Annotated in this window: 53 protein-coding genes, 2 tRNA genes, 1 pseudogene and 1 riboswitch (1 of these 57 cut by a window edge); of the genes and pseudogenes, 28 read left to right on the top strand and 28 right to left on the bottom strand. The window is 71.0% G+C overall.

The window, feature by feature from the left end; all coding sequences use genetic code 11:
• The 3 genes in view from HTV45_RS10980 to HTV45_RS10970 are tightly spaced (at most 17 nt apart) and all read left to right on the top strand, a layout consistent with a single transcriptional unit that may run on beyond the window.
• Positions 1-1,695, top strand: partial view of a TerD family protein gene (locus tag HTV45_RS10980; RefSeq protein WP_215205502.1) — the 3' portion only. 33 nt of this gene lie to the left of the window's left edge; the window shows 1,695 of its 1,728 coding nt (coding positions 34-1,728); its start codon lies off the left edge, out of view; it ends in the stop codon at positions 1,693-1,695.
• 12 nt (positions 1,696-1,707) lie between these two features.
• Complete coding sequence (locus HTV45_RS10975) at positions 1,708-2,388, top strand: AIM24 family protein (RefSeq protein WP_215205501.1); 681 nt, start codon at positions 1,708-1,710, stop codon at positions 2,386-2,388.
• Between the two features lie 17 nt (positions 2,389-2,405).
• The gene (locus HTV45_RS10970; protein ID WP_215205500.1) at positions 2,406-3,161 is read left to right on the top strand and encodes an AIM24 family protein; all 756 of its coding nucleotides are present in this window, start codon (positions 2,406-2,408) and stop codon (positions 3,159-3,161) included.
• A gap of 69 nt (positions 3,162-3,230) precedes the next feature.
• Here the strand turns inward: HTV45_RS10970 and HTV45_RS10965 are convergent, their stop codons facing one another.
• Both HTV45_RS10965 and HTV45_RS10960 read right to left on the bottom strand, forming a co-directional pair.
• The gene (locus HTV45_RS10965) at positions 3,231-3,758 is read right to left on the bottom strand and encodes an NUDIX hydrolase (RefSeq protein WP_215205499.1); all 528 of its coding nucleotides are present in this window, start codon (positions 3,756-3,758) and stop codon (positions 3,231-3,233) included.
• Positions 3,755-5,233, bottom strand: coding sequence for a zinc-dependent metalloprotease (locus HTV45_RS10960; protein ID WP_215205498.1), 1,479 nt, complete (start codon positions 5,231-5,233; stop codon positions 3,755-3,757). Before HTV45_RS10960 ends, HTV45_RS10965 begins: the two co-directional genes overlap by 4 nt.
• Positions 5,234-5,425: 192 nt before the next feature.
• Between HTV45_RS10960 and HTV45_RS10955 the strand changes: the two genes are divergently transcribed.
• From HTV45_RS10955 to HTV45_RS10940, 4 genes are all read left to right on the top strand, one after another.
• The gene (locus HTV45_RS10955) at positions 5,426-6,589 is read left to right on the top strand and encodes an SDR family oxidoreductase (protein WP_215205497.1); all 1,164 of its coding nucleotides are present in this window, start codon (positions 5,426-5,428) and stop codon (positions 6,587-6,589) included.
• Positions 6,590-6,740: 151 nt separating this feature from the next.
• Entirely contained in the window at positions 6,741-7,199 is a 459-nt protein-coding gene (locus tag HTV45_RS10950; protein WP_215205496.1) for a molybdenum cofactor biosynthesis protein MoaE, read from the top strand.
• Positions 7,200-7,335: 136 nt separating this feature from the next.
• Positions 7,336-7,500: a hypothetical protein gene (locus HTV45_RS10945; protein ID WP_215205495.1), complete on the top strand. Its 165-nt coding sequence runs from the start codon at positions 7,336-7,338 to the stop codon at positions 7,498-7,500.
• Between the two features lie 124 nt (positions 7,501-7,624).
• Complete coding sequence (locus HTV45_RS10940; RefSeq protein WP_215205494.1) at positions 7,625-8,719, top strand: PDZ domain-containing protein; 1,095 nt, start codon at positions 7,625-7,627, stop codon at positions 8,717-8,719.
• 97 nt (positions 8,720-8,816) lie between these two features.
• Here HTV45_RS10940 and HTV45_RS10935 read toward each other — a convergent pair whose 3' ends face one another.
• Positions 8,817-9,359 carry a PPA1309 family protein gene (locus tag HTV45_RS10935; protein WP_251691904.1) on the bottom strand — a complete coding sequence of 181 codons (543 nt, stop codon included), beginning with the start codon at positions 9,357-9,359 and terminating at the stop codon, positions 8,817-8,819.
• Positions 9,360-9,501: 142 nt separating this feature from the next.
• Here HTV45_RS10935 and HTV45_RS10930 point away from each other — a divergent pair, with 142 nt between their 5' ends.
• From HTV45_RS10930 to HTV45_RS10915, 4 genes are all read left to right on the top strand, one after another.
• Positions 9,502-12,471 carry a UPF0182 family protein gene (locus HTV45_RS10930; RefSeq protein WP_215205492.1) on the top strand — a complete coding sequence of 990 codons (2,970 nt, stop codon included), beginning with the start codon at positions 9,502-9,504 and terminating at the stop codon, positions 12,469-12,471.
• 56 nt (positions 12,472-12,527) lie between these two features.
• Positions 12,528-12,601 (top strand) — tRNA-Met (locus tag HTV45_RS10925).
• A 223-nt stretch (positions 12,602-12,824) separates the two neighbouring features.
• A complete protein-coding gene (locus HTV45_RS10920; protein WP_215205491.1) occupies positions 12,825-14,636 on the top strand; it encodes a tetratricopeptide repeat protein in 1,812 nt (603 codons plus the stop codon).
• Between the two features lie 142 nt (positions 14,637-14,778).
• Positions 14,779-14,852 (top strand) — tRNA-Met (locus HTV45_RS10915).
• 115 nt (positions 14,853-14,967) lie between these two features.
• On the opposite strand, the gene HTV45_RS10910 is transcribed toward HTV45_RS10915, so the two are convergent.
• Positions 14,968-15,384, bottom strand: coding sequence for a Fur family transcriptional regulator (locus HTV45_RS10910; RefSeq protein WP_215205490.1), 417 nt, complete (start codon positions 15,382-15,384; stop codon positions 14,968-14,970).
• A 144-nt stretch (positions 15,385-15,528) separates the two neighbouring features.
• Here HTV45_RS10910 and HTV45_RS10905 point away from each other — a divergent pair, with 144 nt between their 5' ends.
• A complete protein-coding gene (locus tag HTV45_RS10905) occupies positions 15,529-16,980 on the top strand; it encodes a catalase (RefSeq protein ID WP_215205489.1) in 1,452 nt (483 codons plus the stop codon).
• A 71-nt stretch (positions 16,981-17,051) separates the two neighbouring features.
• Here the strand turns inward: HTV45_RS10905 and HTV45_RS10900 are convergent, their stop codons facing one another.
• A complete protein-coding gene (locus HTV45_RS10900) occupies positions 17,052-17,453 on the bottom strand; it encodes a cyclic nucleotide-binding/CBS domain-containing protein (protein ID WP_215205488.1) in 402 nt (133 codons plus the stop codon).
• 169 nt (positions 17,454-17,622) lie between these two features.
• Positions 17,623-18,423 carry a histidinol-phosphatase gene (hisN, locus tag HTV45_RS10895; protein ID WP_215205487.1) on the bottom strand — a complete coding sequence of 267 codons (801 nt, stop codon included), beginning with the start codon at positions 18,421-18,423 and terminating at the stop codon, positions 17,623-17,625.
• A 129-nt stretch (positions 18,424-18,552) separates the two neighbouring features.
• On the opposite strand from hisN, the gene HTV45_RS10890 reads away from it, so the two are divergent.
• Positions 18,553-19,161, top strand: a complete 609-nt coding sequence (locus HTV45_RS10890) for a TetR/AcrR family transcriptional regulator (protein ID WP_215205486.1) — start codon at positions 18,553-18,555, stop codon at positions 19,159-19,161.
• A gap of 50 nt (positions 19,162-19,211) precedes the next feature.
• Here HTV45_RS10890 and HTV45_RS10885 read toward each other — a convergent pair whose 3' ends face one another.
• From HTV45_RS10885 to HTV45_RS10870, 4 genes are all read right to left on the bottom strand, one after another.
• A complete protein-coding gene (locus HTV45_RS10885; RefSeq protein WP_215205485.1) occupies positions 19,212-19,535 on the bottom strand; it encodes a multidrug efflux SMR transporter in 324 nt (107 codons plus the stop codon).
• A 117-nt stretch (positions 19,536-19,652) separates the two neighbouring features.
• Positions 19,653-20,663, bottom strand: a complete 1,011-nt coding sequence (rsgA, locus tag HTV45_RS10880) for a ribosome small subunit-dependent GTPase A (RefSeq protein ID WP_215205484.1) — start codon at positions 20,661-20,663, stop codon at positions 19,653-19,655.
• A gap of 9 nt (positions 20,664-20,672) precedes the next feature.
• Positions 20,673-21,989 carry a 3-phosphoshikimate 1-carboxyvinyltransferase gene (gene aroA, locus HTV45_RS10875; RefSeq protein ID WP_215205483.1) on the bottom strand — a complete coding sequence of 439 codons (1,317 nt, stop codon included), beginning with the start codon at positions 21,987-21,989 and terminating at the stop codon, positions 20,673-20,675.
• A 107-nt stretch (positions 21,990-22,096) separates the two neighbouring features.
• Positions 22,097-22,819: a M50 family metallopeptidase gene (locus HTV45_RS10870; RefSeq protein WP_215205838.1), complete on the bottom strand. Its 723-nt coding sequence runs from the start codon at positions 22,817-22,819 to the stop codon at positions 22,097-22,099.
• Positions 22,820-22,879: 60 nt separating this feature from the next.
• Between HTV45_RS10870 and HTV45_RS10865 the strand changes: the two genes are divergently transcribed.
• The 9 genes and pseudogenes from HTV45_RS10865 to HTV45_RS10825 all read left to right on the top strand — a co-directional run bounded on the left by HTV45_RS10865 (position 22,880) and on the right by HTV45_RS10825 (position 31,029).
• On the top strand, positions 22,880-23,695 hold the full coding sequence (locus HTV45_RS10865; RefSeq protein ID WP_215205482.1) for an SOS response-associated peptidase: 816 nt from the start codon (positions 22,880-22,882) through the stop codon (positions 23,693-23,695).
• Between the two features lie 112 nt (positions 23,696-23,807).
• Positions 23,808-24,491 carry an alpha/beta family hydrolase gene (locus HTV45_RS10860; protein WP_215205481.1) on the top strand — a complete coding sequence of 228 codons (684 nt, stop codon included), beginning with the start codon at positions 23,808-23,810 and terminating at the stop codon, positions 24,489-24,491.
• A 255-nt stretch (positions 24,492-24,746) separates the two neighbouring features.
• Entirely contained in the window at positions 24,747-25,433 is a 687-nt protein-coding gene (gene sigR, locus HTV45_RS10855) for an RNA polymerase sigma factor SigR (protein ID WP_215205837.1), read from the top strand.
• Positions 25,430-25,732 (top strand): mycothiol system anti-sigma-R factor, encoded by a 303-nt coding sequence (gene rsrA / locus HTV45_RS10850; protein ID WP_215205480.1) that lies wholly within the window; start codon positions 25,430-25,432, stop codon positions 25,730-25,732. The genes sigR and rsrA overlap by 4 nt, the downstream gene beginning before the upstream one ends.
• 46 nt (positions 25,733-25,778) lie before the next feature.
• Positions 25,779-26,403, top strand: a pseudogene (locus HTV45_RS34210) (hypothetical protein); the annotation flags it as partial.
• A gap of 157 nt (positions 26,404-26,560) precedes the next feature.
• On the top strand, positions 26,561-27,541 hold the full coding sequence (locus HTV45_RS10840; RefSeq protein WP_215205479.1) for a hypothetical protein: 981 nt from the start codon (positions 26,561-26,563) through the stop codon (positions 27,539-27,541).
• A 149-nt stretch (positions 27,542-27,690) separates the two neighbouring features.
• Positions 27,691-28,341, top strand: a complete 651-nt coding sequence (gene def / locus HTV45_RS10835) for a peptide deformylase (protein WP_215205478.1) — start codon at positions 27,691-27,693, stop codon at positions 28,339-28,341.
• A gap of 235 nt (positions 28,342-28,576) precedes the next feature.
• Positions 28,577-29,662 (top strand): epi-isozizaene synthase, encoded by a 1,086-nt coding sequence (gene cyc1 / locus HTV45_RS10830; RefSeq protein WP_215205836.1) that lies wholly within the window; start codon positions 28,577-28,579, stop codon positions 29,660-29,662.
• Positions 29,659-31,029, top strand: a complete 1,371-nt coding sequence (locus HTV45_RS10825; protein WP_215205477.1) for a cytochrome P450 — start codon at positions 29,659-29,661, stop codon at positions 31,027-31,029. Before cyc1 ends, HTV45_RS10825 begins: the two co-directional genes overlap by 4 nt.
• Before the next feature lie 19 nt (positions 31,030-31,048).
• Here the strand turns inward: HTV45_RS10825 and HTV45_RS10820 are convergent, their stop codons facing one another.
• Positions 31,049-32,011 carry a helix-turn-helix domain-containing protein gene (locus HTV45_RS10820; RefSeq protein WP_215205476.1) on the bottom strand — a complete coding sequence of 321 codons (963 nt, stop codon included), beginning with the start codon at positions 32,009-32,011 and terminating at the stop codon, positions 31,049-31,051.
• Positions 32,012-32,104: 93 nt separating this feature from the next.
• Here HTV45_RS10820 and HTV45_RS10815 point away from each other — a divergent pair, with 93 nt between their 5' ends.
• Complete coding sequence (locus HTV45_RS10815) at positions 32,105-32,326, top strand: hypothetical protein (protein ID WP_215205869.1); 222 nt, start codon at positions 32,105-32,107, stop codon at positions 32,324-32,326.
• A 39-nt stretch (positions 32,327-32,365) separates the two neighbouring features.
• Here the strand turns inward: HTV45_RS10815 and HTV45_RS10810 are convergent, their stop codons facing one another.
• From HTV45_RS10810 to nagB, 7 genes are all read right to left on the bottom strand, one after another.
• Positions 32,366-33,322 carry a ribonucleotide-diphosphate reductase subunit beta gene (locus tag HTV45_RS10810; protein ID WP_251691935.1) on the bottom strand — a complete coding sequence of 319 codons (957 nt, stop codon included), beginning with the start codon at positions 33,320-33,322 and terminating at the stop codon, positions 32,366-32,368.
• A 44-nt stretch (positions 33,323-33,366) separates the two neighbouring features.
• Entirely contained in the window at positions 33,367-35,751 is a 2,385-nt protein-coding gene (locus HTV45_RS10805) for a ribonucleoside-diphosphate reductase subunit alpha (protein WP_215205475.1), read from the bottom strand.
• 123 nt (positions 35,752-35,874) lie between these two features.
• Positions 35,875-36,050, bottom strand: a riboswitch (cobalamin riboswitch).
• A gap of 12 nt (positions 36,051-36,062) precedes the next feature.
• Positions 36,063-36,569: a GNAT family N-acetyltransferase gene (locus tag HTV45_RS10800; RefSeq protein WP_215205474.1), complete on the bottom strand. Its 507-nt coding sequence runs from the start codon at positions 36,567-36,569 to the stop codon at positions 36,063-36,065.
• Positions 36,570-36,646: 77 nt separating this feature from the next.
• Positions 36,647-38,275 carry a monocarboxylate uptake permease MctP gene (mctP, locus tag HTV45_RS10795; RefSeq protein WP_215205473.1) on the bottom strand — a complete coding sequence of 543 codons (1,629 nt, stop codon included), beginning with the start codon at positions 38,273-38,275 and terminating at the stop codon, positions 36,647-36,649.
• Positions 38,272-38,541, bottom strand: a complete 270-nt coding sequence (locus HTV45_RS10790) for a DUF3311 domain-containing protein (protein WP_215205472.1) — start codon at positions 38,539-38,541, stop codon at positions 38,272-38,274. The genes mctP and HTV45_RS10790 overlap by 4 nt, the downstream gene beginning before the upstream one ends.
• Before the next feature lie 184 nt (positions 38,542-38,725).
• Complete coding sequence (locus HTV45_RS10785; protein WP_215205471.1) at positions 38,726-39,490, bottom strand: GntR family transcriptional regulator; 765 nt, start codon at positions 39,488-39,490, stop codon at positions 38,726-38,728.
• 156 nt (positions 39,491-39,646) lie between these two features.
• Positions 39,647-40,432: a glucosamine-6-phosphate deaminase gene (nagB, locus tag HTV45_RS10780; RefSeq protein ID WP_215205834.1), complete on the bottom strand. Its 786-nt coding sequence runs from the start codon at positions 40,430-40,432 to the stop codon at positions 39,647-39,649.
• Positions 40,433-40,964: 532 nt separating this feature from the next.
• On the opposite strand from nagB, the gene HTV45_RS10775 reads away from it, so the two are divergent.
• Positions 40,965-42,440: a sensor histidine kinase gene (locus tag HTV45_RS10775; protein WP_215205470.1), complete on the top strand. Its 1,476-nt coding sequence runs from the start codon at positions 40,965-40,967 to the stop codon at positions 42,438-42,440.
• Between the two features lie 242 nt (positions 42,441-42,682).
• Here HTV45_RS10775 and HTV45_RS10770 read toward each other — a convergent pair whose 3' ends face one another.
• On the bottom strand, positions 42,683-42,940 hold the full coding sequence (locus HTV45_RS10770; RefSeq protein WP_030219886.1) for a WhiB family transcriptional regulator: 258 nt from the start codon (positions 42,938-42,940) through the stop codon (positions 42,683-42,685).
• Positions 42,941-43,257: 317 nt separating this feature from the next.
• Positions 43,258-44,226, bottom strand: a complete 969-nt coding sequence (locus HTV45_RS10765; RefSeq protein WP_215205469.1) for a diacylglycerol kinase family protein — start codon at positions 44,224-44,226, stop codon at positions 43,258-43,260.
• A 116-nt stretch (positions 44,227-44,342) separates the two neighbouring features.
• Here HTV45_RS10765 and HTV45_RS10760 point away from each other — a divergent pair, with 116 nt between their 5' ends.
• Positions 44,343-44,807 (top strand): hypothetical protein, encoded by a 465-nt coding sequence (locus tag HTV45_RS10760; RefSeq protein WP_215205468.1) that lies wholly within the window; start codon positions 44,343-44,345, stop codon positions 44,805-44,807.
• A gap of 36 nt (positions 44,808-44,843) precedes the next feature.
• On the opposite strand, the gene HTV45_RS10755 is transcribed toward HTV45_RS10760, so the two are convergent.
• The 4 genes from HTV45_RS10755 to HTV45_RS10740 all read right to left on the bottom strand — a co-directional run bounded on the left by HTV45_RS10755 (position 44,844) and on the right by HTV45_RS10740 (position 48,782).
• On the bottom strand, positions 44,844-46,004 hold the full coding sequence (locus HTV45_RS10755; protein WP_215205467.1) for an RNA polymerase sigma factor SigF: 1,161 nt from the start codon (positions 46,002-46,004) through the stop codon (positions 44,844-44,846).
• 17 nt (positions 46,005-46,021) lie between these two features.
• Positions 46,022-46,435 (bottom strand): anti-sigma regulatory factor, encoded by a 414-nt coding sequence (locus HTV45_RS10750; protein WP_004925829.1) that lies wholly within the window; start codon positions 46,433-46,435, stop codon positions 46,022-46,024.
• A gap of 453 nt (positions 46,436-46,888) precedes the next feature.
• Positions 46,889-47,887 carry a 1-aminocyclopropane-1-carboxylate deaminase/D-cysteine desulfhydrase gene (locus tag HTV45_RS10745; protein WP_215205466.1) on the bottom strand — a complete coding sequence of 333 codons (999 nt, stop codon included), beginning with the start codon at positions 47,885-47,887 and terminating at the stop codon, positions 46,889-46,891.
• A gap of 304 nt (positions 47,888-48,191) precedes the next feature.
• Positions 48,192-48,782, bottom strand: a complete 591-nt coding sequence (locus HTV45_RS10740) for an N-acetylmuramoyl-L-alanine amidase (protein WP_215205465.1) — start codon at positions 48,780-48,782, stop codon at positions 48,192-48,194.
• Between the two features lie 294 nt (positions 48,783-49,076).
• Between HTV45_RS10740 and HTV45_RS10735 the strand changes: the two genes are divergently transcribed.
• From HTV45_RS10735 to HTV45_RS10725, 3 genes are all read left to right on the top strand, one after another.
• Complete coding sequence (locus HTV45_RS10735; protein WP_215205464.1) at positions 49,077-50,483, top strand: family 2B encapsulin nanocompartment shell protein; 1,407 nt, start codon at positions 49,077-49,079, stop codon at positions 50,481-50,483.
• Between the two features lie 238 nt (positions 50,484-50,721).
• Positions 50,722-51,726, top strand: coding sequence for a family 2 encapsulin nanocompartment cargo protein polyprenyl transferase (locus HTV45_RS10730; RefSeq protein WP_251691928.1), 1,005 nt, complete (start codon positions 50,722-50,724; stop codon positions 51,724-51,726).
• 191 nt (positions 51,727-51,917) lie between these two features.
• The gene (locus HTV45_RS10725) at positions 51,918-52,559 is read left to right on the top strand and encodes a GNAT family N-acetyltransferase (protein WP_215205462.1); all 642 of its coding nucleotides are present in this window, start codon (positions 51,918-51,920) and stop codon (positions 52,557-52,559) included.
• A 179-nt stretch (positions 52,560-52,738) separates the two neighbouring features.
• Here the strand turns inward: HTV45_RS10725 and HTV45_RS10720 are convergent, their stop codons facing one another.
• The 4 genes from HTV45_RS10720 to HTV45_RS10705 form a co-directional block, all read right to left on the bottom strand.
• Positions 52,739-53,488, bottom strand: a complete 750-nt coding sequence (locus tag HTV45_RS10720) for a VOC family protein (RefSeq protein ID WP_215205461.1) — start codon at positions 53,486-53,488, stop codon at positions 52,739-52,741.
• Entirely contained in the window at positions 53,485-53,907 is a 423-nt protein-coding gene (locus HTV45_RS10715) for a VOC family protein (RefSeq protein WP_215205460.1), read from the bottom strand. The genes HTV45_RS10720 and HTV45_RS10715 overlap by 4 nt, the downstream gene beginning before the upstream one ends.
• Positions 53,908-53,916: 9 nt before the next feature.
• A complete protein-coding gene (locus HTV45_RS10710) occupies positions 53,917-54,339 on the bottom strand; it encodes a helix-turn-helix domain-containing protein (protein WP_215205459.1) in 423 nt (140 codons plus the stop codon).
• Positions 54,340-54,436: 97 nt separating this feature from the next.
• Positions 54,437-55,522: a protein kinase family protein gene (locus HTV45_RS10705; protein WP_215205458.1), complete on the bottom strand. Its 1,086-nt coding sequence runs from the start codon at positions 55,520-55,522 to the stop codon at positions 54,437-54,439.
• Positions 55,523-56,344 lie beyond the last annotated feature (822 nt).

The raw sequence follows: 56,344 nt of genomic DNA, 5'->3' as shown, positions 1-56,344 counted from the left end.
AGGATCAGTGACCTCACCGCGGGCACGGATCTGTACATCGGTGTGCAGATCTCCGGTCCGGGGCTGAACTTCGACATCAGCTGCTTCGGTCTCGATGCCGAGGAGCGGCTGTCGGACGACCAGTATTTCATCTTCTACAACCAGCCGAAGTCCCCCGAGGAGTCCGTGCAGCTCCTGGGCGCCCAGGCGGGCGACACGGAGTCCTTCCGTGTGACGCTGGACCGGATCCCGCAGCAGATCAGGAAGCTGTCCTTCACGGCGGCGCTCGACGGCGCCGGGCAGATGTCCCAGGTCGGCCCCGGATACATCCGTATCGTCGCGGGCGGCGAGGAAGTGGCCCGGTACCCGTTCAGCGGCTCGGAATTCTCCACCGAGCGGGCCGTCATGCTCGGTGACTTCTACTTCAAGGACGTCTGGCGGTTCGCCGCCGTCGGCCAGGGCTTCGACGGCGGGCTCGACGCGCTGCTGAAGAACTTCGGCGGTGAGGTGGCCGAGGAGGAGCCGGCCGCCCCGCAGCAGCCCGAGGCCGGCGGAGCGGCCCCCGGCTTCGCGCCTCCCGCCCAGTCCGCCGCGCCGCCCGCGTTCGGTGTACCCGCAGGTGGCGCCGCCCCGGCTCCCGCGCCCCAGCCCGCCGCGCAGGGCTTCGCGCCGCCTCCCGGCGCCACCCCGCCACCGCCCCCCGCGCCGCCGGTGCACTCCGCGCCGACCATCGTCGCGCCACTGAGCACCCCGCCCGGCGGCTCCCCGGTACCGCCTCCCGCGCCTGCGCCCGCGCCTTACGGCCAGCAGCCGCCGTTCGGTCAGCAGGCCCCGCCGCCACCGCCGGGATACGGCCAGCCGCAGGCACCGCAGGCACCCGCCCCGCCGCCGGGATACGGCCAGCCGCAGGCACCGCAGGCACCCGCCGCGCCGCCCGGTTACGGCCAGCCCACACCCCCTCCGGGGTACGGCCAGCAGCCGCCGCCCGGACAGGTACCCCACCAGCAGGCCCCGCTCGGCGCTCCCCAGGGCGTTCCGCAGAGCGCACCGCAGAGCCCCGGGGTCCTCGGCGCGCTCCAGAAGTTCAAGGAGACGCCCACCGGACAGCGCTGGACCCAGCAGAACAAGAAGCTGGTCCGCGCCGACCTCGGCATCGGCGGACAGCCCGTACTGGCCCGGCAGGGCAGCATGGTGCTCTACCAGGGCAAGGTCGACTTCAGCTACAAGGGCGCGGGCTTCTCCGGCCGCATCGTGGGCAACGCCACCGGCCAGGAGATGCAGCTGATGCGCTGCACCGGCCAGGGACAGGTGTTCTTCGCCGAGGACTCCACGATGCTGCACCCGATCGAGCTCCAGGGCGACGCCGTGTGCGTCTCCGCCGAGAACGTCCTCGCCTTCGACGAGACGCTCCAGTACGAGGTCCGCCGCATCGAGGGCCACGGCATCCCCGGCGGCGCGCTGTTCACGATGCAGTTCCAGGGCACCGGCACGATCGTCGTCAAGACCCACGGCACGCCCGTGGTGCTCCCGGTCACCCCCACCACCTTCGCCGACTGCAACGCCGTGGTCGCCTGGTCGGCCGCCTCCCAGGTGGTCGTCTCCAGCCAGGTGCGGATGCGGCGCAACTCCTACCCCGGCGACACCGGGGAGAGCGTCAACCTCCAGTTCCGGGGCGCGCCCGGCAACTTCATCGTCGTCCAGCCGTACGAGGTCTAGAGGGAGCCCGTCATGAACCAGCCACTCGCGGGCTATGCTCCCGCCCCCGTCACCGCCCGCATGGAGAACCACGGCAACCACATGCTGAAGGTCGCCATGCAGACCGGGAACGACCTCCTGGCGCGCGTGGGATCGATGGTCGCCTACGAGGGGTTCGTCCAGTACGAGCCCAATCCGCCCGCCGTCCGCCAGATCGCCAAGGACTGGATGACCGGCGAGGGCGCGCCCCTGATGAAGTGCTCCGGCGACGGTCTGCTGTATCTCGCCGACTACGGCGCCAACGTCGTGGTGATCAACCTCAACGGTGACGGCATCTCCGTCAACGCCACCAACCTGCTCGCCTTCGACGCCCATCTCACGTGGGGCGTGGAGCGGGTGAAGGGCCTGGCGAAGTTCGCCGGACAGGGCCTGTGGAACACCAAGATCTCCGGACAGGGCTGGGTCGCGCTGACCTCGCGCGGCAAGCCGATCGTCGTCGACTGCGGTGGCGGCGACGACGAGACGTACGTCGACCCGGACGCCCTGGTCGCCTGGTCCCCGAACCTCAAGGTGAAGGGCAAGCGCAGCTTCCGGGCCCAGTCGCTGATCGGCCGCGGCAGCGGCGAGGCCTACCAGATGGCCTTCTCCGGTCAGGGCATCGTCGTCGTCCAGCCCAGTGAGGACAGCACCGACCGTCTCCGGGTCCGGGGCTGAGGGGGAGCAACCACATCATGCAAAGCCCGCTTTTCACCTTCAACGACCAGCAGACCCAGGAGCGCTGGAGTCTGCAGAACCAGCAGATGCTCCGGGTGGCCCTGGAGGGCCACGACGACATCCTGGCCCGCAAGGGCAGCATGGTCGCCTATCAGGGGCTCATGGAGTTCGACGCCGAGTACCAGGGCAACGGCTCCTCGCGCGCGCGTGCCCGCACAGGTGAGGGCCTCGACCTGATGCGCTGTCACGGGCAGGGCACGGTCTACCTCGCCAACCTCGCCCAGCGCGTCCATGTGATGGACGTGGACCATGAGGGACTGACCGTCGACAGCAGTTATGTGCTCGCGATGGACTCCTCGCTGCACCACGAGGTCATCGCCGTGGACAGCCTGTACGGCATCTCCGGCTCCGGGAAGTACCAGCTCAACATCACCGGGAACGGCAAGGTCGCTCTGATGACCTCCGGCATGCCGCTGTTGATGCAGGTGACGCCGGACAAGTACGTCAACTGCGATGCCGACGCCATCGTCGCGTGGTCCACCTCGCTGCGCGTGCAGATGCAGGCCCAGACCCACTCCTCGGGGGTGTGGCGGCGGCGTGGCAGCACCGGCGAGGGCTGGGAACTCAGTTTCATGGGCAGCGGCTTCGCTCTCGTCCAGCCCAGTGAGCTGCTGCCGCCGCAGAACGCCCAGATCGGCTCCGGGCTCACCGCCCAGTACGGCATGGGGCAGCAGGGCGTCCGCGGCCAGAACCAGGGCAACGCCTGGAGCTGACCGGCGCGCGGACGAGGCAAGGGGCGGGCACCAGGGTGTCCGCCCCTTGCCTCGTCCGCCCCGCGCGGGTCAGACGCCCAGCCTCGCCCGGGCCGCCCCGGTCAGACGCAGGACCGACGCGTCGGCCACGCCGGCGATCTCGTCGTAGGAGAACCAGCGCAGGTCGAGGGACTCGTCGCTGATCGCGTGCGCCGCGCCGGGCGCGGCCACCGCCGCGTACTGGACGTCGAAGTGCCAGTGGCAGGGCGACGGGATCGGATGCCGGTCCAGCCGCACGGGCCCGCCCGCCAGAAGCGCCAGGTCCGGGATGCCGGACTCCTCCGTCGCCTCGCGCAGCGCCGCCGCGGCGAGCGAGGCGTCCCCGGGCTCGCAGTGGCCGCCCATCTGGAGCCACATCCGCAGCTTCCTGTGCAGGGTGAGCAGGACCCGGCCGCGGGCAGGGTCGATCACCAGGGCACTCGCGGTGAGGTGGCCCGCGTGACATGTCTTCCACATGCCGTCCGGATGAGCGGCGAGATGCTCCAGGTAGGCGTCACGCAGCACCTGCTGGTCCTCGTACCCCTCGAGTACGAGGACCGCGTCGTCGTGCAGGCTCACTCGGTGCCGTCACCCTTGTTCCGGTCGTCGTCCTCGGTCGGGTCCTGGTCCTGGTCCCGGACCTTGTTCTCGGCCTCGCCCTTCTTCCTGAGGCCGGGCTTGTCGGCGGCCTCGCCGAGCATCTTGTCCAGCTCGGAGAAGTCGATCTGCTCACGGTGGACGAAACCGTCGGGGTCGTCCAGGTCGGTGGCCGTCGGCAGCATGTCCGGGTGCGCCCACAGGGCGTCCCTGCCGTCGACTCCGCGCGCGTCGGTGAGCGAGGCCCACAGTCGCGAGGCGTCGCGCAGCCGGCGTGGACGCAGTTCCAGACCGATCAGCGTGGCGAACGTCTGCTCGGCGGGACCGCCCGAGGCACGACGGCGGCGCAGGGTCTCGCGCAGCGCGTCGGCCGACGACAGCCTCGGCTTGGCGGCCGCGTGGACCACCGCGTCGACCCAGCCCTCGACCAGCGCCAGCGCCGTCTCCAGACGGGCCAGGGCCGTCTTCTGCTCCGGCGTGTCCTCCGGCTGGAACATGCCCTGCTGGAGGGCCTCCTGCAACTGCTCGGGATTCTGCGGGTCGAACTGGCCGACGACGTCCTCCAGCTTGCCGGTGTCGACCTTGATCCCGCGCGCATAGCCGTCGACCGCGCCGAACAGATGCGAGCGCAGCCAGGGGACGTGCGCGAACAGGCGCTGGTGGGCGGCCTCGCGCAGGGCGAGATACAGCCGCACCTCCTCCTGGGGGACGCCCAGGTCCTTGCCGAAGGTCTCGATGTTCAGCGGCAGCAGCGCGGCGCGGCGGGCGGGGCCCAGCGGCAGGCCGATGTCGGTCGAACCGACGACCTCACCGGCGAGCACACCGACGGCCTGCCCGATCTGCGTACCGAACATGGCGCCGCCCATGGAGCGCATCATGCCGATCAGCGGGCCGGCCATGGCCTGCATCTCCTCCGGCAGGACGTCGCCCATCGCGTTCCCGACGCGCTCGGCGACCGGGTCGACCAGCTCGCGCCAGGCCGGCAGGGTGGCCTCGACCCACTCCGCGCGGCTCCAGGCCACGGCCGAGTTGGCGCCCGACGGCAGGGAGGTGGCGTCGTCCAGCCAGAGATCGGCCAGACGGACGGCATCCTCGACGGCCTTGCGGTCCGCGGGACCGACGCTCGCGTCCTTCGAGCCCTCCGCGGTCCCCTGGGAGACCGTCTGCCGGGCGATCTGCTTGGCCATGTCCCAGTTCACCGGCCCGCCCTCGTAGGAGAGCATCTGGCCGAGCTGCTGGAACGCTGCGCCCAGGTCGTTGGGGTTCAATGACCCGAACATCGCGGCGAACGGATTGTCCGCGCCCGGGCCGCCGAAACCTCCGGCTCCGGACGTACCGAAACCGAACGGCCCGACCGGGCCCTGACCACCGCCGCTCTGCGGGTCCTTCTTCTTGCCCTCGTCGCCGTCGTCCGGCTCCTCCGGCGGAAGGCCGAATCCGAATGGGGTGTCACTCACGGGTTTCCTCGGCTGGTAGGGCCACCGGTTCTTTCCGGCGGCACGGCTGCCCGACAACACCACCCAGCGTAGACACCTGAAGCGGATCGGGCCTCGGTGCTTCGCCGACAGAACGCCTGCGGCAGGATGGATGCCACCTGGTACGTACGCGTCGCTTGCGCCCGTACTGAAGACAACCGCTGGAGACGCCCGGTGAGTTCCCCAGATCCGCAGGTTCGCGCAGCGCGAAACGAGTCAACCCACCCGTCACCCGACCACCACCCGTCGACGCGGGAGCAGCGCGCCGACAGGGCTGCCGCGCCACGCGGGCCCGTCGTCGCGGTCACCGGAGCCGCGTCCGGCGTCGGCGCGCAGCTCACCGCGCGGCTCGCGGCATCGGATGAGATCAAGCAGGTCATCGGCATCGACGAGCGGCGCGGTGAATGCGCCGAGGCGCTCTGGCACATCCTGGACGTCCGCGATCCCGCCATCGCGGACAAGCTGCGCGGGGCCGACGTCGTGGTCCACCTGGCGCTCGACCTCGATCTGGAGACCGACGCCCCCGCGCGGACGGCCTACAACGTACGGGGCACCCAGACCGTGCTGACGGCCGCGGCGGCCGCCGGGGTGCACCGGGTGGTGCTGTGCACCTCGACGATGGTCTACGGAGCGCTGCCGGACAACGAGCTGCCGCTGTCCGAGGACGCGGAACTGCGGGCCACGGCGGAGGCCACGGGAGTCGGCGACCTCCTGGAGGTCGAGCGGCTGGCGCGCCGGGCACCGCGCGCGCACCCCGGTCTCAACGTCACCGTCGTCCGCCCCGCCGTGCTGGTGGGCCATACCGACACCGCTCTGACCAGGTATTTCGAGTCCCCCCGGCTGCTTGTGGTGGCCGGATCGCGGCCCGCGTGGCAGTTCTGCCATGTCGATGACCTGTGCAGCGCCCTGGAATACGCCGTGCTGGAGAAGGTGGAGGGCGAACTGGCCGTCGGCTGCGACGGCTGGCTGGAGCAGGAGGAGGTGGAGGAGCTCAGCGGGATCCGCCGGATGGAGCTGCCGTCGGCGGTGGCGCTCGGCGCGGCGGCCCGGCTGCACCGGATCGGACTCACCCCTTCCCCGGCCGGTGACCTGGCCTACACGATGTACCCCTGGGTGGTCAGCGGCAGCCGGTTGCACGACGCCGGGTGGCGGCCCGCGCACACCAACGAGGAGGTGCTCGCGGAACTGCTGGAGGAGGTGTCCGGCAGGCACACGGTCGCCGGACGGCGGCTGGGCCGCAAGGACGCGACGGCGGCGGGCGCGGCAGGCGCGACGGTGGCCCTGCTGGGCGCGGCGGCCGTGGTGCGGCGGGCCAGGAAGGCGCGGCGGCGGATCTGACCGCCGGGGCCGGGCGGGGGTACGCGTCTGCCGCGGAAGCCTCCCTGCCGTCGGTCCGCCGTGGGCAGGGCGGTGCCGTCGCGCACGGCACGCGCGCGTACGGGCCCCGGCCCCGTTCCGCGGGCCCGCCGGTGTGCGGCACGATGGGGACATGGCATCCACGCACGATCACCCGGGTGAGCAGGCCGCACAGGAGCCGATCAGACTGATCGCGATCCGCGACGCGCCGCTGTCGGTGGACGAGGTCCTCCGCGCGGTGGGGGACGACGCGGCCGGCGGGACGGCGCTGTTCGTGGGAACCGTGCGCAATCACGACGGCGGTACCGACGTCGACGCACTGGGCTATTCGTGTCACCCGAGCGCCGAGGACGAGATGCGGCGCATCGCCGGGAAGGTCGCCGCCGAGTACCCGGTACGGGCGCTCGCCGCCGTGCACCGGGTGGGGGATCTCCGGATCGGGGACCTCGCCGTGGTCGTCGGAGTGTCGTGCCCGCACCGGGGGGAGGCCTTCGAGGCCTGCCGGAGGCTGATCGACGACCTCAAGCACGAGGTGCCCATCTGGAAGCACCAGAGGTTCTCGGACGGAACCGAGGAATGGGTGGGGGCGTAGCGCCGTCCCTGGGGCGCTGTCGATTTCCGACCTCCGGTTGCGTAACCGCACCCCGGCGGTGAGCGTTGTCACGGCGGATGGTTAATCTGCTGATCAGTCAGTCAGTTGCGGACACTCATGGGGTTGGGAGGTCGGCATGGCAGCGCTTGCCTGGTTGCTGATTCCGCTCGTGGCCGCGATCGGAGCGGGGCTGTGGGGCAGTTGGGCCAACAGGACGCGCAAGGTACGGGGTGACGGCCCCGAGCTCATCGGTTACGCCCGGTTCCGGGAAGCCATGGAGAAGCCGCGCTCGGACCGCTGAGGCCCGTACCCGGCGGGTCATCGCGCACGACGCGGTCGGGGGGGGGGGGGGGGGGGGGGGGGNGGGCCGCCCGGACGGGCGGCCCCGACGGTGCGCTGACAGGCCTGTCCCGTACTGTCGTGGCATGCCACGCCGCACCGCGACGATGCTCGCCTCCACCCTGATGCTGATCGCGCTCCTGTGCGCGGGAGTCTTCATCCCCGTGCCGTACGCGGAGATGTCGCCGGGGCCGACGGTGAACACGCTGGGTGAGCACGACGGTGATCCGGTGCTGCAGATCGCCGGGCGCAAGACCTATCCGGCGGACGGCCACCTCAACATGACCACGGTGCGCGTCACGAGTGCCGACTACCGGATGAACCTCGTCGAGGCCGTCTACGGATGGCTCGCGCACGACAACAAGATCGTGCCGCACGAAACCCTCTATCCCGACGGCAAGACGGAGGAGCAGTCCACCCAGGAGAACGCCGAGGAGTTCAGCCAGTCACAGGAGAGTGCCAAGGTGGCGGCCCTGAAGGAACTGGACGTTCCGGTGGAGTCCTGGGTGATCGTCTCCACGGTCGTCAAGGGGGCGCCGTCCGAGGGCAGACTGCACGCGGGCGATGTGATCAAGGCGGTCGACGGCAAGGCCGTGAAGGAACCCGCCGACGTCGCCGAACTGGTCACCGAACACCGGCCCGGCGAGGACGTCGTCTTCACGATCGTGCCCGCCAAGGAGCAGGCCGCCGCCGAGAAGGCGAAGCGGACGCCGGAGAAGACCGAGAAGGTCACGATCACCACCACGAGCTCCGACGACGCCGGCGAGGAGCGGGCCGTCGTCGGGATCTCCGCCGGGACCGACCACACCTTCCCCTTCGACATCGACATCAAGCTCGCCGACGTGGGCGGACCGAGCGCGGGCCTGATGTTCGCCCTCGGCATCTACGACAAGCTGACCCCGGGCAGCCTGACCGGAGGCACCTTCGTCGCCGGCACGGGCACGATCGACGACAACGGCAAGGTCGGGCCGATCGGCGGGATCGAGATGAAGACGGTCGGCGCGCGCGGCAAGGGCGCCGAGTACTTTCTCACGCCCGCCGAGAACTGCCCGGCCGCGGCCAGGGACACTCCCGAGGGGCTCACCCTGGTGAAGGTGAGCACCATCGACGACGCCCTGGGCGCGCTGGAGGACATCCGTTCCGGCGACACCGCCGGCCTGCCGAAGTGCACCGCGTCCTGACCGGACGGGGCCCCTCTCCCGGTCCGCGAACCTCGCCCGGCCAGGGCCTCTCGTTCGAATCATGCCGGGCCCGCGGGGCCTGGTCCGGACGAAAGACCTAGTCCGCGAACGTCGCCGTCAGCGCCTCGGCCAGCCCCGGCACCAGGTCGGAGCCGGTGAGGACCTCCGTGGGTGAGTCCTTCGCGCGCAGCCGCAGCGCCGACTCGCGGGCGCCGTCGCGCAGCACCGCGACCGTCATGCGGACCTCCTGACGCTCCGGGTGCTCCGCCACCCACCGGGTCAGCGCCGCCTCGTCCAGGTCGTCGGGGACCTGCGCCTCGGCGGACGGCGGCAGCATCAGCCGCTCCACGGTGAGGGCGCAGCCCGCGACCGCGTCGGGCCAGGCGATGGTGCCCAGGAACTCGTCGAGCGGTTTGCCCGTTGGAATGCTGTCCTGCTCGATCGGGGTGAAGGCGGTGGTCTGCTGTTCGCCGTCCTGTCCGAGCCGGCCCGCGAGTGTGGGCTGCTCGGCGCGCAGCCGGGCGGTGTCTACGAGGGCGAACAGGCGGGCAGGCTGGTCCCAGCCGAGCCCGGAGCTGTACTCGTCGATCTCGAGCACGGCCCGGGTGAGCGGGTTGGCGGCCATGGGTGTGTTGGACATGGTCACAATCTTCTCTCGTTGGCGCCCGGAATCGGGAACCGAGTAAAGGGTGAGTAAGTTGCATAGGTGTGGGCCCACGATCACGGGGGGCCACGACGGCCCGTGAAACCGCGGGTCTGACGAATCAACAGCGAACTTCGAGGTGCCTACCTTGGCTTTCCAGATGCCGGACCGCGGCGGAGGCCCGACGGGGCCACGGATCAGTGTCGGCCGCCCGTCCCGGCGGGTCCGGACCCTGCTGATGACACTGGGCGTCCTGGCCGTCCTCGGCATGGTGTTCACCATGTTCGCGGGCTTCTGGACCGACTGGCTGTGGTATCGCTCGGTCAATTACTCGTCCGTCTTCACGACAACCCTGTGGACCAAGATCGGGCTGTTCTTCGTCTTCGGTCTGCTGATGGCCCTCGCGGTCGGCTTCAACGTCTGGCTCGCCCACCGCATGCGGCCGCCGCTGAGCGCCATGTCGATGGAGCAGCAGAACCTCGACCGGTACCGGATGGGTATCGCCCCGTACAAGAAGTGGCTGCTGCTCGGCGTCACCGCGCTGGTCGGTCTGATCGCCGGCGCCTCGGCGTCGAGCCAGTGGCGGACCTGGCTGATGTGGGTCAACGGCGTGTCGTTCGGCCAGAAGGACCCGCAGTTCAAGCTCGACGTCTCCTTCTACGCCTTCGACCTGCCCTGGTACCGGTTCCTGCTCGGCTTCGGTTTCGCCGCCGCGATCCTGGGCCTGATCGCCGCCGCGCTCACCCACTACCTCTACGGCGGGCTGCGCATCACCAGCCCGGGCGCGCGCGCCACGGCCGCGGCCACCGGGCACCTGTCGGTGCTCCTCGGTATCTTCGTGGCCCTGAAGGCCGTCGCGTACTGGCTCGACCGGTACGGACTCGCGGTGAAGTCCAGCGACTTCAAGGCGACCGACAGCTGGACCGGTCTGCGGTACGTCGACGCGAACGCCTACCTGCCGGCCAAGACGATCCTGTTCTGCATCGCGGTGATCTGCGCGCTGCTGTTCTTCGCGACCCTGTGGCGGCGCACCTGGCAGCTGCCCGTGATCGGCTTCGGTCTGATGGTGCTGTCGGCGATCCTCATCGGCGGCCTGTACCCGGCGATCGTGCAGAAGTTCCAGGTCCAGCCGAACGAGCAGGCCAAGGAAGCGCCGTACGTCGAGAAGAACCTCGCGGCCACGCGCGAGGCCTACGGCATCAACGACTCGCAGGTCACCGAGTACCCGGGTACGGCCCAGACCGATGACAAGACCCAGCTCCGGGACGACGTCGCCGACGCGGCGAGCATCCGGATCATGGACCCGAACATCGTGTCGCCGACGTTCCAGCAGCTCCAGCAGATCAGGAACTACTACGCGTTCCCGACCAACCTGGACGTCGACCGCTACGCGAAGGACGGCGGCGAGCAGGACACGGTCATCGGCCTGCGCGAGCTGAACTACAACGGCATCCCGAAGCGGAACTGGATCAACGACCACTTCCGGTACACGCACGGATACGGTGTCGTGGCCGCGGAGGGCACCAGCGCCGACGCGGGCGGACGTCCGGCGTTCACCGAGTCCGATCTGCCGTCCAAGGGCGACCTGGGCGAGTACGAGCAGCGCGTCTACTACGGGGAGCGGACGACGACGTACTCGATCGTCGGCGGTCCCCAGAAGGAGATCGACTACTCCGACGACAGCGGCGAGAAGACGTACAGCTACCAGGGCGACAGCGGGGTCAACCTCGACAACCCGGTGAACCGGGCGGCCTACGCGGTCGCGTTCAGCGAGCCGCAGATCCTGTACTCCGGCGCCATCGGTGAGGGTTCGCGGGTTCTCTACAACCGCACGCCCAAGGAACGCGTCGAGGCGATCGCCCCGTGGCTGACCATCGACGGCGACGCCTACCCGGCGGTCGTCGACGGACGGATCCAGTGGATCGTCGACGCCTACACGACGACCAACGGGTATCCGTACGCGTCGCGGACGACCCTCGGCGACACCACGGCCGACTCGCTGACCGCCACCAACGACCAGCGTGCGGTGGTGGCCCAGCAGAACCAGGTCAACTACATCCGCAACTCGGTGAAGGCGACCGTCGACGCGTACAGCGGCGAGGTCAAGCTCTACCAGTGGGACACCGAGGACCCCGTCCTCAAGACGTGGATGAAGGCGTTCCCCGACACGGTGGAGCCCAGGGGCGAGATCTCGGGCGACCTGATGGCCCATCTGCGCTACCCGCAGGATCTGTTCAAGGTGCAGCGCGAGCTGCTGACCCGCTACCACGTCAAGGACGCCAACACGTTCCTGAGCGGCAGCGAGGTCTGGGAGGTTCCGGACGACCCGACGAACAAGACGGGCGACGCGGTGCCTCCGTACTACCTGAGCATGAAGATGCCGGACCAGGACGAACAGGTCTTCTCGCTCACCACGACCCTCACCCCGAACGGACGTGACAACCTCAGCGCCTTCGTGGCGGTGAACGCCGACCCGGGCACCGAGGACTACGGCAAGATCAGAATCCTGAAACTGCCGACCAGCACGACGGTCTCCGGGCCGCAACAGGTGCAGAGCCAGTTCAACTCCCAGCAGGACATCGCCGAGACGATCAGGCTGCTGAGAGGTGGCGACTCGGAGGTCGAGTACGGCAACCTGCTGACCGTCCCGCTCGACGGAGGACTGCTCTACGTGGAGCCGGTCTACGTACGCGGTGGCGGACTGAAGTACCCGCTGCTGCGGAAGGTGCTGGTGACCTACGGAGGCCAGACGGCCTTCGAGGACACCCTCGAGCAGGCCCTGGACAAGATCTTCGGCGGAGAGGGCGCACCTGTCGAGCCGCCACCGGACGAGGGCGAGGGCGAGGGCACGGGTGAGGACGAGGGCACCCAGCCGCCTCCGCCCGCATCCGAGGACCCCACGGTCCAGGAAGCTCTGAACGACGCCCAGGAGGCCTTCGACGCCGGCCAGGAAGCCCTGAAGAACAATGACTGGGAGGCCTACGGCAAGGCGCAGCAGGAGCTGGAGGGCGCCCTCCGCAAGGCAGAGGAAGCCCAGGCGGCCGAAGGGGGTGGCGGCGCCGGCGGCGGGCAGAGCAGTCCCAGTCCAGGCGCCAGTCCGACCGGCTAGCGAGCAGGCTGGTCACAGGCCCCTCCCGCGCCGTGCTACGGTTGTGAACACAACGGCGCGGGGTGGAGCAGCTCGGTAGCTCGCTGGGCTCATAACCCAGAGGTCGCAGGTTCAAATCCTGTCCCCGCTACTGAAGTCGCGCGGTTGGCGACAGCAAAGGCCCGGACTCCTCAAGGAGTCCGGGCCTTTGTGATGTGCGAACGCATGTACCAGGGCGGGCGACGGCCCTGCCGCCGACGGGAGTTGGGTGATCTGTGTTTGACTTGTCTCTCTGTGGGCATGTCGACAAAACGCTGTAGTGACCTCACTGACTGCGGTATACCAGGTGTACCCAGGTTGCAGGTGGTGCGACGATGGATGGTATGGGGGACAAGGCAACTCTGTTCGGGACAGGGCGTTTTGTGCAGTCCTCCCCTCGGGAGGAACCCCGCGACGGGGAAGCCGCCGACGATGCGGCGGAGGAGCTGCGTCAGCGGATCGCCGCCGAGGCCGGCGATGTCGAGGCGATGAGTGTCCTCGGCGCCATGCTGCTGCGCCGTGGTGATCTCGACGGAGCCGAACCCCATCTGCGCGCCGCCACCGCCGCGGGCGACCGCGCCGCCGCCAACAACCTGGGCGTCCTGCTGCACCAGCGGGGTTACCCCGACGAGGCCGCCGGATGGTGGCGGATCGCCGCCGTCGCCGGCTCCACCGCGGCGGCGCACGCACTCGGCCGCCATCACCGCGAGCGCGGCGACGAGCCGGCCGCCGAGTACTGGCTGCGCCAGTCCGCCGAACAGGGCCACGCCCTCGGCGCCTACGCCCTGGCCGACCTGCTCGAACACCGCGGCGACACGGACCGGGCCGAGCGCTGGCTGCGCGCCGCGGCCGAACGCGGGCACCGGGAAGGGGCGTACCGGCTGGCCCGGGCCCTGGACCGCAGGGCCGCGCGGGAATCCGACGACGAGACCGCGGAGCCGGCTGGGGAGGCAGAGCAGTGGTACCGCCAGGCCGCCGCACGCGGACACCGCCGGGCCGCGCTGCACCTCGGCGCGATCCTGGAGAAGCGCGGTGAACTCAAGGAGGCCGGTCGCTGGTACCTGACCTCCGCCAAGGACGGGGAGGCCAGGGCCGCCTGCGCGCTCGGCTTCCTGCTGCGCGACGCCGGGGACTCGGAGAACGCGGCCGTGTGGTGGCTGCGCGCCGCACAGGACGGCGACGGCAACGCGGCCAACGCGCTGGGCGCGCTGCACGCCGAGCGGGGTGAGACGCAGACCGCCGAGCGCTGGTACCGGGCCGCGATGGACGCGGGTGACATCAACGGCGCGTACAACCTGGGGCTGCTCTGCGCGGACCAGGGCAGGACGGCTCCCGCCGAACAGTGGTACCGGCGGGCCGCCTACGCCGGTCACCGCGAGGCAGCGAACGCGCTGGCGATCCTGCTGCTGCGGGCCGGCGACGAGACCGGTGCGGAGCCGTGGTTCTCCAAGGCGGCGGAGGCCGGCAGCGTGGACGCCGCCTTCAATCTGGGCATCCTGCACGCCGGCCGGAGTGAGGAGCGGGCCGCGCTGCGCTGGTACGAGCGGGCGGCGACCGCCGGGCACACGGAGGCGGCGCTCCAGGTCGGCATGGCGCGGCTGCGGGACGGCGAGGAGGGTGAGGCGGAGCGGTTCCTGCGCTGCGCGGCGGGCGGGGGGAGCGCGGAGGCCGCGTACCGGCTGGCGACGCTGCTGGACGCCCGCAGGCCGCCGGAGCCGGCGCACGAGCTGGGGGAGCCGGTGCACCGGCGCAGCGAGTGCGAGGAGTGGTACGAGCGGGCGGCCACCCAGGGACACCGGCGGGCGCAGGTGCGCGTCGGCATGCTCGCCGCGGCGCGCGGGGACGTGGTCGAGGCGGCTCGGTGGTACCGGGCCGCGGCGGAGGCGGGCTCGCGGAACGGGGCCTTCAACCTGGGGCTGTTGCTGGCGCGGGAGGGCAGCGAGCCGGAAGCGGCTGTGTGGTGGACGCGGGCGGCGGACGCGGGGCACGGGCGTGCGGCGCTGCGGCTCGCGCTGGTCTACGCGCGGCGGGGGGAGCTGGCGGAGGGGCAGCGGTGGGCGGACCGGGCGGCCGCGCTGGGGCCTGCGGCGGTCACCGAGCGGGCTACGCGGTTGCGGGACGCGTTGCGGGAGGAGTTGTCGGCGTGACGCCGCCGCCGCGCCGCCGCACTGGGCTGGGCTGAGGGCGTGACGTTGGTGCGGGGTGCGGGGTGCGGGGTGCGGGGTGCGAGGGGGGCTGGGGAGCGATTTGCTTCTGATCTGGCTCTTGACGTAGTGTTTCGTTTGTCGACGCGGGGTGGAGCAGCTCGGTAGCTCGCTGGGCTCATAACCCAGAGGTCGCAGGTTCAAATCCTGTCCCCGCTACTGAAGGCCGAGGGCCGGAATCCGAAAGGGTTCCGGCCCTCGGTCGTACGGAGAAGCCCCGGCACTGTTCAGTGCCGGGGCTTTCTCTTCGTCTCGTCCGGGGAAGCCGGTGTGCCTACGCCGACGCGCAGTTCGGGCAGACGCCGCGGTAGGTCACTTCCACGTCGGAGACCGTGAAGCCGAAGCGCTCCGTGGCGGGGAGGTCGGCCAGCGGGTTGCCGGTCGGGTGGACGTCGCGGATCGCCCCGCACTGCGCACACACCAGGTGGTGGTGCGGGCGGTGGGCGTTGGGGTCGTAGCGCTTGGCCCGCTTGTCCGTGGCGACCTCGAGCACCTCGCCGAGCGAGACCAGCTCACCCAGGGTGTTGTAGACGGTCGCCCGGGAGATCTCGGGCAGCTTGGCCACGGCCCGGGAGTGCACCTCGTCGGCCGTCAGGTGAACGTGCTCGCCGTCGAGGACCTCGGCCACGACACGGCGCTGTGCGGTCATCCGCCATCCACGTCCACGGAGCCGTTCCAGAAGGTCACTCATAGGCACCAGCCTAACAGCAGGGGGATCGCGTCCCGAATGGGTGTGACTTTGGAGCCTTACTTGACTTGGACATTGTCCATTGTAGGATCGAGATCGGCTTTAGCCAAGGGACAGGACGGGCAGTACATGACGCAGGAGGCGCACGTGACGCAGGGACCGCTCACTACGGAGGCCGGTGCCCCGGTAGCCGACAACCAGAACAGCGAGACCGCGGGCGTCGGCGGCCCGGTCCTCGTGCAGGACCAGCTCCTGCTGGAGAAGCTGGCCCACTTCAACCGCGAGCGCATCCCGGAGCGAGTGGTGCACGCCCGTGGCGCCGGCGCCTACGGAACCTTCACGGTGACCGCCGATGTCACGCGGTACACGCGGGCCGGGTTCCTCTCCGAGGTCGGCAAGGAGACGGAGACGTTCCTCCGCTTCTCGACGGTGGCCGGCAACCTGGGTGCCCCGGACGCCGTGCGCGACCCGCGCGGTTTCGCGCTGAAGTTCTACACCGAGGAGGGCAACTACGACCTCGTCGGCAACAACACCCCGGTGTTCTTCATCCGCGACGCGATCAAGTTCCCCGACTTCATCCACACCCAGAAGCGCGACCCGTACACCGGTTCGCAGGAGGCGGACAACGTCTTCGACTTCTGGGGGCTGTCGCCGGAGTCGACGCACCAGGTGACCTGGCTGTTCGGTGACCGGGGTATCCCGGCGTCGTACCGCCACATGGACGGCTTCGGCTCGCACACCTTCCAGTGGAACAACGAGGCCGGCGAGGTCTTCTGGGTCAAGTACCACTTCAAGACGGATCAGGGCATCAAGAACCTGACCGCCGAGGAGGCCGAGATCCTCGCGGGCAAGGACCCCGACTCCCACCAGCGGGACCTGCGCGAGGCCATCGAGCGCGGCGACTTCCCCTCCTGGACCGTCTACGTCCAGGTGATGCCGGCGGCCGAGGCGGCCACGTACCGCTTCAACCCGTTCGACCTGACCAAGGTCTGGCCGCACGCGGACTACCCGCTGATCGAGTTCGGCAAGCTGGAGCTCAACCGCAACCCGGAGAACATCTTCGCGGAGGTCGAGCAGTCGATCTTCAGCCCCGCCCACTTCGTGCCGGGCATCGGTCCCTCCCCGGACAAGATGCTCCAGGGCCGCCTCTTCGGCTACGGCGACGCCCACCGCTACCGCGTCGGCATCAACGCCGACCATCTGCCGGTGAACCGTCCGCACGCCACCGAGGCGCGCACCCACTCCCGTGACGGCCACCTGTACGACGGCCGCCACAAGGGTGCGAAGAACTACGAGCCGAACAGCTTCGGCGGCCCGTTCCAGACGAGCCGTCCGCTGTGGCAGCCGGCCGAGGTCACCGGTGTCACCGGCGAGAGCGTCACGCCGGTCCACGCCGAGGACAACGACTTCGTGCAGGCGGGCAACCTGTACCGGCTGATGACGGAGGAGGAGAAGGAGCGCCTGGTGAACAACCTGGCGAACGCCATCTCCGGGGTCACGCGCGAGGACATCGCCGACCGCGCGATCAACAACTTCCGCCAGGCGGACGAGGACTTCGGCAAGCGGCTGGAGGCCGCTGTCCAGGCCCTGCGCGGCTGATTCCAGCGCTGGACCGCTTGTCGATCGACGGGCCGGACTCCCTTCGGGGGTCCGGCCCGTTTCCCGTGTCACTACGCCGGCATGTGCTCGGCCCGCTGCCGCTGAGGTGCCCAGCAGCGGATGATGTCGCGGACCGAGACGATGCCGGCGGGCCCGCCCAGGTCGAGGACGATCAGATGGCGGAACCCGCCGTCGGTCATGGCGACCGCGGCCTCCTGCAAAGTCCAGGAAGGGGCGGCGAAGACGACGTCGGTGGTGGTGTGGGCGTGGGCGCGCTCGGTGTCCGGGTCCTGGCCGAGGCCGAGGGAGTTGAGGATGTCGCGTTCGGTGAGAATGCCGATGCCGGTGCCGTCGGGGTCGAGGACCACGGCCGCGCCCACCCGGCGGGCGGACATCAGGGCGGCGGCCTGCCGGAGTGTGTGGGCGGGGCCGATGGTGAGGACCAAGGTGCTCATGGCGTCACGGACGAGCATGGATGGAGCCACCTCCTACCGGAAAACGCGAGGTCGTGGGCCGGGTGACCCGCTAGTTCGCGATTTCACAAGTTCACAAGTGGGGGGACTCTCAGAGTGGCAGGCAAAGCAGGGGTCAACAAGAGGGCGCGTGCGGCCGGTTGGGGGCGCACGCGGATCTCCGGCTCGCTCAGTAGCGCTGGTTGAGGTAGCCCAGCAACTCGTCGTGCAGCAGTCCGTTCGACGCCGCCGCGTTGCCGCTGTGCGGCCCCGGGCGGCCGTCGAGACCCGTGAACGAACCCCCGGCCTCCGTGACCACGATCGCGGTGGCCGCCATGTCCCAGAGTGACAGCTCCGGTTCGGCGCACAGGTCGACCGAGCCCTCGGCGACCATCATGTACGGCCAGAAGTCGCCGTACGCGCGCGTGCGCCACACCTCGCGGCTGAGGTCGAGGAAGCCGTCCAGCCGCCCCTGCTCCTCCCATCCGCTGAGCGACGAGTACGCGAAGGAGGCGTCGGAGAGCCGGGAAACGCGCGAGACGTGCAACCGGGAGGCCGAGGACAGACTCCGTCCGGCGTAGGCGCCGTGCCCCTGGGCCGCCCACCAGCGGCGGCCCAGGGCCGGGGCGGACACCAGGCCCACGACCGGCTGGAAGCCTCCCTCACCGGCCTCCATCAGGGAGATCAGCGTGGCCCACACGGGGACCCCGCGCACGTAGTTCTTGGTGCCGTCGATCGGGTCGATCACCCAGCGCCGCGGCCCCGTGCCCTCCACCCCGTACTCCTCGCCCAGGACCGCGTCCCTGGGGCGGGCGCGTTTGAGGTGATTGCGGATGAGCTCCTCCGCGGCCTTGTCCGCCTCGCTCACCGGCGTCATGTCCGGTTTGGTCTCGACCTTGAGGTCGAGAGCCTTGAACCGGTCCATCGTCGCGGCGTCGGCGGCGTCCGCGAGGACATGGGCGAGACGCAGGTCGTCAAGGTAGTCGGGCATGCGACGAACGGTATCCGCCGAGATCGGTGCGGGGCCACCGGGGGGCGGGGCCCGCGCACCCTTGACAGTGCCCGACGGCGCGTCAAATCTGAACCGCAGGACCGGCCGCTCGCCCCGAGGGAGGCGAAGATGCCTGCAGCGCGGGAAGCCCTGCTCGACGCCGCTTACACGGCACTGGCACGTCGTCCGTGGTCCGCGGTGCGGATGGTTGACGTGGCCGCCGCGGCCGGAGTCTCCCGGCAGACGCTGTACAACGAGTTCGGCAGCAAGGACGGCCTCGCCCGGGCCCTCGTCCGCAGGGAGGCCGACGGTTACCTCGCCGGGGTCGACCGTGCCCTCACCGGACACGCCGACCCGCGCGACCGGCTGACCGCGGTCGCCGAGTGGACCACGGCCGGCGCCCGCGACAACGCCCTGGTCCGCGCCATGCTCACCGGCTGCTGGGGCGAACGCCTGCCCACGCCCGCCCTGCCGCCGGTGCCGTCCGGCTCCACCGCCCCCGCCCAGCGCCGCGCCGACGGGCCGCTGCCCTCACCCGCCGACCTCGTCGCCCTCGTCCGCGACCGCGCCGTCGCTCTCCTGACCGGCCCCGGAGCGTCCAGGGGAGACACCGCCGAACTGGCCCGCACCTGTGAGCTCGTGATCCGCCTGGCCCTCTCCTGCGTCGCAGCGCCGCCTGCCGGCAACGGTGTCGCCGACCTGGTGCGCGGCGTACTGCACCGGCAGCCGGTGCAGTGACCCCCCAGTGACCCGTGGATCCGCCGCCGGTTCCGCGGACGTCACGGAACTCAGTGCGAGGACCCCGAGAGCTGTAGCCCGATCACACCGACGATCACCAGCGTGATCGACACGATCTTCAGCGTCGACACCAGGTCCCCGAGGAACACCATCCCGTAGACGGCCGTCCCCGCCGCCCCGATACCCGTCCACACCGCGTACGCCGGACCCACGTCCAGCTTCTTCAGCGCCATCGTCAGCAGCCCGAAGCTGCCCAGCGCGAACGCGCAGAACGCGATGGTCGGCCACAGCCGGGTGAAGCCGTGCGACAGCTTCAGGCACACGGCGAAACCGGTCTCGAGCAACCCGGCCACGATGACCAGCAGCCACGCCATGTCTCGTCCTTCCGCAGTGCCACGTACGGTGACCGCTTCGCCAGGTTCGGCAGGTTCAGGTCCGGCTCGGTGCGATTATGCACTTACCGTCCGGAGGTCACGGCAAACACGCGAAGGTCAGTCGCCGTCGGAGTGTTCCCGGGTCGCCAGCAGCCGCCGCAGCGAATACAGCCGGGCCGGATCCGCGTGCCCCCCGGCCACCCAGGCGTCCAGCGCGCAGTCCGGCTCGTCGTGACTGCACGCGCGCGGACAGCCCTCGGTGCCACGCTGCAGATCCGGGAAGGCGTTGATGACCCGGGACGGGTCGACATGGGCGAGTCCGAAGGAGCGCACACCCGGGGTGTCGATCATCCAGCCCTCCCCGCCCGACAGCGGCAGTGCCAGCGCGGAGGTCGTCGTGTGCCGTCCCCGCCCCGTCACCGCGTTGACATGGCCGGTCGTGCGCCGGAGGTCCTCCGGCACCAGCGCGTTCACCAGCGTCGTCTTGCCGACCCCGGAGTGCCCCACGAACGCCGTGATCCGGCCGTCCAGCTGCGCCCGCACCCGCTCCACGGCCTCGCCGCTCTCCAGCTCCGCACGGCTGGTGACGACATAAGGGATGTCCAGGTCGCCGTAGAGCTCCAGCAGCTTGTCGGGGGGTGCGAGGTCCGACTTGGTCAGCACCAGCAGCGGCTCGAGACCGCCGTCGTACGCCGCGACCAGGCACCGGTCGATCAGCCGCGGGCGGGGTTCCGGATCGGCGAGGGCGGTGACGACGGCGAGCTGGTCGGCGTTGGCCACGACCACCCGCTCGTAGGGGTCGTCGTCGTCCGCGGTACGGCGCAGCACCGACGTGCGTTCCTCGATCCGCACGATCCGCGCGAGGGTGTCCTTCTTCCCGGACAGGTCGCCCACGATCGCCACCCGGTCGCCGACCACCGCCGCCTTGCGGCCCAGCTCACGGGCCTTCATCGCCATCACCACCCGGTCCTCGACCAGGCAGGTCAGCCGGCCCCGGTCGACGGTGAGGACCAGCCCCCCGGCGGCGTCCTCGTGCTTGGGCCGGATGTGGGTACGCGGCCGGTTGCCCTTGCGGTGGGGACGCGAGCGGATGTCGTCCTCGTCGGTGTGCTTGCCGTAACGGCGCATGGTGGACCCCTACGCCCCGAGCATCCCGGTCCACAGCTCGGGGAAGTCCGGCAGGGTCTTCGCCGTCGTCGCCACGTTCTCGATCTGCACGCCGTCGACCGCGAGGCCGATGACCGCGCCGGCGGTGGCCATCCGGTGGTCCTCGTAGGTGTGGAAGACCCCGCCGTGCAGCCGGCGCGGGCGGATGTGCAGCCCGTCGGCGGTCTCGGTGACGTCGCCGCCGAGTTCGTTGATCTCCTTGGTGAGCGCGGCCAGCCGGTCCGTCTCGTGCAGCCGCAGATGGGCCACGCCCCGCAGGGTGGACGGAGAGTCCGCGAGCGCGGCGACGGCCGCGATGCCCGGCGTCAGCTCGCCGACCTCGCCGAGGTCCACGTCGATGCCGTGGACCGCGCCGGAACCGGTGAACTCGAGCCCGGACTCGGTCAGCTCGCAGGAGCCGCCCATCTCGGTGAAGATCTCCCGCAGCCTGTCGCCGGGCTGGGTGGTCCGGGCCGGCCAGTCCGGGACGACCACTCTGCCGCCGGTCACCAGGGCCGCCGCCAGGAACGGCTGGGCGTTGGACAGGTCGGGCTCGACGGTCAGATCCCGGCCCAGCAGGGCGCCGGGGGTGACCCGCCAGACGTCGGGCTCGCCGCCCGACTCGGGGGTGTCGACCTGGGCGCCCACCGCGCGGAGCATGTCGACCGTCATCCGGATGTGCGGCAGCGACGGCAGCGTCGCGCCGGTGTGCCGGACCTCCACGCCCTGGTTGAAGCGCGGCGCGGACAGCAGCAGGGCGCTGACGAACTGGGAGGACGAGGACGCGTCGACCTCCACCGTCCCGCCGTCCAGCGCGCCGCCCCCGTGCACGGTCATCGGCAGCGCGCCGTGGTCCTCGTCGTCGATCCGGGCACCCAGCCGGCGCAGCGCGTCGATGACTCCGTTCAGGGGACGCTCGTACGAGCGCGGGTCGCCGTCGAAGCGGACGGGGCCGTCGGCCAGCGTGGCCACCGGGGGCAGGAACCGCATCACGGTGCCGGCGTTGCCGACGTCGACGGTGGCCGGACCGTGCAGTCCCGTGGGCAGCACCCGCCAGGCCTCGCCGGTGCCGTCGGGTCCCACGCCCTCCTCGATCTCGATCCCCATGGCGCGCAGCGCGTCCGCCATCAACAGCGTGTCGCGGGAACGCAGCGGGCGGCGCAGCCAGCCCGGCTCGGAGGCGAGGGAGGCGAGCACGAGGGCACGGTTGGTGACCGACTTGGACCCGGGCACGTGGACCGTCGCGTCGACGGCTCCGCTTGCGTGCGGGGCGGGCCAGAGAGCGGTGTGCGTGGGGTTCGGGGCCATGGGGCCACTCTATAAGGAGGGGCATGGCAAGGCCCCTCACCACCTGCGCCGGGGCCGTCCGTCAGCGGCGCGCGGGTGGTGGCGGACCGGTCCGCGGTGCCGGCGGATCACAGGCCGAGCAGCCACCTGCCTCCGCCGAGCAGCGAGCACAGCGACACCGCGTGGAACAGGAACAGCCACAGCCCCGCCGGTACGTGGGTCAGCCGGGACAGCTGGTCCGCGTCGGAGTCCCCCGCGCCCCCGCGGGACCGCTTGGCCTGGAGCTCGAAGGCCGGACGCACCCCGCCGAGCAGCAGGAACCACACCACGGCATAGGCGAAGGCGGCCTGCACCTGGGGCCCGGTCAGCCAGGACACCAGCACGAACGTGCATCCCGTGACGAGCACCGACACCGCCCCGTAGGCGTTGCGGATCATCACCAGCATCGCGATCAGCAGCACCGTGGCCAGCCACAGCAGCAGCGTGATGCGCCCGGCGCCGAGCAGCGCGGCGCCGCCGAGACCCAGCAGCGGGGGAGCGGTGTAGCCGGCGGCGGCGGTGAGGATCATGCCGATGCCGGTCGGCTTGCCGCGGCTGACGGTCAGCCCGCTGGTGTCCGAGTGCAGCCGTATGCCGGTCAGCGTCCGGCCGGTGAGCAGTGCCACCAGCCCGTGACCGCCCTCGTGGGCGATGGTGATCGCGTTGCGGGACAGCCGCCACAGAGCGTGCGGCAGGATGACGGCGGCCGCGGCGACCAGGGTGGCGACGGCCACCCACACATCGGGGTCGGGCTGGGTGCCGGACACCTCGTCCCAGAGGGAGCCGAACGACGCGGACGCGGTGCTGACCATGCTTTCCATGTGTTTCGGATCGCTCCCTGTGTGCGTACGGAGTCTGGCAGTGTTGCACGTATGTGCGGACGGTATGCAGCGAGTCGCAGGCCCGAGGATCTGGCGGGCGTCTTCGAGGTCGAGAAGTGGGAGCCGGAGGAGACCCTGGAACCCGACTTCAACGTGGCGCCGACCAAGGAGGTCTACGCCGTCCTCGACCGTGCCCTCAAAGACGTCTCCGACCCGCGCCCGGTTCGGCAGCTGCGGAAGCTGAAGTGGGGACTGGTGCCCTCCTGGTCCAGGACACCCGAGGGCGGCGCCCGGATGATCAACGCTCGTGCGGAGACCGTCCACGAGAAGCCGTCCTACCGCCGTGCCTTCTCGACCCGGCGCTGCATCCTCCCCGCGGACGGCTACTACGAGTGGGTCACCGGCCGGCAGGAGCGGGACCTGGAGGTGGAGGGGAAGAAGAAGCGGCCCCGCAAGCAGCCCTACTTCGTGACGCCGGCCGACGGCTCGGTGTTCGCCATGGCCGGGCTGTACGAGTTCTGGCGGGACCGGACGCTGCCGGACGACCACCCCCGGGCCTGGTGGGTGACCTGCTCCGTCATCACCACCGAGGCGGAGAGCGGCCCGCTCGCCGAGTCCCCGGCGGACGGCCCGCAGGCCCTCGCGGACATCCACCCCCGGATGCCGCTGATGCTCACGCCGGACCGCTGGGACGCCTGGCTGGACCCGGCCCGCACCGATACCGACGAGCTGCGCGGGTTGCTGGCCCCGCCGCCGGGCGGCCTGATGCGCGCCTACCCGGTGACCACGGCGGTCAGCAACGTCCGCAACAACGGACCGGAACTGCTGGAGGAGCTGGCCGCACCGGAAGAGGGCACACTCTTCTGACGTGATCCCTGACACGACGGACGAGACAGACACGACGGACGAGACAGACACGACGGACGCGACAGACACGACGGACGCGACAGGCGAGACAGACACGACAGGCGCGACAGATATGACAGATGCCCCGGACGCGGCGAACGCGGCGGACACCCCCGGCCCGGCGGAAACGCCCGAGACCGTGGAGACCGACGCGGGTACCGCCCGGATCACCTGGCACCGCGCCCACCGCCGTGCCCGCCTGGTCCTCGCGGTGAGCCACGGCGCCGGTGGCGGCATCGGGGCCCGGGACCTCCAGGCGCTCGCCGCCGAGCTCCCCGCGCACGGTGTGACCGTGGCCCTCGTCGAACAGCCCTGGCGGGTGGCCGGCAAGAAGGTCGCCCCCGCTCCGAAGGCCCTGGACACCGGCTGGCGCGGCGTCTGGCCCGCGCTGGCGGGGCCGGGACTGCCGGTGATCTCGGGAGGACGCAGCGCCGGTGCCCGCGTCGCCTGCCGCACCGCCACCGAACTCGGCGCCCGCGCGGTGCTCGCCCTGAGCTTCCCCCTGCACCCGCCGGGCAGACCCGAGAAGTCCCGTGCCGCCGAGCTGCTGGGCGCGGGCGTGCCCACACTGGTCGTCCAGGGCGGCAACGATCCCTTCGGCAGGCCGGGGGAGTTCCCGGAGGGCGCCCATGAGTTGGTCGAGGTTCCCCACGGCGATCACGGCTTCGCGGTGCCCAAGCGGGCGGGCATCACACAGGAGGAGGCCGTCGCGGTGGTGACCGGCGCCGTCGTGCGGTGGACGGGCGCCCTCGGCTGACACCCGGGAATGCCCGGGGGGCTCCCGCTGTTGGGACGGACGTATGTGCCGGCCGACGGCACCGCCACCGTAGGAGAGGAAGTCCGCCGCATGGGTTCCACGTTCTGCCCGAGCCGCAGTGCCCGCGCCGATCTGGACTGGACGGTGCTGCACGCGGCCAAGACCGCTCCTGTTCGGGCGGCGGGCGGACCGGATCGTCGTCTATCCTCCGATTCGGGTGAGACCGCTCTGGGTCTCACGACAACACTGGAGGAGGTGGGTCCGGTTCCCGGTACCGACGCAGGGACCGAACACGGCCAGGCGGAGCAGCCCGAGGGCCAGGGCGGCAGGGGTGCGGAGTCGGACGGGGAGCGCAACGCGCGCTTCGAGCGGGACGCGCTCGAATTCCTCGACCAGATGTACTCGGCCGCCCTGCGGATGACGCGCAACCCCGCCGACGCGGAGGACCTGGTCCAGGAGACGTACGCCAAGGCGTACGCGTCCTTCCACCAGTTCCGCGAAGGCACCAACCTCAAGGCGTGGCTGTACCGGATCCTCACCAACACCTTCATCAACTCCTACCGCAAGAAGCAGCGTGAGCCGCAGCGCAGCGGTGCCGAGGAGATCGAGGACTGGCAGCTCGCGCGCGCCGAGTCGCACATGTCGACGGGTCTGCGCTCCGCGGAGTCACAGGCGCTGGACCACCTGCCGGACTCGGACGTCAAGGAAGCGCTCCAGGCGATCCCCGAGGAGTTCCGCATCGCGGTGTATCTCGCCGATGTAGAGGGCTTTGCCTACAAGGAGATCGCCGACATCATGGGGACACCCATCGGTACGGTGATGTCCCGGCTGCACCGTGGCCGCCGTCAGCTGCGCGGCATGCTCGAGGACTACGCGCGCGAGCGCGGACTGGTCCCGGCCGGTGCCGGAGAGTCGAACGAAGCGAAAGGCTCGGGGTCATGAGCTGCGGAGAGCCGCACGAGACGGATTGCAGCGAAATCCTCGATCATCTCTATGAGTTCCTCGATCGTGAGATGCCGGATTCCGACTGTGTGAAGTTCGAGCACCACTTCGAGGAATGCTCGCCCTGTCTGGAGAAGTACGGACTCGAGCAGGCGGTGAAGAAACTGGTCAAGCGCTGCTGCGGGCAGGACGACGTTCCGGGCGACCTGCGCTCCAAGGTCATGGGACGGCTCGACCTGATCCGTTCCGGTCAGGCGGTTCCCGACCAGGACATCACGGCCACCCCGCAGGAGTCCTGACCTCCTGATCTCCTGCCGTCCCCGGCCCTTCCTGTCACTCGTACGTGCTAATCCGCTCGCCGCCGGACCGCTGTCGTACGCGTTGCTCGGGGGATCGCGGGACGGCCGGCCCCGGGTGACCGGGTCGTCACCGTGGTGGTCGCCGCGTCCCTGTCCGGCAGCGTGCCGCACGTCGGGCGCGGCGACGGCCCGGCCCGCCGGGTGCTGGCCGTGGGAGGCGTCGTCGTGTGCTTCCAGCCCCTGTACCGCCAGGGCGTCTTCGACGACTGGGCGGGGCCGCGTACGCGCTGGTGCTGCTCTCCCTGCTCTCCCTGCTTTCCCTCACCGCGTCGCGCGACGCCGTGCTCGCCGCCTGCACGACATCGGCCGGCTCAGCCTCGTCGACCCGGTCCCCGCCGGTGCCACCGCCGTCCTGCCGGCCGCCGCCGAGCAGCGTCGGACGCCAGGCCGGCCCGCACCGGGAACAACCGCTCGCCGCGCGGATCGTCCGGGTGGTGAACGCGTACGAGGAGAAGTCCCGGGAAGGAGATCCCGGCGGGCCGCTGACCGCCCCGGAGGAACCGCGGCCCGCCGCCGGCGGGGAGTACGCGCCGGAGGTCGTCGAAGCACCGGCCCGGGTCCTGTCACCGACCTTGGAGGGGGCGCGTGAGTACGGAGACCGCTCGTGGTGAGAGCCGCGAAGAGGGCTGTCCGACCCTGTGCGAGGCTGGGTAACCCATGGGTAATGAGCGTCCTCGTGGCCGTACGTGGTTGGATGCGAAGGAGAGGGTGTCCGGGGGTGCGGTGCGGAAGAGCCGGCCCACCGAACGGAACGGGCAGGCGGGAATCGTGAGGATCTTCGGCAAGGGACGGCACCGGCCCTCCGCCTCCTGGCGGCAGGCCACGGACCGCGCGTTCACGCTCATCGGCGACGGCCGGTACGAGGACGCGGGCGCGCTGCTGACACGGGCCGCCGATCTGGAACCCTGGCTGTCGGAGTCCTGGTTCAATCTCGCGCTGCTGCACAAGTTCCGGCACGACTGGGAGCAGGCGCGCGCCGCCGGCCTGCGGGCCGTGGCCCTGCTCGACCGCGCCACCGGCGCTCCCGACTGGTGGAACGTGGGCATCGCCGCGACCGCGCTGCAGGACTGGCCGCTGGCCCGGCGGGCCTGGCAGGCCTACGGGCTGAAAGTGCCCGGCTCGGCCACCGAAGCCGGTGAGCCCCTGGGCATGGACCTGGGCAGCGCCGCCGTACGGCTCTCCCCGGAGGGGGAGGCGGAGGTGGTGTGGGGCCGGCGTCTGGACCCCGCCCGGATCGAGGTGCTGTCCATTCCGCTGCCGTCCTCCGGCCGCCGCTGGGGAGAGGTCGTCCTGCACGACGGCGTGCCGCACGGAGAGCGCAGCACCGCCGCCGGGCACACCTATCCGGTGTTCGACGAGATCGAGTTGTGGGCGCCCTCGCCGGTACCGACCTGGGTGGTGCTGCTCGAGGCCGCCTCCGAGTCCGACCGGGACGCGCTGGAACAGCTGGCCTCCGACGCCGGGTTCGCCGCCGAGGACTGGTCGTCCTCCGTGCGGCTGCTGTGCCGGATGTGCTCGGAGTCCCGGATGCCGTCCGACGAGGGCGAGGGCGAGCACCTGGACCCGCACGACCACAGCGAGCCGGGCCATCCCGGACCGCTGGGCCATGTCACGGACGGGCAGTTGTGGGTGCCGGAGCGCGAGTGCGGACTGGCCGCGCCGGCGTCGCTGGTCCGGGGACTGCTGGACGGGTGGGTCGCGGACAGCCCGGACTCCAGGGACTGGAGAGACCTGGAAGAGGTCTGTTAGGAACGCCGGCCGCGGGCCGGTGATGGCCTGGTCGCACCCCGCGGCGGAGCCGCCCGGCGACGCGGTCCCGCGCCTCTCCCGGGGCGCGTTTCCCCGTACCCTGTATCGAGCATCAACCTGGGTTTCACTGAGGAAGGCGTACGTCGGTCATGGCTCAGCAGGACACCGATCAGCAGCACGCGGGCGTGCTCCCCGTCGATGACGAGGGGTACGTCATCGACACGCAGGACTGCGAGGAGCGTGAGGCGGCCTGGCGGGAGCGCGGTACCTCGCGTCCGATCACGGTGGTCGGCAATCCGGTGCTGCACAAGGAGTGCGCGGACGTCACGGACTTCGGCGAGGAGTTCCAGCAGCTGGTGGCCGACATGTTCGCCAGCCAGCGCACCGCCGAGGGCGTGGGCCTGGCCGCCAACCAGATCGGCGTCGGCCTGAAGGTCTTCGTCTACGACTGCCCGGACGACGAGGGAGCGCGCCACACCGGCGTGATCTGCAACCCGAAGCTGGTCGAGCTGCCCGCCGAGCGGCGCCGGCTGGACGACAGCAGCGAGGGCTGTCTGTCGGTGCCCACCGCGTACGCGTCGCTGCCCCGTCCGGACTACGCCGAGGTGGTGGGGCAGGACGAGAAGGGCAACCCGGTCCGGGTGCGGGGCACCGGCTACTTCGCACGGTGTTTGCAGCACGAGACCGACCACCTCTACGGCTACCTCTACATCGACCGGCTGTCCAAGCGGGAGCGGAAGGACGCGCTGCGGCAGATGGCCGAGAACGAGCCGCGCTACCCCGTGGTCGCCAACGACTGACCGCCGCCGGCACCCTCCACCGCCGCCCGCACAACGCCCGCCCGCACAACGCCCGGCCGGACCTCTCTCCGGCCGGGCGTTCGTTCGTCCGTGTGCGCGTAGAAGTAGTGAAAGAAGCAAATCCGTTCCCAGAACGGTCAGTTGTGGTGCTGAATGGAGGTGCGGTGATACGCACGGCGTGCGCCCGGCTCGGGGGACGGGCGCGCGTTGACCGGCGGCTGAGAGGGGATTGTTCGTGCATGCTTTGTCTCAAGGCACCACATCGTCACCGACCACCATCGCGGTTCCGCCGGCGCTGTCTCTCCCGGTGATCGAGGCGGCGTTTCCCCGGCAACTCCACCCGTATTGGCCGAAGCTCCAGGAGACCACCAGGGCGTGGCTGCTCGAAAAGCGGCTCATGCCGGCGGACACAGTGGATGAATATGCCGATGGCCTGTGCTACACCGACCTTATGGCGGGGTACTACATAGGCTCCCCCGACGAGGTCCTGCAGGCGATAGCGGACTACAGCGCGTGGTTCTTCGTCTGGGACGACCGGCACGACCGCGACATCGTGCACGGCCGTCCCGCCGCCTGGCGGCGGCTGAAGGACCGGCTGCACACGGCCCTCGACAGTCCCGGGGACCACCTGCGCCACGAGGATCCCGTGGTAGCGGGCCTCGCGGACAGTGTGCACCGGCTGTACGCGTTTCTGCCGCACACCTGGAACGCCCGGTTCGCCCGGCACTTCCACACGGTGATCGAGGCGTACGACCGGGAATTCCACAATCGTACGGAGGGGATCGTCCCCACCGTCGAGGAATACCTGGAACTGCGTCGGCTCACTTTCGCACACTGGATCTGGACCGATCTGCTGGAACCGAGCGCGAGCTGTGAACTACCGGATGCGGTACGAAAGAACCCGGCCTATCGGAAGGCGGCCCTGCTCAGTCAGGAATTCGCCGCCTGGTACAACGACCTGTGCTCGCTGCCGAAGGAGATAGCGGGCAGTGAGGTGCACAACCTCGGTATCAGCCTGGTCACCCACGAGGGGCTGACACTCGAAGAAGCGATAGCCGATCTGAGGCATCGAGTGGAGGAATGCATACGCGAATTCCAGGAAGCCGAACAGCAGGCCTTACGGTTTGCCGACGTGCTCGACGACGGCACGGTGAGAGGAAAGGAGACGAGTGCCGCCGTCCGCGCATGCGTCGGCAACATGCGCAACTGGTTCAGTTCCGTCTACTGGTTCCACCACGAGTCCGGCCGGTACGCGGTGGACAGCTGGGACGACCGCTCCACGCCCCCGTACGTCGACAACGAAGCGGCAGGTGAGAAATGACCGTCGAGTCGGTGAACCCCCGAGCGTCCGAGGCGGCCGCACTGCGCGAGCCACCCCTGGCCGGCGGAGGACTTCCCGTCCTCGGCCACGGCTGGAAACTGGCGCGTGACCCGCTGGCCTTCATGTCCGGGCTGCGCGACCACGGTGACGTGGTGCGCCTGAAGCTCGGGCCGAAGACGGTGTACGCCGTCACCACCCCCGCCCTCACCGGGGCGGTGGCGCTCAGCCCCGACTACATCATCGCCGGACCGCTGTGGGAGTCCCTGGGGGCTCTGCTCGGAGAGGAGGGCGTGGCCACCGCCAACGGCCCCCTGCACCGCCGTCAGCGCCGGACCATCCAGCCCGCGTTCAAGCTCGAGGCGATCCCCGCGTACGGGCCGATCATGGCGGAGGAGTCGTACGCGCTCGTGGAGCGCTGGCGCTCCGGTGAGGAACTGGACATCACGGCGGAGTCCTTCCGCGCGGCCGTCCGGGTCGCCGCCCGCTGCCTGATGCGCGGCAGCTACATGGACGCCCGGGCCGATCGGATCTGCGCCGACCTCGCCGCGCTGTTCAGCGGCATGTACCGGCGCATGGTGGTACCGCTCGGACCGCTCTACAAGGTGCCGCTTCCGGCCAATCGGGAATTCAACCGGGCTCTGGCCGATTTGCACGTCCTGGTCGACGAGATCGTCGCCGACCGCCGGGCAAGCGGTCAAAAACCGGACGATTTGCTGACGGCTTTGCTGGAGGCGAAGGACGACAATGGCGAGCCCATAGGGGAACAGGAGATCCACGATCAGGTCATCGCCATACTCACCCCCGGAAGTGAAACCATCGGAGCCACGCTCATGTCGCTCCTCCTGGTTCTCACCGAACACCCGGAACTCGGGGACAAGATCCGCGACGAGGTGAAAGCCGTCGTCGGTGACCGCCCGGTCGCATTCGAGGACGTCCGAAAACTGACGTACACCACGAATGTGGTCGTCGAGACCCTCCGGCTGTATCCGGCCGTATGGATATTGACGCGCCGTGCGGTGGCGGACACCGAACTCGGCGGATACCGCATTTCCAAGGGGGCCGATCTCATCTACAGCCCGTACGCCATCCAGCGAGACCGGCGGTCGTACGAGCGCGGCGAGGAGTTCGACCCCGACCGCTGGCTCCCGGAGCGGGCCAAGGACGTGCCGAAGTACGCGATGAGCCCGTTCAGCGTGGGCAACCGGAAGTGTCCGAGCGATCACTTCTCGATGGCCGAGCTCACGCTCATCACCGCCGTGATCGCCTCCGCCTACCGGTTGGAGCACGCGTCCGGTTCCGACATCCGGCCCCGGATCGGCATCACGCTCCGGCCGCGCCGCCTGATGCTGCGGGCACTGCCCCGCTGACCGGCCGGGCGGCGCGCGTTCAGGCGGCCTCCGGGCCCCTGAACGTGCGCCGGTAGGCCTGCGGGGTGGTGCCCACGGCGCGGACGAAGTGGTGGCGCAGCGCCGCCGCGTTGCCGAAGCCGGTACGGCCCGCGATCGCGTCCACCGTCTCGTCCGTCGCCTCCAGCAACTCCTGTGCCAGCAGCACCCGCTGGCGCAGGATCCAGCGGTAGGGCGTGGTGCCGGTCTCCTGCTGGAACCGGCGGGCGAAGGTGCGCGGTGACATGTGGGCGCGGGCGGCGAGCTGCTCGACGGTGGTCTCCTCGTCGAGATGCCGCTCCATCCACACCAGCACGGCGGAGACGGTGTCGCCCCCGGGAGGCGGCAGCGGGCGCTCGATGTACTGGGCCTGGCCGCCGTCACGGTGCGGGGGCACCACCATGCGCCGGGCGATCCTGTTGGCGACCTCCGGACCCTGCTCCTTGCGCACCAAGTGCAGACAGGCGTCGATACCGGCCGCCGTACCCGCGGAGGTGATCACCGGGTCCTCGTCGACGTAGAGCACGTCCTCCTCCACGGTCAGATGCGGGTACCTCCCGGTCAGCACCTCCGCGTGCTTCCAGTGGGCGGTCACCCGCCGCCCGTCGAGCAGCCCGGCGGCGGCGAGCACGAACACCCCCGAGCAGACACTGAGCACCCGGGCGCCCCGGTCCACGCCCCGGCGCAGGGCGTCCAGCAGTTCGGGCGGGAACTCACGGGAGACGTAGGAGGACCCGGCGGGCACGGCGATGAGGTCGGCCGTCTCCAGCCGCTCGAGGCCGTGCTCGACGTGCAGGGCGAAACCCGCGGCGCTGCGCACGGCGGGGCCGTCGGCCGAGGCGACCGCGAAGTCGTAGACCGGCAGTCCGTCGTCACTGCGGTCGATCCCGAAGACCTCGCAGACCACGCCGAGTTCGAAGGGGTTCACGCCGTCGAGGACGACGGCGGCCACGTTGCGGAGCATGTCTCCAGTGTGCCTCGCCCTTGGCAGTAAATCGAGGGTCCCCGGCAGTCCTGCCACTGCCGGTAAGGAGCGTAAGGCGCGACAGTGGTGTCCATGGATACGGCACAGCTGGAAGCACTGATCGCGATGGTGGCCGTCCTCGGCCTGTTCGTCCTCATGACCCTCCCCGCGCTGGTCGGCATCGTGCGGGACCGGCGGATCGACCGGCAGATCGAGCGCGCCGTCACGGAGCGCGCCGCAGCAGAGCGGGCCGGTGCCGGACCGCGCGCCGCCGCCCGGCAGCCCTGCGGTGCCGCCTCGCACCGCGCCGCGTGAGCGGCGTGAGGCGGCACCGGGGAGCACCGGTTGCGGTTCCTAGAAGTCCTCGTCCAGGTCGACCGTTCCCTCCACGGCGACCTGGTACGCGGACGGACGCCGCTCGAAGAAGTTGGTGAGCTCCTGGACGCCCTGCAGCTCCATGAAGGAGAAGGGGTTCTCCGAGCCGTACACCGGGGCGAAACCGAGCCGGGCCAGCCGCTGGTCCGCGACGCACTCCAGGTACTGCCGCATCGAGTCGGTGTTCATGCCCGGCAGCCCGTCCCCGCACAGGTCGCGCGCGAACTGCAGCTCCGCCTCGACCGCCTCGCGCAGCATGTCGGTGACCTGCCGGCCGAGTTCCTCGTCGAACAGGTCCGGCTCCTCCTTGCGCACGGTGTCGACCACGTCGAAGGCGAAGCTCATGTGCATCGTCTCGTCACGGAACACCCAGTTGGTGCCGGTCGCCAGACCGTGCAGCAGCCCGCGCGAGCGGAACCAGTAGACGTAGGCGAAGGCCCCGTAGAAGAACAGGCCCTCGATGCACGCGGCGAAGCAGATCAGGTTCAGCAGGAAGCGGCGGCGCTCCGACCGCGTCTCCAGGCGGTCGATCTTCTCCACCGAGTCCATCCACCGGAAGCAGAACCCGGCCTTCTCACGGATGGACGGGATGCTCTCCACGGCCGCGAAGGCCGCCGCCCGGTCGTCCGGGGCGGGCAGATAGGTGTCCAGCAGCGTCAGATAGAACTGGACGTGCACCGCCTCCTCGAACAGCTGACGCGACAGGTACAGCCGCGCCTCCGGGGAGTTGATGTGCTTGTAGAGCGTCAGCACCAGGTTGTTCGCCACGATCGAGTCACCCGTGGCGAAGAAGGCGACCAGCCGGCCGATGAGGTGCTGCTCCTCGGGGGTGAGCTTCGCCAGGTCGGCGACGTCCGAGTGGAGGTCCACCTCCTCCACGTGCCAGGTGTTCTTGATGGCGTCCCGGTAGCGCTCGTAGAAGTCGGGGTAGCGCATGGGTCGCAGAGTCAGCTCGAAGCCGGGATCGAGCAGGTTCTTGGTCACTGGCAGGCCTCGCAGGACTCGGGGTTCTCCAGGGAGCAGGCGACGGCCTCGGGGCCGGCCGTCTGCTCGAGGGGGACAGGGACGGGGACGGGGGCGCTGGCGGTGGCGCGGGCCGCGGCGCGGGCGATCCGGGTCGCCGGGCGGGACCGCAGGTAGTACGTGGTCTTCAGACCCTGCTTCCAGGCATACGCGTACATCGAGGAGAGCTTGCCGATGGTCGGCGTCTCCAGGAACAGGTTGAGCGACTGCGCCTGGTCCAGGAACGGGGTGCGGGCGGCCGCCAGATCGATCAGGGAGCGCTGCGGGATCTCCCACGCCGTGCGGTACAGCCGGCGCACCTCCTCGGGGATCCACGCGAGGTCCTGCACCGAGCCGCCCGCCTCGCGCAGCGCCTCACGGGTCCGCGCGTCCCACACGCCCAACCGCTTGAGGTCGTCCACCAGATACGAGTTGACCTGGAGGAACTCCCCGGACAGCGTCTCGCGCTTGAACAGGTTGGACACCTGTGGCTCGACGCATTCGTACACGCCCGCGATCGACGCGATGGTGGCGGTGGGCGCGATCGCCAGCACCAGCGAGTTGCGCATCCCGGTGGCCGCGATCCGCGTCCGCAGCGCCGCCCAGCGCTCCGGCCAGGTGAGGTCCGTGTCGTAGTGGTCGGGGTGCAGCACGCCCCGGGCGGTACGGGTCTTCTCCCAGGCGGGCAGCGGGCCGTTGCGCTCGGCCAGGCCCGCGGAGGTCTCGTAGGCGGCGAGCATGATCCGCTCGGCGATCCTCGTGGACAGGGCCTTCGCCTCGGGGGAGTCGAAGGGCATCCGCAGCTGGAAGAAGACGTCCTGCAGACCCATGGCGCCGAGACCGACCGGGCGCCACCGGGCGTTGGAGCGGCCCGCCTGCTCGGTCGGGTAGAAGTTGATGTCGACGACCCGGTCGAGGAACGTCACGGCCGTGCGCACCGTCTCGTCGAGGCGTTCCCAGTCGATGTCCCCGTGCTGGACGAAGGCGCCGAGGTTGACCGACCCCAGGTTGCAGACGGCCGTCTCCCCGTCGTCGGTGACCTCGAGGATCTCGGTGCAGAGATTCGAGGAGTGGATGACATGGCCCGGTTCGGCGGTCTGGTTGGCCGTGCGGTTGGCGGTGTCCTTGAAGGTCATCCAGCCGTTGCCGGTCTGGGCGAGGGTGCGCATCATCCGGCCGTACAGCTCGCGGGCCGGGAGGGTCTTCCTCGCCAGGCCGTTCGCCTCCGCCGCCCGGTACGCCGCGTCGAACTCCCCGCCCCACAGGTCGACCAGTTCCGGCACGTCCGCCGGGGAGAACAGCGACCACGGCTCGTCGGCGTCCACCCGGCGCATGAACTCGTCCGGCACCCAGTGCGCGAGGTTCAGGTTGTGGGTACGGCGGGCGTCCTCACCGGTGTTGTCGCGCAGTTCCAGGAACTCCTCGACGTCCAGGTGCCAGGTCTCGAGGTAGACCGCCGCCGCGCCCTTGCGCCGCCCGCCCTGGTTCACGGCGGCCACCGAGGCGTCCAGCGTCTTGAGGAACGGCACGATGCCGTTCGAGTGCCCGTTGGTGCCGCGGATCAGCGAACCCCGGGCGCGGATGCGGGAGTAGGACAGACCGATGCCGCCGGCGTGCTTCGAGAGCCGGGCGACCTGGTGGTAGCGGTCGTAGATCGAGTCCAGCTCGTCCCGGGGGGAGTCGAGGAGGTAGCAGGACGACATCTGCGGGTGCCGGGTGCCGGAGTTGAACAGCGTGGGGGAGGAGGGCAGATAGTCCAGCCGGGTCATCAGCGCGTAGAGCGCGGCGACCTCGTCCACCGAGCGGGCGCTGTCGTCCTCGGCGAGACCGGCGGCGACCCGCAGCAGGAAGTGCTGTGGCGTCTCGACGGCCTTGCGGGTGACCGGGTGCCGCAGCAGGTAGCGGCTGTGCAGGGTACGCAGGCCGAAGTAGCCGAACCGGTCGTCGGCACGGGTGTCGACCAGCGCGTCGAGCCGGTCCGCGTGCAGCCGGACGAACGCGGCGGTCCGGTCGGCGATCAGGCCCTCGCGGTGCCCGGCCGCGACGGACCCGGTGAACGAGGTGACGCCCTGCGAGGCGGCCTCGGCGCGGATGCCGATGGTCAGCAGCCGGGCGGCGAGCCGGGAGTAGTCCGGGTCCTCGGAGATCAGTCCCGCCGCCGCCTCGGTGGCCAGTTCCCGCAGCTGCGCCTCGTCGGCGGCCGCGGACCGGCCGCGCAGCGCGGCGGCGGCGACCCGGCCGGGGTCGGCGCCCCGCAGGTCGGCGGTCAGCTCGGTCAGGGTCCGCAGCAGTGCGGCACCGGGTCCGTCGCTCACCCGGGGCACGTCGATCGCTGAAGCAGGATCGGCTGGCGCGATGGTCACGTGGGGCTCTCCCTCGCTCGGCACGGGGGCCTCGAGGAGCGCAGGGGGCAGTACACGAGCGCACGCGGCGTCGCGTCCACCGGCCCATTCCGCGAGGCCCGGACGTCGGAGCACCCGGGCCGTACGGCCGGGCGCGCTGTCGGCAGGTCCTCGGACTGACTCTCCCGCGCACCTCAGCGTGCGCGGGCATGGGTACACCGTTGCGGGACAGTTCCGGATTCACACCGGATTCCCCTGCGGCGACAGCGAGCATGAGCATACATCTTGTGCCGGGCGCCGCCAGCGGCCCCATATGTTGTGTCGTGCTGGCGTCAGAGCGTCAACTCGTAGGTGATGAGCATGATGTCGTCGAGCTCCGGCAGCGGGTTCCAGTCCCGCCCGGGGGTACGGGTGAAGCCGAGCCGCTCGTAGATCCGGTGGGCGGCGTGCATCGAGCGCTGGCTCGACAGCACCATCCGCCGGCATCCCCCGCGCGCCCGCGCCCGGTCGACGCAGGCGCGCACCAGAGCCTCACCGGCGCCCCGGCCCCGGCCCGCGCGGGCCACCGCGAGCATCCGGATCTCCGCCTCGCCCGGTTCCGCCAGGTCGGCCATCGGACCGGGACCCGGTACGAAGGTCACCCCGCCGAGCACCGTGCCGTGCTCCACGGCGACCAGCACCTCGGCGGCCGCGGCGCGCTTCGCCACGTCCCGGAGCTCACCGAGGTACCCGTCGCTCTCCCCGAAGTCCAGCAGCCCGTCCAGCAGGTAGGCCTGGGCGGTGATCTCGCCGAGTTCCGCGTACTCGCCGGACTCCGCCGGCCGTATGACGATGTCCATGCCGCGAGTGTGCCGCACGGGCGCGGCGCGGGCCGCCGGATTTCTCCGGCGGCCCGTCACCCGGTGTGCCCGCGGTGTCAGTGGGCGCTGCCCGCGGTGGCCGGGGGGAGTTCCGCCTTGACGCCGGGGTCGCCCACGTCCGCCGTATAGTCCTCCGGCTTGGTCTGGTCGAGGCCTTCGGGTGCCTTGAGGGCCCGCATGACGAAGGTCAGCACGACCGTGACCACGACGTTGAGTACGAAGGCGGTGAGACCGATGTAGCCGATCTCGCCGATGCCGGGGATCTCCTTCGCGGACCCGCCGAAGTGCTTCTGCGTCGGCGAGGCCACCCCGTACGCGGCGACCGTGCCGTAGATCATGCCGACCGCCCAGCCGCCGATCAGCGCCCAGCGGTGGAACCAGCGGGTGAACAGGCCGCCCACCAGTGCCGGGAAGGTCTGCAGGATCCAGATACCGCCGAGCAGCTGGAAGTTGATGGCGACCGTCTTGTCCATGGTCAGGACGAAGGCCAGCGCACCCACCTTCACCAGCAACGAGACGATCTTGGAGACCCTGGTCTCCTGCGCCGGAGTGGCGTCCGGCTTGAGGAAGTCCTTGTAGATGTTGCGGGTGAACAGGTTCGCTGCCGCGATCGACATGATCGCCGCCGGCACCAGCGCGCCGATGCCGATCGCCGCGAAGGCCACGCCCGCGAACCAGGCCGGGAACATGTTCTCGAACAGCTGGGGGATCGCAAGCTGGCCGTTGCTGACCTTGACCCCGGCCGCGATGGCCATGAAGCCGAGCAGGGCCAGCAGGCCCAGCATCAGCGAGTACAGCGGCAGGATCGTGGTGTTGCGGCGGATCACCTCACGGCTGCGCGAGGACAGCGTCGCCGTGATCGAGTGCGGGTACATGAACAGCGCGAGCGCCGAGCCCAGCGCCAGCGTGGCGTAGGTCCACTGACCCGCCTCGCTCGGCACCAGCGAACCGCGCGGCGCGCCCGTGGCCGGGTTGGTCTCGCTGTACGCCTCGCGCGCGGAGGCGAAGATCTCGTCGAAGCCGCCGAGCTTCACCGGGATGTAGATGATCGCCACGATGATCACGATGTAGATCAGCGTGTCCTTGACGAACGCGATCAGCGCGGGGGCCCGCAGCCCCGACGAGTACGTGTACGCCGCGAGCACACCGAAGGCGATCAGCAGCGGCAGGTCCTTGACGAACCAGTTGGTGTCCTCGCCGCCGCCGACGCCCATCACGTCGAGCACGGCCTGGATGCCGACCAGCTGGAGCGCGATGTACGGCATCGTCGCCAGGATGCCGGTGAGCGCGACGGCCAGCGACAGCCCCTTCGAGCCGAACCGGCCGCGCACGAAGTCGGAGGTCGTCACATAGCCGTGCTTGTGCGACACCGACCACAGGCGGGGCAGGAAGGTGAAGATCAGCGGGTACACCAGGATCGTGTACGGCACCGCGAAGAAGCCGGCCGCGCCCGCCGCGTAGATCGCCGCCGGTACGGCCACGAAGGTGTACGCGGTGTACAGGTCGCCGCCGAGCAGGAACCAGGTGACCCAGGTGCCGAACGAGCGCCCGCCCAGGCCCCACTCGTCGAGGCTGTTCTCGTTCTCGGCCTTGCGCCAGCGCGCGGCCAGGAAGCCCATCGCCGTGACGAGCAGGAAGAAGAAGATGAAGACGGCGAGTGCCACGCCGTTGACGCCGTCGTTCACCGCGACGCACCGCCCTTCGCGGCCGAGCGGGCCCGCTGGTCACGCTTCCAGAGCTGGTACGCGACCACCGTCAGCGCGGTGGAGAGCAGCACCCACAGCATCTGGTACCAGTAGAAGAACGGGATGCCGATGAACTGCGGGTCGGTCCTCGCGTAGGACCCGACCCACAGCATGGCCACGAACGGGGTGACGAGACAGAGGGCGATGACGACGCGCGCGGGCGTCACCACCGGCCCTCCCCGGTTTTCCTCTGGAGCTTGTGACATCAGACGGCTTCCGTCCCCTCACTGATCACCGACGGTAATGCGCAGGGAAATCTAGGTGAGGGCGCGGCGTGGTCGTAACCCCTCGTCCGCACAGCGGTATTCAGGCGCGGCCCAACCGAGAGGCAACAGCAACGAAATTCTTGTCAACCACCCGTTTCGCCGGGATTTCGGGGTGGCCCGAAGTTCACTCCTGAGGGCGCTTCAGGCGCGCGACGAACTTGTACCGGTCCCCCCGGTACACCGACCGCACCCACTCCACCGGCTGTCCGTCCCGGTCCCGCGAGTGGCGGGAGAGCATCAGCATCGGCAGGCCGACGTCGGTGCCGAGCAGGCCGGCCTCGCGGGGGGTGGCCAGGGACGTCTCGATCGTCTCCTCGGCCTCCGCGAGATGGACGTCGTACACCTCGGCGAGGGCGGTGTAGAGGGACGTGTACTTGGTCAGACTGCGGCGCAGCGCGGGGAAGCGCTTGGCGCTCAGATGGGTGGTCTCGATGGCCATCGGTTCACCGTTGGCCATGCGCAGCCGCTCGATGCGCAGCACCCGGCCGCCGGCGGTGATGTCGAGCAGGGCGGCGAGCCGGTCGTCGGCGGTGATGTAGCCCAGGTCCAGCAGCTGCGAGGTGGGCTCCAGGCCCTGGGCGCGCATGTCCTCGGTGTACGAGGTGAGCTGGAGCGCCTGGGAGACCTTGGGCTTGGCGACGAAGGTGCCCTTGCCCTGGATGCGCTCAAGTCGCCCCTCGACCACCAGCTCCTGGAGTGCCTGGCGCACGGTGGTGCGCGAGGTGTCGAACTCCGCCGCCAGGGTGCGCTCGGGCGGGACCGGCGTACCGGGCGGCGCCGTCTCGGTCATGTCGAGCAGGTGTTTCTTCAGCCGGTAGTACTTAGGCACACGCGCGGTACGGACCGTGGTCCCACCCTCGTTCTCCGCACTGCTGACGTCGGTGCTCATGCTCTGCCTTCCCGGCTCCGGGTGCCGAAACGGCCGACATCCCATCGGCCGCGGCTGACATCGTGGCACGGCTCAGGGCGGGGGTGCTCCCCGCGCGCTCCGTGATCCCCTTTGTATACCCCCGGGGCGGGGGCTGGTCCAGACCACCGGCGCCGGTCAGATCCCCTGCCAGTCCGGCTTGCCCGCGTAGGTGTGGCGGAAGTAGCCGGCGAGCTTCAGCTCGGCGGCGGCGGCCTCGTCGACGACCACCGTGGCGTGCGGGTGCAGCTGGAGCGCGGACGCCGGGCACACCGCGGCCACCGGGCCCTCGACGGTCGCGGCGACCGCGTCCGCCTTGCCCTCGCCGGTGGCCAGCAGGACCAGGTGCCGGGCCTCCAGGATGGTGCCGATGCCCTGGGTGATGACGTGGTGCGGCACCTGGCCGATGTCGCCGCCGAAGAAGCGCGCGTTGTCCACCCGGGTCTGCTCGGTCAGCGTCTTGATCCGGGTGCGCGAGGCGAGCGAGGAGCACGGTTCGTTGAACCCGATGTGCCCGTCCGTCCCGATGCCGAGCAGCTGGAGATCCACGCCGCCGGCCTCGGCCAGCCGCCTGTCGTACGCCTCGCAGGCCGCCTGCACGTCCTCGGCCGTGCCGTCGGGGCCCATGAAGGCGTCCATCCCGATGCCGAGCGGCTCCAGGACCTCGCGCCGGACCACCGAGCGGTAGGACTCGGGGTGGTCGGTAGGCAGTCCCACATACTCGTCGAGCTGGGCGATCCTGGCCCGGGAGGTGTCGGCGGCCCCGGAATCCACCATGCTCGCCAGCGCCTGGTAGACGGGCAGCGGGGTGGAACCGGTGGCGACGCCCAGCAGGGCGTCGGGCTTACGCCGCAGCAGCTCCGCCATGGCCCCGGCGATGAGCTCGCCGCCCGCCTTGGCGTCCGCAACGATGACAACTTCCACGGTGGGCCTGCCGATCTTCTGGAGGATTCGACTGGGACGGGCCCCGACGGACGGGACCATGTGGTTTAGACCAATTATCAATCTAGCAGAGGGGTGCCCCGCCTCCCAGGAGCGGCCGCCGGCGCCGGGCCGGCCCGCGCGGCCGCCGTCGTCCGCCGAAACCGGCGCTTCCGTCCGGCCCCTGGAGGGAGCCGTACGGGTTAGGCTTCCCGTAGTGGTCGCCCGCGCCGCGGGCGGACACGCCGTGACAGCACAGACCGTGTCCCACGCATTTACACGGGCAGTGGTCTAGTCCACAATGTGTGTCGGACACAGCAAGCCTGCCTTCCCCGCACAGGAAGGCGGACCGAGGATCCGGAGCTCTCTGCCCTGACTGCCCCGGCTCCTCGACCACGGCCGACCGGGACCGCACACCCCGCCGGCCGGTACTGCTCCGGGCTGCGGTGCCGGGAGGGCTGAGGGTCCCTCTCAGGCGCCGCGGCCCGCGGGTGTTCCCGGGCCCCGCGCGCACCCCCCGGGTACGCTCGCGGACGTGCCCTCCATGAACGAACTCGTACGCCAGCACACCGCTCTCGGTGACACCGACCTCGAGTGGCTCCACCTGCTGGTCTCGGAGTGGCAGCTGCTCTCCGACCTCTCCTTCGCCGATCTGGTCCTGTGGGTCCCCACCCGCGACGGCACCCGCTATGTCTCCGTCGCCCAGATGCGGCCCAACACCGGCCCGACCTCCTACCAGGACGACATGGTCGGCCACCTCGTCCCGCGCGGCCGCCGGCCCATGCTGGACGCGGCTCACGACGAGGGCCGGATCGTGCGCGAGGGAGACCCGGAGTGGCGTGAGGAGGTTCCCGTACGGGTCGAGTCCATCCCCGTGCGGCGGGAGGGGCGGGTCCTCGGTGTCATCGCCCGCAACACCAACCTGCTCACCGTGCGGACCCCCAGCCGGCTGGAGCTCACCTACCTCCAGAGCGCCTCCGACCTCGCGCAGATGATCGCGGCCGGGGCCTTCCCGTACGCGAACCAGCAGTTGGAGATGGACGCCTCGCCCCGGGTGGGCGACGGGCTGATCCGGCTGGACGCCGAGGGCGTCGTGCAGTACGCCTCGCCGAACGCGCTGTCCGCCTACCACCGGATGGGTCTCGCCGCCGACCTGGTGGGCCATCACCTTGGCGAGACCACCGCCGAACTGGCCCCTACCAAGGGGCCGGTGGACGAGGCGCTGGCCAAGGTCGCCAGCGGCTGGGCACCGCGCGAGTTCGAGATCGAGGCGCACGACGGGGTGATCCAGTTCCGGGCGATCCCGCTCAAGCCGAAGGGCACCCGCATCGGCTCGCTGGTACTGCTCCGCGATGTCACCGAGCTTCGCCGCCGCGAACGTGAGTTGATCACCAAGGACGCGACCATCCGGGAGATCCACCACCGGGTCAAGAACAACCTCCAGACGGTGGCGGCGCTCCTGCGGCTCCAGGCCCGCCGGATCGGGTCCGAGCGCGGCCGTGCGGCGCTGGAGGAGGCCGTGCGCCGGGTGGGGTCCATCGCGATCGTCCACGAGACGCTGTCCCAGAACCTGGACGAGCGGGTGGAGTTCGACGAGATCGCCGACCGTGTCCTCGCCATGGTCGCCGAGATCTCACCCGGCAAGGTCACCGGCCGGCGTTCCGGCCGCTTCGGGATACTGGACGCCGAGGTCGCCACCCCGCTGGCGATGGTGCTGACCGAGATCCTGCAGAACGCGCTGGAGCACGGCTTCGGTGAGGGTGACACCGGCACCGTCGAGGTGTCCGCGGTCCGCGGCGGCACCTCGAAGGAGGCCCGCCTGCTGGTCACCGTCCAGGACGACGGGGTGGGTCTGCCCGAGGGCTTCGATCCGCACACCGCGGGCAACCTCGGTCTGCAGATCGTACGGACCCTGGTGGAGGGCGAGTTGAGCGGCACGTTCGACATGGTGCCGGCCCCGGAGCGGGGGACCAGGGTGATCCTGGACATCCCGGTGCAGTCGGACAAGTAGGGGAATGGGACGCGCGCCGGGGGAGGGGGCCCGGCCCGGGGCGTCCGGGCGCGGCAAAAGGCCCCGGACCTTGGAAGTGGTCCGGGGCTGATGCTCGTTCCTCGGTGTTCCCCGCTCGAGTTGGTTCGAGCACTCGGGGAACTGCGCGCTGCGGCTCGGGGGCGGGAGATGCGTGGGCGCCTTCTACGGAGTGATCCGGTCGGGCACACGCGCCGCCAAGCTCAGGCTGTCGGCAGGGGGTGTCAGGCGGAGGCCTGACGGGCCCGGTTGCGGGCGGCGCGGCGCTTCATCGCGCGACGCTCGTCCTCGCTGAGACCACCCCAGACGCCGGAGTCCTGACCGGACTCGAGTGCCCACTGAAGGCAGCTCTCGATCACCGGACAGCGACGGCAGACGGCCTTGGCTTCCTCGATCTGCAGCAGCGCGGGACCGGTGTTGCCGATGGGGAAGAAGAGCTCGGGGTCTTCCTCGCGGCAAACGGCGTTGTGACGCCAGTCCATGGCTGCTACCTCTCCTTGGTATAACTGCAAGTGCTTGTGAATGTGAACGCTTTCACGAATCCCCCGACAAGTGAAGGGCCGACCGCCAGGTTCCCTGGCGTGGTCCTTGGGTTCGAAGAGGGGTTCCGGTGATCTGTCGAGGCCGGTGTTGCGGGCCGTCCCGATCGCCATGAAGAGACTCGCAAACCTCGGCGGCGGATACAACCCCTTCCGAAAAGTTTTTTTTGATTCTTCGGTGTCGACTAGGTCACAGCCGTACTTCCATGGGGTGGACCCTGGTCTAAACGTTCGAGTGAAAGGACTTTCGCCCTTTCTGCTCACACAATCACACGCAGTGCACGGCGTACGCCTGTGAACGTCACGCTGGTTCGCAGCCCCAGGTGGTCACCGTCCATCTGGAGGGGTAGTGGCACCTTCGAATGCAAGGTGAAGCGTGTCAGGTCGTGCCGGGAGACCACGTGCCTGCCGCGGGGGCCGCGCTCCGGGGACGAAGTGAGCAACTGGGTGCCATACCGGGCAACCGCGGTGGTGGACATCCGGCTCAGACCGAAGAGATCGAGGCCCGTATCGAACGAGGCCTTAGGTGACGCGTAGATCGGACGATTGCCGAGAAACGTCCACGGCGAAGTGTTCGAGACTATGGACAGCGCCAGATCGGTGACCGGCTCGTCACCCGGATGCTCCAGCGTGATCACCCCGCGCCGGCGGTGCGGCTCGCCGAGCAGCTGACGGACGACCTGGCGCATGTACAGCGCGTGAGTGGACTTCCTGCCGCGCTCCCGCTGCTGCTCCACCCGGCCGACCACGCCGGCGTCGAAGCCCAGGCCCGCGTTGAAGGTGAACCAGCGGGTCGGCACGGCCTCGTCCTCCGAGCCCGGCGTGCCCGAGGTCAGACCCAGGCCCACGGTGCGCTCACGGCCCTCGCGCAGGGCGTCCAGCAGGGCGCCGGTGGCCTCCACGGGCTGGTTGGGCAGCCCCAGGGCGCGGGCGAAGACATTCGTGGATCCGCCGGGCACCACGGCGAGGCCGGGCAGATGCTCCGGATCGGGTCCCGCGTGCAGCAGACCGTTGACGACCTCGTTGACCGTGCCGTCCCCGCCGAGGGCGACCACCAGGTCTATGTCGTCGCTCTCCGCGGCCTGCCGGCCCAGGTCGCGCCCGTGTCCGCGGTACTCGGTGGTGACGGCTTCCAGCTTCATCTCGCTGGCGAGGGCGTGGATCAGCACATCGCGCGTGCGCGCACTGGTGGTGGTAGCCGCCGGATTGACCACGAGAAGTGCACGCATGACGTGCAGGGTACCTACTGAGGGGTACCGGGCCCATACCGAGGCCCGGTCACCGCGGGCGCGAAGGGGTGAGCCGCGCCACGGAAGGGGCGTACGGCGAGGGCTACCCTTCAGGGGTGAGCAGCGAGCAGACCCCCACCGCACCCCCGGACGGGACGACCGCGCCGGACGGCATCGCCGAGCGCCGTCCGGCCTACGCGGCGGCGCTGGCCGCCCTGGAAGGACTGGCGCTGGTGGCCGTCGGCGGGTGGATGTCGGTCCTCGCCCTGACCGGCGCACCGGACGACCGCAGCCAGGCCGTCACCGGCGGGGTGACCCTGATCATGCTGGCGCTGCTCCCGCTGATCGCCGCGCGGGGGCTGCTCGCCCGGCGGGGCTGGAGCCGGGGCCCCGCCGTCATCACGCAGATCATCGCGCTGCCGGTGGCCTACAACCTGCTGGTGTCCGACGGCGTGGCCATCCCCGCCGGGATCGTGCTCGCCGTCGTGGCCGTCACCGCGCTCGTGCTGCTGGTCAACCCCGGGACGACCCGGGCCCTCGGCATCCGGGGCCCCGGGAACGCCGGGAGTGCGGGCAGGTAGCGCCCCCGGACCGCCACGGCGCCGCGGCGCCCCGGTTCACTCCTCCACGAGCAGCTTCTCCCGCAGCTGGGCCAGGGTGCGGGCCAGCAGACGGGAGACGTGCATCTGCGAGATGCCGACCTCCTGCGCGATCTGCGACTGGGTCATGTTGCCGAAGAAACGCAGCAGCAGGATCCGCTTCTCCCGCGGCGGAAGATCCTCCAGCAGCGGCTTGAGCGACTCCCGGTACTCCACACCCTCCAGCGCCTCGTCCTCGGCGCCGAGGGTGTCGGCCACCGCCGGGGACTCGTCGTCGGTGTCGGGGACGTCCAGGGACAGTGTCGAGTACGCGTTGGCGGACTCCAGCCCCTCCAGGACCTCCTCCTCGGAGATGCCCAGCTTTTCGGCCAGCTCGTGCACCGTGGGGGAGCGGCCGTGCAGCTGGGACAGCTCCGCCGTGGCCGTGGTGAGCGCCAGCCGGAGCTCCTGGAGCCGGCGCGGCACCCGCACCGCCCAGCCCTTGTCCCGGAAGTGCCGCTTGATCTCGCCGACGACCGTCGGGGTGGCGTACGTCGAGAACTCCACACCCCGGTCGGGGTCGAAGCGGTCGACGGATTTGATCAGGCCGATGGTGGCGACCTGGGTGAGGTCGTCCAGCGGCTCGCCACGGTTGCGGAAACGGCGCGCGAGATGCTCGACGAGCGGCAGATGCATGCGCACCAGCCGGTTGCGCAGCTCCGCGTACGCGGGACTGCCGTCCTGCAGCGTGCGCAGTTCCAGAAACAGGGCACGCGCCCCGCTGCGGTCCGTCGGGTCGTGGTGCGCGTGCGTGCCGTGGGTGCCCGGTGCGCCCCGCGCGCCCCCGGAACCGGACGCCTGCGGCGCCTCGTCCTCGGCGTGCCGCTCGTGCTCGCTCATCGCCTGGCCCGTCACCCTTCCCCGAGCGCTCGCCTCGTCCCCCGCCGCCGGCTCCTCCCGCGCTCCCGGCTCCGCCCGGTCGGGGTGACCCTCATGCGTGCGGGCGTCCGTGCGGCCGGCCCCGGCCGGCCCGGCCGCGGGCGTGCCCCGCACGGCACCGCCGGGCTGCCCGCCGCCCGGGGAGGCGGTCTCCGCGGAGTCGCCCTCCGGATGCGGCCGGGCCTGCTCGGGGATGCCGTCGATGCCGTCCGGCACGCGCTCGGCCGGCAGCTCCCGTGTGCCGCGTTCTTCGTCCCGCACCGGCCCGTCCTCGCTCCTCACGCCGGCCCGGGTCCCGCGCCGCGCTGTTTGTAGAGGCTGATCGACACGGTCTTGTCCTCGTCCACGGCCGACGACACCTTGCCCGCGAGCGCGGACAGGACCGTCCAGGCGAAGGTGTCCCGTGAAGGGGCGTGACCGTCCGTGGTCGGCGCCGACACGGTCACCTCCAGCGAGTCGTCGACAAGCCGGAAGACACAGCTGAGCACCGACCCCGGCACGGCCTGCTGAAGCAGGATCGCGCAGGCCTCGTCGACCGCGATGCGCAGGTCCTCGATCTCGTCGAGGGTGAAGTCCAAACGGGCCGCGAGGCCGGCCGTGGCCGTACGCAGCACCGACAGGTAGGCCCCCGCGGCCGGCAGCCGGACTTCCACGAAGTCCTGGGTCGCGGGCTCGCCTGCGATCTGGGACACCCTCACCTCCAAGGTGGTACAAGCGTTTCAGGGCCGGATCGCCCCCGGGTAACGCGCTACGTGGTTCAGCCGTGACGCTATCGCGCTCTCAGGGCTCCTGTCCCGGGACCCCGACCCATTGCCGTCACTCATAGTAAAACTACCGATACGCTCCGTGGCTAGGGGTATGCGGCTCCCAAATGGGAAGAGCGCGCGCCGGATTGACGTACCCAGACGTCACCTGGTCGAACCGTCCGCCGCCGTGGTCACATCCGGTCACAGCAGTACGTGGTCGCCGAAACGCCGGCGCGAGTCAAGATTGCCACATGACGACGCGCGCGCGGTCGGCCGTGCCGAAAACGAGGGGTGGGACACGTGCTGTCCGTGACCACCGCCGCCGGCCGGCCCCTGTATCGGCTCGGGCAGGCCGACCCCGTCACCGGGGAGCCGGCGGACGACACCTGCCGGCGACTGTCAGCGCAGACGGTCCGACGGCGCTGTCCGGCGGACCGGACCGGAGGAGGCCGCCGGACCGGCCCCGGGCCCGCTCCAGTCGTTCCGCTCCGGGAAGGGGCGTCCCGTGATCACCGCGGCGACGGTGCTCCCGCGCGCGAACGCGCCCTCCTCCACGAGGGCGACAAGGGCGTAAAGCAACTTGGCGACATAGACACGCTCCACGGGAACACCGTGACGGTCCTCGAAGTCCGCGGCGAACTCCTCGAGTTCCGGCGTCGTACGGGCGTAGCCACCGAAGTGGAAGCGGTCGTCGAGGCTCCAGTCACCGCGCGGGCCGCCGAACGCGCCGGTCTGCAGAGCGCGTATCTCCTGGGTCAGGAAGCCGCCCCTGAGCACCGGGACGCCCAGCACGCGCACACCGGCCCCGGCGGCCAGTCCCGCGAGGGTGCCACCGGTGCCGCAGGCCACCGCGATCACGTCCGCGTGGCCGGCCAGTTCCCCGCCGAGCGCCCGGCATCCGCGCACGGCCGCGGCGTTGCTGCCGCCCTCGGGCACGACGTACGCGTCCTCGGCGTCCGCCGCGCGCAGGACGGCCGCCAGCGTCTCCGGCTCGGCCTTGCGCCGGTACGCCGAGCGGTCGACGAAGTGCAACCGCATTCCGTCGGCCGCGCACCGGGCCAGCGACGGGTTGAGAGGGCGGCCGGCGAGTTCCTGGCCGCGCACCACGCCGACCGTGCGCAGACCCAGCAGCCGCCCGGCGGCGGCCGTCGCCCGCAGATGGTTGGAGTACGCGCCGCCGAAGGTGAGCACGGTCCGCCCGGCCGCCTCGTCGAGGTTGGGCGCGAGTTTGCGCCACTTGTTGCCGACGAGTTCGGGATGGATGAGATCGTCGCGCTTCAGCAGGAGGCGGACTCCGCGGCTGCCGAACCGCGCGTCCTCGACCTCACACAGCGGCGACGGCAGCCGCGGACGCAGGCCCGCGAGGGCGCCGGGGCCGGGGGCGTCGGAACTGGTCACCGTTCCATTGTCCCCGGGCCCCCGCGGCGACCGTCCGCGGTGGGCCTCGGCCGGGCGGGCGCGCCGCGCCACCGCCGCTGGTGGCGGGCGCCCGCGGGGTCACCGAGCCGCGGTGGTGTCGGGGCGTCTCCGTACGGCGGCCGGCGGCCGGCGGCCGGCGTGGTCGGGTGTGCCCCGCGGGGACCCCGTGCCGCCGCCGTCGGGGCGGGCGGCGCGCGGGTCGGCGGCCGCGAGGGCACGGCGACGCCGTCCGCGCGGTGTGCGCAGGGTGTGGCGGAGACGGTGCGAGCCGGGTCGGCGGGACTCACTTCAGACGGTCGCCGATGCGGTTCCTCATCGACGTCATCGTGAATCCGCGCGGGTCCACCTTCCCCGGCTGCCACTCCAGGTGCCCGATGACGGACCGCTCGTTCCAGCCGTGGTGGCGGCAGACCGCCGCCGCGGCCTTCTCGATCGCCTCCAGCTGGGCCGCCGGCCAGGGATCGTCGCCGTCGCCCAGGTTCTCGCACTCGAAGCCGTAGAAGTGCCGGTTGCCGTCGGTGTTCGCCTCGTTGTCCGCCGGCAGGCGCTTCTCCGCGATCACCGCGCGCAGGACGTCGTCGTCGCCGAGCCCCGCGTGGTTGGCTCTGCCGTAGCCGACCAGGTGCACCCGGCCGTCCTTGGTGATGACGCCGTGGCACAGCGGACCCGGCAGGCCCGAGTAGCCCTTGCGGCACAGCTCCACGGTCCTGGCGCTGCCCTTGGTGACCGTGTGGTGGATCATCACGCCGTGCACGGGTCCCCAGGGGCCCTTGTGGTTGCGGTTGTGGTCGCGCCAGTCGCCGACCTGGACGACTGTGAGCCCTTCCGCCTTCAGAGCGCGCAGGAAAGCGCTCGCGGACATGGGTGGGGCCATGACCGCCCTCCTTCGTACCGGTCGGCGGCCGCTGGTCGCGACCGTCTGGTACAGGCCTCTTACCTAAAAGGAGCGACTTCAACTACTCGTTCGGGTGGTGTGCGAGCCGATCCGGACAATCTCGTTCCGCTGCCGCGCCGTTGAACACGCGCCGCTGTGTGCCCAGCACTCACATGATCCAACCCCGCTCGATCGGGTAATGGCGCGGGCACGTTGCGTGAGGAAGGCTTGATCACGCAGGGCGACGCCCGGCACGGCCGGGCGTGAATCACCATTTGGGGAGGGCAATTCTCTATGTCGGTAGGCGAAGAGGTCCGTACGGAGCAGGCCGGGCAGCAGCAGAGCCTCGGCACGGCCGCCGCGCGGAACCTGGCCACCACGACCAAGTCCGTGCCGCAGATGCAGGAGATCAGCTCACGCTGGCTGCTGCGGATGCTGCCCTGGGTCGATGTGCAGGGTGGGACGTACCGGGTGAACCGGCGGCTGACGTACGCCGTGGGGGATGGCCGGATGACGTTCGTGAAAACCGGCGACCGCGTCGAGATCATCCCGGCGGAGCTGGGCGAGCTGCCGGTGCTGCGGTCGTTCGAGGACGAAGAGGTGCTGACCGAGCTCGCCTCCCGCTGCCGGCAGCGGGAGATCGGTGCGGGCCAGGTGATCGCCTCCTTCGGCAGCCCCGCCGACGAGGTGTACCTGCTGGCGCACGGCCGGGTGGAGCGGGTCGGCACCGGCCCCTACGGCCAGGACGAGTCCCTCGGAGTCCTCGCCGACGGCGCCTACTTCGGCGAGCAGGCTCTGCTCGGAGAGGACGCCATCTGGGAGTACACGGCCCGCACGCTCACCGCCTGCACGGTGCTGGTACTGCCGCGCGACGCCGTCGAGCAGGTCGCCGAGCGGTCGGACACCCTGCGCGAGCATCTGCGCGAGCGGCGTGAGATCTCCGGGGAGCGCACCAACAAGTACGGCGAGAAGGAGATCGACCTGGCGGCCGGGCACAGCGGGGAGCCGGACATCCCGCACACCTTCGTCGACTACGAGGCCAGGCCGCGCGAGTACGAACTCAGCGTCGCCCAGACCGTGCTGCGCATCCACTCCCGGGTGGCCGACCTCTACAACCAGCCCATGAACCAGACGGAACAGCAGATCCGGCTGACCGTCGAGGCGCTGAAGGAGCGCCAGGAGCACGAACTGGTCAACAACCGCGAGTTCGGACTGCTCCACAACTGCGAGTACGACCAGCGGCTCCAGCCGCACGACGGCGTCCCGGGCCCCGACGACCTGGACGAACTGCTCAGCAGGCGGCGCGGGACCAGGCTGCTGCTCGCCCACCCGCGCGCGATCGCCGCGTTCGGCCGCGAGCTCAACAAGCGGGGGCTCGTCCCGGAGACCATCGACATGGGCGGCAACCGCATTCCCACCTGGCGGGGGGTGCCGATCTACCCGTGCAACAAGATCCCGGTGACCGAGGCCCGCACCACCTCCATCATCGCGCTGCGTACCGGCGAACAGGACCAGGGCGTCATCGGACTGCGGGCCACCGGCATCCCCGACGAGATCGAGCCGAGCCTGTCGGTGCGGTTCATGGGCATCAACGAACAGGCCATCATCAAGTACCTGGTCACCGCCTACTACTCGGCAGCGGTCCTGGTACCGGACGCGCTCGGTGTGCTGGAGAACGTCGAGATCGGCCGCTGGCGGTGACCCTCCGCGAGCTACCGCGCCGGATGCCGTGTCCCCGCCCGTCGGGGCGGGTACACCTCGGAGGTACGTGCTCGACGGGTGCGGCAGCGCCATCCCTCCGCTCCTCCACCGAGTCGCTCCCAGGGGGAAGCCGATGACGGAGTCCATCACGGAGCCGCAGACGGGCCGTACGGCGGAGCGTACGGCCGGCGGCCCCGTGGTGCCGGAGCAGCGCCCCGGAGACGGGCACGAGGCGACGATGCTGCTGGAGCGGGCCCGGGGCGCGGTCGACCCGGTGCTGCGGGCCGCTCTCGACTCGCTGCCCGCCCCGATGCGCCGGATCGCGCTCTACCACTTCGGCTGGGAGAACGCGGACGGCACCCCGGCACAGGCCGGGTCGGGCAAGGCGATCCGCCCCGCGCTGGTGCTCGCCGCGGCCTCCGCGGTGGGCGGGCCCACCGCCCGGGCGGCGGCCGTACGGGCGGCGGCGGCCGTGGAACTGGTACACAACTTCACGCTGTTGCACGACGACGTGATGGACCGGGACACCACCCGCCGGCACCGGCCGACCGCGTGGGCGGTGTTCGGGGACGCCGACGCGATCCTCGCGGGGGACGCCCTCCAGGCGCTCGCCCTGCGTCTGCTCGCCGAGGACGCCCGCCCGGTGTCGCGTGCCGCGTCGGTCCGGCTCGCCGACTGCGTGATCGAGCTCTGCGCGGGACAGCACGCGGACACGGACATGGAGCGGCGTGCCCCCGGAGAGGTCACCCTCGCCGAGACGCTCGCCATGGCCGAGGCCAAGACCGGTGCGCTGCTCGGCTGCGCCTGTGCGGTCGGCGCGCTGTACGCGGGTGCCGGGGAGGCGGAGGTGGCGGCACTGGACGCGTTCGGCAGGGAGGCCGGGCTGGCCTTCCAGCTGATCGACGACGTGATCGGCATATGGGGCGATCCGCGCCGCACCGGCAAACCGGCCGGTGCGGACCTGGCCGCCCGCAAGAAGTCCCTGCCGGTGGTGGCGGCCCTCACCTCCGGCACCCCCGCCGCCGCCGAACTCGCCGCGGCGTACGCGGCACCGCACCGGAAGGAGGACCTGGAGCACATCGCCCGGACCGTGGAGCGGGCGGGCGGCCGGGACTGGGCGCAGACCCAGGCGGCCGACCGGATGGCCCGGGCGATGCAGGAGGTCGCCCGCGCCGTGCCGGACCCGGAGGCCGCGGGCGGGCTGCTGGCCCTGGCCGAGTTCGTGACACGGCGCAGCACCTGACGGCCCGCCGGCCGTCCCCGTGGCTCCGGAACCACCCGGTGCCCTGCGGTTCCTGACTCCGCACGGCACGGTGGATCCGGCCCGGCGGGTCCCGCACTTCCCCACGATGTGCGGGGCCCGCCCCTTCGGCGGGTGTCCCCCGATAGGCTCAACGTCCGTACGGGCAGCGACGGTTGGGCGAGGGGACGGACATGGGTGTGGTGATCCGGACGGCTGGGGACGACGACCGGGAGCGGATAGTCCGTCTCCTGGACGAGGCGTTCCAGGACGACCCGGTCAGCGGCTGGGTCTTCCCCGGCCGGGAGTACCGCCGGACGACCCACCACCGGCTCATGGCGGCCTTCACCGACGTGGTCCTCGCCGACGGACGCATCGACATCACCGAGGACGGCTCGGCCTGCGCCCTGTGGCTGTCCGTCCCCGCGGACGGCCCCGGCGACGACGACACGCACGGGGAGGATGGGGCGGACGACGACGGGTTCGCGCGGATCCGTCAGGCCGTCGACCCCGGCAACGAGCGCGTGGAGCTGATCGGCCGGCTCACCGCCGGCATCCACCCTTCGGACCGGGCGCACGAGTACCTGTGGATGATCGGCGTCGTCCCCGGCCGTCAGGGCGAGGGACTGGGCACCGGACTGATCGGCTCCGTCCTCGACCGCTGCGACAGGGAGGGGCGGGCGGCTTATCTGGAGGCGAGCAGCGAGCGCAGCCGGGTGCTCTACGAACGCCTCGGTTTCGCCGCGGGAGAGCCGCTGGCCCTCCCGGACGGCCCGCGCATGTGGCCCATGTGGCGCGAACCCCGGACGGGCCCGGAGGCCGGCGTGGCGGAATGACCCCCTGCCGTGCTCCCCGGCTCCGCCGGGAAAGGGACGTCCGGCCCCGGCCGCCGTGGCCGGCCCCCGACCTCACTCACCAGCGACAGCGCCCGCCCCCCGGGCGATCCGGCGGGCACCGGGCGCCGCAGGACGCCGGACGCCCGGGACGGCGGTGCGGCCGCCGCCCGCCTCCCCGCCTATGACGTGACCGGCCCGGTGGCGCGCAGCCCCGTCCCGGGATCGCGGCCGGTCAGGCAGTAGACACCACCCGTCGGGTCCCGCATCACCGTCCAGTGGCCGAACTCCGCCACGAACACGGCCCCGTACCCCTCGTGCCGCGCCCGGGTCGCGGTGATGTCGGCACAGGCCAGGTCCGGATGGGCGAAGACGGGCCGGTCCTCCCCGATCCGCTGGAGCAGGATGCGCAGCGGCAGCCCGGCCGGGGGCTGGATCACATGGAACTCCGGGCGCGAGCCGGGCACGGAACGCCAGCCGGTCAGCAGCCCGCTCCAGAAGGCGACTTCCGCGTCGTAGGGGGACGGCGGGACATCGAGGCACACCTGGTCCAGCCTGCTGCCGTGCACGACGGGCGGCCTCACCGACTCCCCGTGCCAGGGGATCGCACAGAACGGCTGCCCGGCCGGTGAACGCAGCACGGTCCACCCCTCGTGCTCCGCGACCGTCCCCGCCCCCAGCCGCCGGGCCGCCGCGACGAACCCCGGGACGTCGTCGACGGAGAAGTCCAGATGCGTACCGCCCTCGCCCGAGACGAGCCGCTGCACCCCCGCACAGGCGTCGGTGCCCGCCACCGACAGGGTCACGAACTCCTCGTCGTCCCCGCTCGGTCCGGACGGCCGGGCCTCCGTCACGGCGGCCCAGAACGCGCCGGCCCGCTCGGCCGCCGTGCCGGGCCGGTCGATGAGGGCGTAGGTCCAGCGGACGCTCACCGCCCGTGACGTTCCATGAAGCGCAGCATGTTCCCCGCCGGGTCGCGGAACGCGCAGTCCCGCACTCCGTACGGCTGGTCCACCGGCTCCTGGATCACGTCCACCCCCGCCGCCCGCACCCGCTCGAAGAGGGCGTCACAGTCCGTGGTGGTGAAGTTGACCCCCCGCAGCATGCCCTTGGCCAGCAGCTCCGCCATCGCCTGCTTGTCACCGGGAGAGGCGTCCGGGTTCGCGGCGGGGGGCTCCAGCACGATCTCCACGTCCTGCTCCGGCGAGGCGACCGTCACCCACCGCATCCCCTCGAAACCCACGTCGCCCCGCACCTCGAGGCCCAGCACATCGCGGTAGAAGGCCAGCGCCTTGTCATGGTCGTCGACGGCGATGAAGCACTGGGCGAGTCTGGCGTCCGTTGTGTCCATGCGCCCACGCTAGAAGATTTCACCGGGATCGGCCCGGGGTCTGCCCCGAACCGGACGGGTGTACAACCGTGCCGCACACGGCGGGATCACCGCGCTCTCCTCGTGCGAGCGGGCCCGGTAGGCGCTCGGCGTCTCCCCGACCAGCTCGGTGAAGCGCGAGCTGAACGAACCGAGCGAGGTGCAGCCGACCGCCATGCACACCTCCGTCACCGTGAGATCGCCCCGCCGCAGCAGCGCCTTGGCGCGCTCGACGCGCCGGGTCATGAGATAGGCGTACGGGGTCTGCCCGTACGCCGCGCGGAAGCTGCGCTGGAAGTGGCCGGGCGACATCAGCGCGGTCCGCGCCAGCTCCGTCACGTCGAGAGGCTCGGCGTACTCCCGCTCCATCCGGTCCCGGGCCCGCCGCAACCGCACCAGATCCTCCAGCTCCATCCGTCCAGCATTCCACGGCCGGCGCCGCCACCGCAGCCGTGTGCGGCCCGCACCGCCGGGCTCCTGTGCCCCTGCGCTCCTGGCCGGGACGGGATTCTCACGGTCCGCCCGCCGTGACGCCCAGCCGCCGGATCTCCTCCAGCGGGTACGGGGTCCGCCTGCTCCGGTCCTGGAAGGCGCGGTTGAAGTCGGAGATCACGGCCGCGACCGGTGCGTGACGGGTGAGGACCGCCGCGATCGCGTCCGGGACGCCCGTGGGGCGCTCGCCCTCCGCGTAGGCGCGCACCAGCGCACGGCGGCCCTCCCGGTCCTGCCTGCGGTACCCGTACAGCGCGGTGACGAGCCAGTTCACCAGGTAGGCGGCGGTGTAGCAGCGGTCGTAGGTCCGATGCCGGCCGAAGAAGGCGGCTTCCTCGGCGGAGAGCTCGAACCCGGAGGAGACGGCGAGTCCGTAGTCCGCGAAGTAGAGGCGACGGCCGTCGGTGAGGATGTTCTCGAAGTGCGCGTCGAAGTGCAGCAGTCCGCGGCTGTTCATGAACGAGATGCCGTCCTCCAGACCTCTCTCCACCATGGCGCAGGCCCGCCCGGCGACCTCACCCCCCGCCTCGATCCGGTCGCCGAGCCACTGGTGCAGGGTCTGCGGGATGTACTCCAGGAACAGCGCGACACCGGCCGGTGACTCCTCGAGCGCCCGGATCCGGCGGCGTACCTGTGAGCCGCCGCCCCAGTAGGCGACGGCCCGTTCGACGTCGGCGAGTTCCTCCGGCAGCGGCGCCGGGCCCGGCAGCACCCGCCAGTGGTACATCAGGGGGAAGCCCTCGTGCTCCCCCGAGAGCACCCAGTCCGTCGTCATGGTGTGGACGGCGAGTTCCCGCCAGGCCCCGAAACCGGGCCCGCCGAGGGCGCCGACGCCGTAGTGGCAGAAGACCGGAAGCTCGAACAGGTTCGCGGTGGACCGGACATGCTCCGGCCGCAGCTCCAGGCCGGTGAGGGGGACCCGCTTCACGAAGACGGTGGTTCCGGCGACCTCGGTCAGCGCCGATGTCCCGCCGATGCCGGTTCCGGCCGGCACGGCCCGGTCCACGAGCGCGCGCAGGGCACGGTCGTCGCACCGCGCCAGGGCCGCGGAGACGGCACCGTGAGTCGCCGACCGTGCCCCGCGCGACGGACCGGTTCCTGTCACGGCCGCCTCCACCGGGGGGCTGTCGGGGTCACGTTCCGGTGCCCCTCGGGCGCCCGGCAGTCCGGCCGGGCCGACACAACCGTACCCGGGCCGCCGGGAGCGCCGTGTGCGGCGGACTGATCCCCGATCATGCCGTCCGGCCTGCGACTCCTTCGTGTGTCGCAGCGGCTTCCTTGCCGCACCCGGTCCGCTGACCGGGCCTTTCCGCGATGGCTGGTGATGCGGTGCGACGGTCCTGACCGGGTGTGCTGCGGACTGCGTGGGGACCGCCGCGCGCTCGCGGGCGGCTGCGACCCTGACACGTCGAGAGGCCCGAGTCGTTCCGGCAAGTGGCGCTGCCCCGATCACGACACGCGTCCGCCGTCTCCTCGACGCTCTTGTGCCCAGGCCACCGGGACACATCCAAGAGCGGCAGGCCGTTGCCGAGCGCGGTCGTGGCGAACCTGTGTCGCAGGTCGTGAGGCGCCCAGCCGTAAAGGACCCAGTGCTCGCCACCGGCGTCAATGTCTGCGTCACGTCCCGCGTGAGCGCGTCATGCGGCCGGGGGCGCGGGCTGAGAACACCTGATCCGTATATCGCCGTCACAGCGCGCTCACACTGCCCGGCCAGTGTGGCGGTCATGGCAGCCCAAACTGACCGACAACTCCGCCCGCGCTCTGAAGTTCCCCCCGCGTGCTGGACAGCGGGTGTTTACGCCGCCGGGGCGAGGTTCTGCCTGAGCAGGGATCTCGTTTCGAGCGGGGTGACGTAGCCGTAGTCGGGGTGCCGACGGAGCCGACTGCGGTTGTACTCGACCTCGACGTAACAAAAGACGTCGGCCCG

Origin of the sequence: Streptomyces sp. CHD11 (assembly GCF_018638295.1) — a bacterium.
Taxonomy (GTDB): Bacteria; Actinomycetota; Actinomycetes; order Streptomycetales; family Streptomycetaceae; genus Streptomyces.
Note: the sequence above shows the minus strand (reverse complement) of the source record. Positions and strands in the feature narration are given on the sequence as shown.

Bases quoted from the DNA above. Each gene is read 5' to 3' on its own strand.
- HTV45_RS10975 (WP_215205501.1), top strand. From the start codon at position 1,708: ATGAACCAGCCACTCGCGGGCTATGCTCCCGCCCCCGTCACCGCCCGC.
- HTV45_RS10970 (WP_215205500.1), top strand. From the start codon at position 2,406: ATGCAAAGCCCGCTTTTCACCTTCAACGACCAGCAGACCCAGGAGCGC.
- HTV45_RS10950 (WP_215205496.1), top strand. From the start codon at position 6,741: ATGGCATCCACGCACGATCACCCGGGTGAGCAGGCCGCACAGGAGCCG.
- HTV45_RS10945 (WP_215205495.1), top strand. From the start codon at position 7,336: ATGGCAGCGCTTGCCTGGTTGCTGATTCCGCTCGTGGCCGCGATCGGA.
- HTV45_RS10940 (WP_215205494.1), top strand. From the start codon at position 7,625: ATGCCACGCCGCACCGCGACGATGCTCGCCTCCACCCTGATGCTGATC.
- HTV45_RS10935 (WP_251691904.1), bottom strand. From the start codon at position 9,359: ATGTCCAACACACCCATGGCCGCCAACCCGCTCACCCGGGCCGTGCTC.
- HTV45_RS10920 (WP_215205491.1), top strand. From the start codon at position 12,825: ATGGATGGTATGGGGGACAAGGCAACTCTGTTCGGGACAGGGCGTTTT.
- HTV45_RS10910 (WP_215205490.1), bottom strand. From the start codon at position 15,384: ATGAGTGACCTTCTGGAACGGCTCCGTGGACGTGGATGGCGGATGACC.
- HTV45_RS10900 (WP_215205488.1), bottom strand. From the start codon at position 17,453: ATGCTCGTCCGTGACGCCATGAGCACCTTGGTCCTCACCATCGGCCCC.
- hisN (WP_215205487.1), bottom strand. From the start codon at position 18,423: ATGCCCGACTACCTTGACGACCTGCGTCTCGCCCATGTCCTCGCGGAC.
- HTV45_RS10890 (WP_215205486.1), top strand. From the start codon at position 18,553: ATGCCTGCAGCGCGGGAAGCCCTGCTCGACGCCGCTTACACGGCACTG.
- HTV45_RS10885 (WP_215205485.1), bottom strand. From the start codon at position 19,535: ATGGCGTGGCTGCTGGTCATCGTGGCCGGGTTGCTCGAGACCGGTTTC.
- rsgA (WP_215205484.1), bottom strand. From the start codon at position 20,663: ATGCGCCGTTACGGCAAGCACACCGACGAGGACGACATCCGCTCGCGT.
- aroA (WP_215205483.1), bottom strand. From the start codon at position 21,989: ATGGCCCCGAACCCCACGCACACCGCTCTCTGGCCCGCCCCGCACGCA.
- HTV45_RS10870 (WP_215205838.1), bottom strand. From the start codon at position 22,819: ATGGTCAGCACCGCGTCCGCGTCGTTCGGCTCCCTCTGGGACGAGGTG.
- HTV45_RS10865 (WP_215205482.1), top strand. From the start codon at position 22,880: ATGTGCGGACGGTATGCAGCGAGTCGCAGGCCCGAGGATCTGGCGGGC.
- HTV45_RS10860 (WP_215205481.1), top strand. From the start codon at position 23,808: ATGACAGATGCCCCGGACGCGGCGAACGCGGCGGACACCCCCGGCCCG.
- rsrA (WP_215205480.1), top strand. From the start codon at position 25,430: ATGAGCTGCGGAGAGCCGCACGAGACGGATTGCAGCGAAATCCTCGAT.
- def (WP_215205478.1), top strand. From the start codon at position 27,691: ATGGCTCAGCAGGACACCGATCAGCAGCACGCGGGCGTGCTCCCCGTC.
- HTV45_RS10825 (WP_215205477.1), top strand. From the start codon at position 29,659: ATGACCGTCGAGTCGGTGAACCCCCGAGCGTCCGAGGCGGCCGCACTG.
- HTV45_RS10820 (WP_215205476.1), bottom strand. From the start codon at position 32,011: ATGCTCCGCAACGTGGCCGCCGTCGTCCTCGACGGCGTGAACCCCTTC.
- HTV45_RS10815 (WP_215205869.1), top strand. From the start codon at position 32,105: ATGGATACGGCACAGCTGGAAGCACTGATCGCGATGGTGGCCGTCCTC.
- HTV45_RS10810 (WP_251691935.1), bottom strand. From the start codon at position 33,322: ATGCGCTACCCCGACTTCTACGAGCGCTACCGGGACGCCATCAAGAAC.
- HTV45_RS10800 (WP_215205474.1), bottom strand. From the start codon at position 36,569: ATGGACATCGTCATACGGCCGGCGGAGTCCGGCGAGTACGCGGAACTC.
- HTV45_RS10790 (WP_215205472.1), bottom strand. From the start codon at position 38,541: ATGTCACAAGCTCCAGAGGAAAACCGGGGAGGGCCGGTGGTGACGCCC.
- HTV45_RS10785 (WP_215205471.1), bottom strand. From the start codon at position 39,490: ATGAGCACCGACGTCAGCAGTGCGGAGAACGAGGGTGGGACCACGGTC.
- HTV45_RS10770 (WP_030219886.1), bottom strand. From the start codon at position 42,940: ATGGACTGGCGTCACAACGCCGTTTGCCGCGAGGAAGACCCCGAGCTC.
- HTV45_RS10765 (WP_215205469.1), bottom strand. From the start codon at position 44,226: ATGCGTGCACTTCTCGTGGTCAATCCGGCGGCTACCACCACCAGTGCG.
- HTV45_RS10740 (WP_215205465.1), bottom strand. From the start codon at position 48,782: ATGGCCCCACCCATGTCCGCGAGCGCTTTCCTGCGCGCTCTGAAGGCG.
- HTV45_RS10735 (WP_215205464.1), top strand. From the start codon at position 49,077: ATGTCGGTAGGCGAAGAGGTCCGTACGGAGCAGGCCGGGCAGCAGCAG.
- HTV45_RS10730 (WP_251691928.1), top strand. From the start codon at position 50,722: ATGCTGCTGGAGCGGGCCCGGGGCGCGGTCGACCCGGTGCTGCGGGCC.
- HTV45_RS10725 (WP_215205462.1), top strand. From the start codon at position 51,918: ATGGGTGTGGTGATCCGGACGGCTGGGGACGACGACCGGGAGCGGATA.
- HTV45_RS10715 (WP_215205460.1), bottom strand. From the start codon at position 53,907: ATGGACACAACGGACGCCAGACTCGCCCAGTGCTTCATCGCCGTCGAC.
- HTV45_RS10710 (WP_215205459.1), bottom strand. From the start codon at position 54,339: ATGGAGCTGGAGGATCTGGTGCGGTTGCGGCGGGCCCGGGACCGGATG.